This is a genomic window from Paenibacillus sp. Y660 (assembly GCF_057221575.1).
In genome coordinates this window covers 1-51,458 of the sequence record NZ_JBXBBJ010000030.1, presented here as the reverse complement: position 1 = coordinate 51,458, position 51,458 = coordinate 1, and the positions used below count along the sequence as shown (strand labels likewise).

55 protein-coding genes and 1 pseudogene are annotated in these 51,458 nt (G+C 47.5%); 39 read left to right on the top strand and 17 right to left on the bottom strand.

Annotated elements, in window-relative coordinates; all coding sequences use genetic code 11:
• Window positions 1-484 precede the first annotated feature (484 nt).
• The gene (locus AC2TDN_RS23130) at window positions 485-703 is read right to left on the bottom strand and encodes a hypothetical protein (RefSeq protein ID WP_482068909.1); all 219 of its coding nucleotides are present in this window, start codon (window positions 701-703) and stop codon (window positions 485-487) included.
• Between the two features lie 228 nt (window positions 704-931).
• Between AC2TDN_RS23130 and AC2TDN_RS23125 the strand changes: the two genes are divergently transcribed.
• The 4 genes and pseudogenes from AC2TDN_RS23125 (at window position 932) to AC2TDN_RS23110 (ending at window position 4,576) form a co-directional block, all read left to right on the top strand.
• On the top strand, window positions 932-1,384 hold the full coding sequence (locus AC2TDN_RS23125) for a hypothetical protein (protein ID WP_482068910.1): 453 nt from the start codon (window positions 932-934) through the stop codon (window positions 1,382-1,384).
• A 72-nt stretch (window positions 1,385-1,456) separates the two neighbouring features.
• Window positions 1,457-1,939: pseudogene (locus tag AC2TDN_RS23120) on the top strand (NUDIX hydrolase).
• A 514-nt stretch (window positions 1,940-2,453) separates the two neighbouring features.
• The gene (locus tag AC2TDN_RS23115) at window positions 2,454-3,812 is read left to right on the top strand and encodes a hypothetical protein (protein WP_484690317.1); all 1,359 of its coding nucleotides are present in this window, start codon (window positions 2,454-2,456) and stop codon (window positions 3,810-3,812) included.
• Between the two features lie 95 nt (window positions 3,813-3,907).
• Window positions 3,908-4,576: a DNA alkylation repair protein gene (locus AC2TDN_RS23110; protein ID WP_484690316.1), complete on the top strand. Its 669-nt coding sequence runs from the start codon at window positions 3,908-3,910 to the stop codon at window positions 4,574-4,576.
• Window position 4,577: 1 nt separating this feature from the next.
• On the opposite strand, the gene AC2TDN_RS23105 is transcribed toward AC2TDN_RS23110, so the two are convergent.
• A complete protein-coding gene (locus tag AC2TDN_RS23105; RefSeq protein WP_484690315.1) occupies window positions 4,578-5,969 on the bottom strand; it encodes an MFS transporter in 1,392 nt (463 codons plus the stop codon).
• A gap of 128 nt (window positions 5,970-6,097) precedes the next feature.
• Here AC2TDN_RS23105 and AC2TDN_RS23100 point away from each other — a divergent pair, with 128 nt between their 5' ends.
• The 3 genes from AC2TDN_RS23100 (at window position 6,098) to AC2TDN_RS23090 (ending at window position 8,833) form a co-directional block, all read left to right on the top strand.
• The gene (locus AC2TDN_RS23100; RefSeq protein WP_482068916.1) at window positions 6,098-6,403 is read left to right on the top strand and encodes an ArsR/SmtB family transcription factor; all 306 of its coding nucleotides are present in this window, start codon (window positions 6,098-6,100) and stop codon (window positions 6,401-6,403) included.
• 80 nt (window positions 6,404-6,483) lie between these two features.
• A complete protein-coding gene (locus AC2TDN_RS23095) occupies window positions 6,484-8,040 on the top strand; it encodes a sensor domain-containing diguanylate cyclase (protein ID WP_484690314.1) in 1,557 nt (518 codons plus the stop codon).
• Between the two features lie 217 nt (window positions 8,041-8,257).
• Window positions 8,258-8,833 carry a GNAT family N-acetyltransferase gene (locus AC2TDN_RS23090; protein ID WP_484690313.1) on the top strand — a complete coding sequence of 192 codons (576 nt, stop codon included), beginning with the start codon at window positions 8,258-8,260 and terminating at the stop codon, window positions 8,831-8,833.
• 437 nt (window positions 8,834-9,270) lie between these two features.
• Here the strand turns inward: AC2TDN_RS23090 and AC2TDN_RS23085 are convergent, their stop codons facing one another.
• The 5 genes from AC2TDN_RS23085 to AC2TDN_RS23065 all read right to left on the bottom strand — a co-directional run bounded on the left by AC2TDN_RS23085 (window position 9,271) and on the right by AC2TDN_RS23065 (window position 12,908).
• Window positions 9,271-9,675: a DUF350 domain-containing protein gene (locus AC2TDN_RS23085; protein ID WP_484690312.1), complete on the bottom strand. Its 405-nt coding sequence runs from the start codon at window positions 9,673-9,675 to the stop codon at window positions 9,271-9,273.
• 74 nt (window positions 9,676-9,749) lie between these two features.
• A complete protein-coding gene (locus AC2TDN_RS23080; RefSeq protein ID WP_484690311.1) occupies window positions 9,750-11,087 on the bottom strand; it encodes a glutathionylspermidine synthase family protein in 1,338 nt (445 codons plus the stop codon).
• The gene (locus AC2TDN_RS23075) at window positions 11,068-11,364 is read right to left on the bottom strand and encodes a hypothetical protein (RefSeq protein ID WP_482068921.1); all 297 of its coding nucleotides are present in this window, start codon (window positions 11,362-11,364) and stop codon (window positions 11,068-11,070) included. The genes AC2TDN_RS23080 and AC2TDN_RS23075 overlap by 20 nt, the downstream gene beginning before the upstream one ends.
• Window positions 11,365-11,847 (bottom strand): hypothetical protein, encoded by a 483-nt coding sequence (locus tag AC2TDN_RS23070; RefSeq protein WP_482068922.1) that lies wholly within the window; start codon window positions 11,845-11,847, stop codon window positions 11,365-11,367. It lies immediately after the preceding gene.
• 5 nt (window positions 11,848-11,852) lie between these two features.
• Window positions 11,853-12,908, bottom strand: a complete 1,056-nt coding sequence (locus tag AC2TDN_RS23065; protein WP_484690310.1) for a potassium channel family protein — start codon at window positions 12,906-12,908, stop codon at window positions 11,853-11,855.
• 148 nt (window positions 12,909-13,056) lie between these two features.
• Between AC2TDN_RS23065 and AC2TDN_RS23060 the strand changes: the two genes are divergently transcribed.
• The 3 genes from AC2TDN_RS23060 (at window position 13,057) to AC2TDN_RS23050 (ending at window position 14,461) form a co-directional block, all read left to right on the top strand.
• On the top strand, window positions 13,057-13,449 hold the full coding sequence (locus tag AC2TDN_RS23060) for a phage holin family protein (RefSeq protein ID WP_484690309.1): 393 nt from the start codon (window positions 13,057-13,059) through the stop codon (window positions 13,447-13,449).
• Between the two features lie 85 nt (window positions 13,450-13,534).
• Window positions 13,535-13,936, top strand: coding sequence for a YhjD family protein (locus tag AC2TDN_RS23055; RefSeq protein ID WP_482068925.1), 402 nt, complete (start codon window positions 13,535-13,537; stop codon window positions 13,934-13,936).
• 135 nt (window positions 13,937-14,071) lie between these two features.
• Window positions 14,072-14,461, top strand: a complete 390-nt coding sequence (locus AC2TDN_RS23050; RefSeq protein WP_482068926.1) for a cupredoxin domain-containing protein — start codon at window positions 14,072-14,074, stop codon at window positions 14,459-14,461.
• Window positions 14,462-14,532: 71 nt separating this feature from the next.
• Here the strand turns inward: AC2TDN_RS23050 and AC2TDN_RS23045 are convergent, their stop codons facing one another.
• Window positions 14,533-14,799 (bottom strand): hypothetical protein, encoded by a 267-nt coding sequence (locus AC2TDN_RS23045; RefSeq protein WP_482068927.1) that lies wholly within the window; start codon window positions 14,797-14,799, stop codon window positions 14,533-14,535.
• Window positions 14,800-14,906: 107 nt separating this feature from the next.
• Between AC2TDN_RS23045 and AC2TDN_RS23040 the strand changes: the two genes are divergently transcribed.
• The 5 genes from AC2TDN_RS23040 to AC2TDN_RS23020 all read left to right on the top strand — a co-directional run bounded on the left by AC2TDN_RS23040 (window position 14,907) and on the right by AC2TDN_RS23020 (window position 17,674).
• Window positions 14,907-15,194 (top strand): Dabb family protein, encoded by a 288-nt coding sequence (locus tag AC2TDN_RS23040; protein WP_482068928.1) that lies wholly within the window; start codon window positions 14,907-14,909, stop codon window positions 15,192-15,194.
• Window positions 15,195-15,346: 152 nt separating this feature from the next.
• On the top strand, window positions 15,347-15,766 hold the full coding sequence (locus AC2TDN_RS23035; protein WP_484690308.1) for a DUF86 domain-containing protein: 420 nt from the start codon (window positions 15,347-15,349) through the stop codon (window positions 15,764-15,766).
• A gap of 109 nt (window positions 15,767-15,875) precedes the next feature.
• Complete coding sequence (locus AC2TDN_RS23030) at window positions 15,876-16,508, top strand: helix-turn-helix transcriptional regulator (protein WP_484690319.1); 633 nt, start codon at window positions 15,876-15,878, stop codon at window positions 16,506-16,508.
• A gap of 215 nt (window positions 16,509-16,723) precedes the next feature.
• Window positions 16,724-17,206, top strand: a complete 483-nt coding sequence (locus AC2TDN_RS23025) for a DUF948 domain-containing protein (RefSeq protein WP_484690307.1) — start codon at window positions 16,724-16,726, stop codon at window positions 17,204-17,206.
• 42 nt (window positions 17,207-17,248) lie between these two features.
• Window positions 17,249-17,674 (top strand): YtxH domain-containing protein, encoded by a 426-nt coding sequence (locus AC2TDN_RS23020; RefSeq protein ID WP_482068931.1) that lies wholly within the window; start codon window positions 17,249-17,251, stop codon window positions 17,672-17,674.
• Between the two features lie 108 nt (window positions 17,675-17,782).
• Here the strand turns inward: AC2TDN_RS23020 and AC2TDN_RS23015 are convergent, their stop codons facing one another.
• The 3 genes from AC2TDN_RS23015 to AC2TDN_RS23005 all read right to left on the bottom strand — a co-directional run bounded on the left by AC2TDN_RS23015 (window position 17,783) and on the right by AC2TDN_RS23005 (window position 21,705).
• On the bottom strand, window positions 17,783-19,003 hold the full coding sequence (locus AC2TDN_RS23015) for a sugar phosphate nucleotidyltransferase (protein WP_484690306.1): 1,221 nt from the start codon (window positions 19,001-19,003) through the stop codon (window positions 17,783-17,785).
• A gap of 102 nt (window positions 19,004-19,105) precedes the next feature.
• Window positions 19,106-20,851, bottom strand: coding sequence for an alpha-glycosidase (locus tag AC2TDN_RS23010; protein ID WP_484690305.1), 1,746 nt, complete (start codon window positions 20,849-20,851; stop codon window positions 19,106-19,108).
• Window positions 20,852-20,898: 47 nt separating this feature from the next.
• Window positions 20,899-21,705, bottom strand: a complete 807-nt coding sequence (locus tag AC2TDN_RS23005) for an SDR family oxidoreductase (RefSeq protein ID WP_484690304.1) — start codon at window positions 21,703-21,705, stop codon at window positions 20,899-20,901.
• A gap of 561 nt (window positions 21,706-22,266) precedes the next feature.
• On the opposite strand from AC2TDN_RS23005, the gene racE reads away from it, so the two are divergent.
• The 8 genes from racE to AC2TDN_RS22965 all read left to right on the top strand — a co-directional run bounded on the left by racE (window position 22,267) and on the right by AC2TDN_RS22965 (window position 27,541).
• Window positions 22,267-23,076, top strand: a complete 810-nt coding sequence (racE, locus tag AC2TDN_RS23000) for a glutamate racemase (RefSeq protein WP_482068935.1) — start codon at window positions 22,267-22,269, stop codon at window positions 23,074-23,076.
• A 135-nt stretch (window positions 23,077-23,211) separates the two neighbouring features.
• On the top strand, window positions 23,212-24,099 hold the full coding sequence (locus AC2TDN_RS22995) for a M14 family metallopeptidase (protein WP_484690303.1): 888 nt from the start codon (window positions 23,212-23,214) through the stop codon (window positions 24,097-24,099).
• Between the two features lie 89 nt (window positions 24,100-24,188).
• A complete protein-coding gene (locus AC2TDN_RS22990; RefSeq protein WP_169082095.1) occupies window positions 24,189-24,431 on the top strand; it encodes a hypothetical protein in 243 nt (80 codons plus the stop codon).
• 42 nt (window positions 24,432-24,473) lie between these two features.
• Window positions 24,474-24,776 carry an iron-sulfur cluster assembly accessory protein gene (locus AC2TDN_RS22985; RefSeq protein ID WP_484690302.1) on the top strand — a complete coding sequence of 101 codons (303 nt, stop codon included), beginning with the start codon at window positions 24,474-24,476 and terminating at the stop codon, window positions 24,774-24,776.
• A 37-nt stretch (window positions 24,777-24,813) separates the two neighbouring features.
• The gene (locus AC2TDN_RS22980) at window positions 24,814-25,038 is read left to right on the top strand and encodes a YuzB family protein (protein WP_482068939.1); all 225 of its coding nucleotides are present in this window, start codon (window positions 24,814-24,816) and stop codon (window positions 25,036-25,038) included.
• Between the two features lie 101 nt (window positions 25,039-25,139).
• Window positions 25,140-25,754, top strand: coding sequence for a DUF3990 domain-containing protein (locus AC2TDN_RS22975; RefSeq protein ID WP_482068940.1), 615 nt, complete (start codon window positions 25,140-25,142; stop codon window positions 25,752-25,754).
• The gene (locus AC2TDN_RS22970) at window positions 25,717-26,016 is read left to right on the top strand and encodes a hypothetical protein (RefSeq protein ID WP_484690301.1); all 300 of its coding nucleotides are present in this window, start codon (window positions 25,717-25,719) and stop codon (window positions 26,014-26,016) included. Before AC2TDN_RS22975 ends, AC2TDN_RS22970 begins: the two co-directional genes overlap by 38 nt.
• Before the next feature lie 85 nt (window positions 26,017-26,101).
• Window positions 26,102-27,541 (top strand): PDZ domain-containing protein, encoded by a 1,440-nt coding sequence (locus AC2TDN_RS22965; protein WP_484690300.1) that lies wholly within the window; start codon window positions 26,102-26,104, stop codon window positions 27,539-27,541.
• Between the two features lie 239 nt (window positions 27,542-27,780).
• Here the strand turns inward: AC2TDN_RS22965 and AC2TDN_RS22960 are convergent, their stop codons facing one another.
• Together AC2TDN_RS22960 and AC2TDN_RS22955 are read right to left on the bottom strand one after the other, a co-directional pair.
• Window positions 27,781-29,814: an LTA synthase family protein gene (locus tag AC2TDN_RS22960; RefSeq protein WP_484690299.1), complete on the bottom strand. Its 2,034-nt coding sequence runs from the start codon at window positions 29,812-29,814 to the stop codon at window positions 27,781-27,783.
• Window positions 29,815-29,838: 24 nt separating this feature from the next.
• Window positions 29,839-30,984: a THUMP domain-containing class I SAM-dependent RNA methyltransferase gene (locus AC2TDN_RS22955; RefSeq protein WP_484690298.1), complete on the bottom strand. Its 1,146-nt coding sequence runs from the start codon at window positions 30,982-30,984 to the stop codon at window positions 29,839-29,841.
• A 146-nt stretch (window positions 30,985-31,130) separates the two neighbouring features.
• On the opposite strand from AC2TDN_RS22955, the gene AC2TDN_RS22950 reads away from it, so the two are divergent.
• Window positions 31,131-31,760: an O-methyltransferase gene (locus AC2TDN_RS22950; protein ID WP_484690297.1), complete on the top strand. Its 630-nt coding sequence runs from the start codon at window positions 31,131-31,133 to the stop codon at window positions 31,758-31,760.
• 324 nt (window positions 31,761-32,084) lie between these two features.
• On the opposite strand, the gene AC2TDN_RS22945 is transcribed toward AC2TDN_RS22950, so the two are convergent.
• Window positions 32,085-33,305, bottom strand: coding sequence for an MFS transporter (locus AC2TDN_RS22945; RefSeq protein WP_484690296.1), 1,221 nt, complete (start codon window positions 33,303-33,305; stop codon window positions 32,085-32,087).
• A gap of 399 nt (window positions 33,306-33,704) precedes the next feature.
• Between AC2TDN_RS22945 and AC2TDN_RS22940 the strand changes: the two genes are divergently transcribed.
• From AC2TDN_RS22940 to AC2TDN_RS22920, 5 genes are all read left to right on the top strand, one after another.
• Window positions 33,705-35,372, top strand: coding sequence for a GspE/PulE family protein (locus AC2TDN_RS22940; RefSeq protein ID WP_484690295.1), 1,668 nt, complete (start codon window positions 33,705-33,707; stop codon window positions 35,370-35,372).
• A gap of 32 nt (window positions 35,373-35,404) precedes the next feature.
• Window positions 35,405-36,442, top strand: a complete 1,038-nt coding sequence (locus AC2TDN_RS22935; RefSeq protein WP_482068948.1) for a type IV pilus twitching motility protein PilT — start codon at window positions 35,405-35,407, stop codon at window positions 36,440-36,442.
• A gap of 33 nt (window positions 36,443-36,475) precedes the next feature.
• The gene (locus tag AC2TDN_RS22930) at window positions 36,476-37,687 is read left to right on the top strand and encodes a type II secretion system F family protein (RefSeq protein WP_482068949.1); all 1,212 of its coding nucleotides are present in this window, start codon (window positions 36,476-36,478) and stop codon (window positions 37,685-37,687) included.
• 168 nt (window positions 37,688-37,855) lie between these two features.
• Window positions 37,856-38,215, top strand: coding sequence for a prepilin-type N-terminal cleavage/methylation domain-containing protein (locus tag AC2TDN_RS22925; protein WP_482068950.1), 360 nt, complete (start codon window positions 37,856-37,858; stop codon window positions 38,213-38,215).
• Between the two features lie 77 nt (window positions 38,216-38,292).
• Window positions 38,293-39,096 carry a prepilin peptidase gene (locus tag AC2TDN_RS22920; protein ID WP_482068951.1) on the top strand — a complete coding sequence of 268 codons (804 nt, stop codon included), beginning with the start codon at window positions 38,293-38,295 and terminating at the stop codon, window positions 39,094-39,096.
• On the opposite strand, the gene AC2TDN_RS22915 is transcribed toward AC2TDN_RS22920, so the two are convergent.
• Together AC2TDN_RS22915 and AC2TDN_RS22910 are read right to left on the bottom strand one after the other, a co-directional pair.
• On the bottom strand, window positions 39,061-39,573 hold the full coding sequence (locus tag AC2TDN_RS22915; protein WP_484690294.1) for a hypothetical protein: 513 nt from the start codon (window positions 39,571-39,573) through the stop codon (window positions 39,061-39,063). The genes AC2TDN_RS22920 and AC2TDN_RS22915 overlap by 36 nt on opposite strands.
• Window positions 39,574-39,584: 11 nt before the next feature.
• Window positions 39,585-40,040 carry a type IV pilus modification PilV family protein gene (locus AC2TDN_RS22910; RefSeq protein ID WP_484690293.1) on the bottom strand — a complete coding sequence of 152 codons (456 nt, stop codon included), beginning with the start codon at window positions 40,038-40,040 and terminating at the stop codon, window positions 39,585-39,587.
• A gap of 72 nt (window positions 40,041-40,112) precedes the next feature.
• On the opposite strand from AC2TDN_RS22910, the gene AC2TDN_RS22905 reads away from it, so the two are divergent.
• The 10 genes from AC2TDN_RS22905 (at window position 40,113) to AC2TDN_RS22860 (ending at window position 51,212) form a co-directional block, all read left to right on the top strand.
• Window positions 40,113-42,062, top strand: coding sequence for a bactofilin family protein (locus AC2TDN_RS22905; protein ID WP_484690292.1), 1,950 nt, complete (start codon window positions 40,113-40,115; stop codon window positions 42,060-42,062).
• A gap of 36 nt (window positions 42,063-42,098) precedes the next feature.
• A complete protein-coding gene (gene pilM / locus AC2TDN_RS22900) occupies window positions 42,099-43,151 on the top strand; it encodes a type IV pilus biogenesis protein PilM (protein WP_484690291.1) in 1,053 nt (350 codons plus the stop codon).
• A complete protein-coding gene (locus tag AC2TDN_RS22895; protein WP_484690290.1) occupies window positions 43,148-43,750 on the top strand; it encodes a hypothetical protein in 603 nt (200 codons plus the stop codon). Before pilM ends, AC2TDN_RS22895 begins: the two co-directional genes overlap by 4 nt.
• 137 nt (window positions 43,751-43,887) lie before the next feature.
• The gene (locus AC2TDN_RS22890) at window positions 43,888-44,442 is read left to right on the top strand and encodes a hypothetical protein (RefSeq protein ID WP_484690289.1); all 555 of its coding nucleotides are present in this window, start codon (window positions 43,888-43,890) and stop codon (window positions 44,440-44,442) included.
• 112 nt (window positions 44,443-44,554) lie between these two features.
• Window positions 44,555-45,625 carry a uroporphyrinogen decarboxylase gene (hemE, locus tag AC2TDN_RS22885; RefSeq protein WP_484690288.1) on the top strand — a complete coding sequence of 357 codons (1,071 nt, stop codon included), beginning with the start codon at window positions 44,555-44,557 and terminating at the stop codon, window positions 45,623-45,625.
• Window positions 45,618-46,571, top strand: a complete 954-nt coding sequence (hemH, locus tag AC2TDN_RS22880) for a ferrochelatase (RefSeq protein ID WP_484690287.1) — start codon at window positions 45,618-45,620, stop codon at window positions 46,569-46,571. Before hemE ends, hemH begins: the two co-directional genes overlap by 8 nt.
• Window positions 46,572-46,576: 5 nt before the next feature.
• A complete protein-coding gene (gene hemG / locus AC2TDN_RS22875; RefSeq protein WP_484690286.1) occupies window positions 46,577-48,025 on the top strand; it encodes a protoporphyrinogen oxidase in 1,449 nt (482 codons plus the stop codon).
• Window positions 48,026-48,126: 101 nt separating this feature from the next.
• Window positions 48,127-49,533 (top strand): CapA family protein, encoded by a 1,407-nt coding sequence (locus tag AC2TDN_RS22870; protein WP_484690285.1) that lies wholly within the window; start codon window positions 48,127-48,129, stop codon window positions 49,531-49,533.
• A 29-nt stretch (window positions 49,534-49,562) separates the two neighbouring features.
• A complete protein-coding gene (locus AC2TDN_RS22865) occupies window positions 49,563-50,303 on the top strand; it encodes a glycerophosphodiester phosphodiesterase (RefSeq protein ID WP_482068962.1) in 741 nt (246 codons plus the stop codon).
• A 42-nt stretch (window positions 50,304-50,345) separates the two neighbouring features.
• Window positions 50,346-51,212 (top strand): DUF92 domain-containing protein, encoded by an 867-nt coding sequence (locus AC2TDN_RS22860; RefSeq protein WP_484690284.1) that lies wholly within the window; start codon window positions 50,346-50,348, stop codon window positions 51,210-51,212.
• Window positions 51,213-51,348: 136 nt separating this feature from the next.
• Here the strand turns inward: AC2TDN_RS22860 and AC2TDN_RS22855 are convergent.
• Window positions 51,349-51,458 (bottom strand): IS3 family transposase (locus AC2TDN_RS22855; RefSeq protein ID WP_484690318.1); only part of this gene is annotated, 110 nt, incomplete at its 5' end.

Genomic DNA, 51,458 nt, shown 5'->3' with positions numbered 1-51,458 from the left:
CGCCGTTTTGCAAGCCTTATTTCAGCATATTGGCCTAAGAATCTCTCCATGACCATGTGGCCGGTTTATTCAAACATAGATTCTCACAATTACCGGTTAATCTCATGAACTGCATAAGTCATGTAGTGTGTGATTAACGGGAAAAGCTCCTGTTATTTCAAAATATTTCAAGCGAAAATGGTGTTTAGATGGATTTTCTCCTGTTAATTTTCAATTTTTTACCTAGTTCGGGTGAATTTGATCCTTTTAACGGGAGGTTTTCCATCTAAATGATCAATCGCTGCCTCAAAAGAAATTTTAGATGGACTTTTTCCTGTTATTTCTTTTCAGACGCAATGGTTTGAGGGAAAGGCGAGATCAGGGCATTCGAATACAACGCCTAATACGCAAAACGAGCCTTAGAAGCGATTCTAAGTGCTCGTTTTTTTGTATATTTTTCAGCTCAGAAAAATTTGCGCTTCTTGGTGGCAATGGGAAATCCGCTTCAATCAAACTTATTTGCGCTGGATGACTTGTGCTTAGTCTCTTCCTTGTGCTTCTCATCCTGCACTTGAAGCTTCAAGTCTTCCACGGGGATAGGATCAACCGTCTGCTCGCTCTTAAACTTATCGAACAAGCTCTCCTTCTCCGTCGGGTATTGCTCGGGATGATCGCGATTGCCCTTCTTCACTGCACCGTCTGCATCCTTCTCGAATTCATTCATGCTTGTCCACCTCTTTTCATTGTTTCAATGTATGTACCCAAAAGATAAGGGGATCAAACGATGTGCTTGTAACTTTTTGCCAATATTGACGTCTAATATTTATCTAGTAAGCGGAAGTATGATTGTGCCGCTGCGTCTCGTTGCTCAACCGATGAGCGCAAAATGCCTTGAAGTGCTGCTGACATTACAGAAAAACGCTGGAGTTCGTAATTAGGAGGGGGGCATCATATGAGAAAAGGTTTGTTATTGATGGTTATGCTGTTGTTGGCAGGCACTTTTATGGCTGTTAATCCGGTTCAGGCAAGCTGGGCCTACTCTTTTGTCGTAAATGACGGGAAGATCTACGTTCTCTCGGAAGTCCAGGTTGAACCGGAACAAATTGGTGACAAGGTCGGCAAGGTTACTTCCTATTCGGATGAGGAGGGGACATACTCTGGCAATTTCTCCAACTCTTATCCGAAGGGCACGGAATACTACGCAGTCAAAGGCGTTGACATCAATGAGGCCATTGCGATAAAGGTAAGCGACGAAATATTTATAAAAGCAAATTATGAGGCTGAATATGAAGGAAAGCATTTTAGCTGGAAAAAAATATTGTTTTATTTAGCTGGGCTATTTGTGCTCGTCATGGTCATTCTCTTCGTGAAAAATAATTGGAAGCCAATTGATCGCGATCATTAACAAGCAGCTTATTTTGAGGTGGATTTATTTGCGAAATAAGGTTCGATCATATCTGTGCAGGAGGTAATGACTATGGCAATGCCGACACATATAGTGGCAGTAGGCGGTATCGTAGAGGATGAGCAAGGGTATATTCTTTTAGTGAAAACTCAGCATGGCGGTTAGGTATTTCCAGGCGGGCAAGTGGAGGCGGGTGAAAATCTAATAGATGCATTAAGCAGAGAAATAAAAGAGGAGAGCGGGATAGACACCGTTGTCTCTCACTTGATTGGCGTATATTCCAACACTGCGATATATAAATGGCATGACGGTATAACAGACGTGCCTACCAAAGTTATGCTCGACTATGTATGCAAGCCGGTAGGCGGACAATTGTGCACATCGGAGGAGACATCAGAAAGCTGCTGGATCGCTAAGGATCAAGTACTTGATCGAATTGCTGCTCCCGCCATCCGCACCCGCTATCAGGCTTATTTGGACTTTTGTGGAAAAATAGCTTATATGGAATATGTAACGAAACCTCAGTTTGAGCTGAAGCTGAACAGAAATATTTAATAAGAAATCAAACGGATTCGTCAACGTCAGCACAGGTAAAAGAGGCATTCAACAAGCATGGCGTTTTGCTCGTAGAGCAAACGGAAGCAAATCCAAAAGCTGTCTTCTCACGAGCGTATAATGGTGTTCTGCCAGAGCAATTTGTTATTCATGATAATCAGTCAATCAGCCTGTATGTTTATCGCTCCAGCAGAGAAGCCAAAAAAGGATTAAAGGATTTTGAGAAAAAACAGCAACAGCGGATGTTGAAGAGCACAATAGGTATCACATAGCGAATGTTGTTATATATCATGTTATCGATGTAGAATATCCAGATAAGCGAGTGGATATGGCGATTAGGGAATTAAAATCTCTACGCTCATAAAGAAATCAAAGTAAGCCGAAAAACGACAGCGCATCGTTTTTCGGCTTTAAATAATTGTATTGACACTACTGTTTTTCAATTGGTATACTATGGAACATTACATATTCCCGATTAAATCTATCGGAATTTAATTAAATGGAGGTTTTGTTCATGAGAAAAACGCAGTTATCTTACGCCAAATGGCTAATAGCACTTCTCTTGTCCTTCTCTATCATTTTCACTCAATCAGCAGCTTTTGCCGCATCGCCTGCTGTATCAGCCACTCTGCAGGAGGATGGCGCAGCACAGTATAAGCAGTTTTTGAAGGGAAAATTTGATGTCAGTCTCTCGGGAAAAGTAACCAAAGGCGACTACATTGAGGCGGTAGCAGATATCCTCGGCTACAAGCCGTCTGGCAAAGAAGTAACCTTCTCCGATCTAAAGTCAGGCAGCGATTTGTATACAGCAGCTGCGGCTTTGTATGAGAAAGGGATTTTGTCAGGACCTGCCATTCAGGGCGAACAGGTGCTAACGATTTCCGTAGCGGTATCGATTGCGGTTAGAGCAGCAGATCTGAAGGAGCTTGCTTATACATACCCGGCAGCTAAAGTTGAAAAAGCTTTGACTAAGCTGAACGTAAAAAGCAGTGTGCTTGGCACTAAATTGGCTCAAGAGGTAGCTGTTGCCGTTGACAATGGCTTGCTGACAGCTGACTTGTATTCCAGCTTTAAGCCAAAAAATGCAGCCGGCGAGCATTTGATCAACACGCTGCTTGGCAAAGTATTGATTACAAAAGGGCTTTACAAAAAGTATATCGGATATGTTAACGATGGCGATATTTACGCGAAGCTAAACAATGCATACCACACATCGGACATTATTGATGCTCCTAAGCTGCAGACGCTTGTAAATACGGCGCTGAAGCAGGATTTGATTACTGGCTACAACCTCAAGGATTCCCGTTTCAACGCAAACTTTGTGGATTCCTTGTCCCTCATTTACGGTCATTCCGATTTCAAACATGCGATTCAGCTCATTGGCCTGCTTCGCAGTGAAGGTCTGAATGCAAAGGTGCAGTTTGAGCCAAAAACATCAGCCTTTATCTTTTTAGCAGAGTGGGGCACTCCTGGACCTAATGTGGTTCAAATTGAAAATGGCAACTATATTTCCTACGCCAAAGAATATGATCTTGCCTTCGAATTCGCGAATGCGGCAGATAAAGCAGCTTTCCAGGACGTTATTTTAAAATATGCGAAAAAAGACAAGGCTGATCAAACGGGGCTGATCATTGAATCATGGTTCCAGCCGCTGTACTATTCGCAAACGGAACTGAAGGACTATGAAATTATTACGAACAACTTTATTACGGACAAGGATAGCCCGTATACGGTAAATCCGTTCTCGCTTAATGAGGATTCCGCGAAGGTAATTGCAGGCTTGAAAGCGATCGATCCGAATGTTAATGTTACGCCAATTCAATTTTGGGTAGATAAACCGTTCTATAGATATTTGCATGGTGAGGCGGTTTAACAAAAATTAATCAAAAACAACTTGGCAGCTCTGACCATCATTGATGGTTGGGGCTGCTTTATGTTATCGTTCAAGGAAAAGGAGCTGCTTATCCTATGACTGCGATTGCAAAGGCGCTTGAAGCACAATTTAGGGAACAGGCTAACCCAGAGAATGCTGAGCCTATGGAGGCATATATGCGCGGCCAATTCGTATTTCTGGGTATTAAAACACCGGAGCGAATGCAGCTGCTGCGAGAGTTCTGGAAGCATAAAGAAAAGCCGAAGGGCGAAGAGCTTTTGCAAACTGCAGAGCAGCTGTGGCTGCTGAATGAGCGTGAATTCCATTATGTCGCGATGGGGCTGCTTGAGAAATACTGCAAAGAGGCGGCGCCAGCGCATATCGATAGGCTGGAGCGGTGGGTGACGACCCACTCATGGTGGGACACGGTTGATTTCATAGCGTCGCATCTTGTTGGCTATCATCTGTCGAAGTATCCGGAACTAATAGCGGATTATACGGAGCGCTGGATTATGTCGGACAACCTGTGGCTGCGCCGAACGGCGATTTTGTTTCAGCTGAGATATAAGCATCATACCGACACGGATCGTTTGTTTGACTACATATGTCGAACAAAGGATGAGAGCGACTTTTTTATTCGCAAGGCAATTGGCTGGGCGCTGCGGGAATATGCAAAAACCGATGCACCAAGCGTGCATCGGTTCGTGAGCAATACGGCGCTTTCCCCGCTAAGCAGGAAGGAAGCGCTGAAGCATATGCGGTAGACTATTGAGACTTGTGTTCTTTGAGCGTCTGCCTTGATGATGAATAGTAGAGCCAAGAGGCAGCTATGGCAAATACGGCAATGACGGCCATGCCCCAAAAGATATTCGAGAAAGCGCGGCTAAGCGGGAGCTCGCTTTGCGAGGCCAGTACGATGCCGCTAATCGCAACACTGAAGGCGCCGCTAATAAATTGCGATAACTGGAATAAGCCCATCCCAGCGCCAACATGCTCGCCTGGCAGTATTCGCGACAGCTCGTTGGAAACGCTCGAGTTTAAAGCAGAGAATCCAACGCTCATCACCATATAAATAACCATAATGACATAGATGGAAAGATCCGCAAACAAAGCGAAGGAAACGGCTGCGACCAGCAAAAGCAAAGGAGTGAGACGAAGCAGCAGGCTGTTGCCGGAGCGATCGATGATTTTGCCTACTCGGTTCGAGGACAGCATAGCGACGAGCGCACCTGGGAAAATGATTAGGCCGGCTTGACCGGGCGTAAGCTTGAACAAATGAATGAGCACCTGCGGCAGCAAGAACAACGTTGCGAAATTATTAATATACGAGACGACGCCAAGCGAGATAAGACGGATATATCTTTTATTGCGGAACAAAGCTGGCTGTACAAACGGATTTGCCGCGCGATTAATGCGAATCCAAAATAAAACGAGCGCTGTAATCCCGCCAATTAGCGCAATCCAAAAATGATTAGTCAAATACAATAGCACGCCGGTTGATCCGATTCCGACAAGCGAAGCGCCCAAGATGTCGAAGGAGCCTTTGCTTACCGCTTCATCTGGAAGCAGTCGGTAGAAGAGCGGAATTAAGAGCAGCGAGATGCCGGTTACGATGAACAGATCGTTCCAGCCCCAATACTGCGTGATCACGCCCCCGACTACAGGCCCAAGCCCAAGACCAAGCGATGCGGCGGATGTAATGAGCGCCATCGATTTGCCGCGTCTGGCAAGTGGAATGAATCTCGTAATAAGGACGATCGTCAAGCTGAACACGGAGCCCGCACCGGATGCTTGAATGAGCCGTGCGACAAGCAGCAATAGATAATGATGACTAAAAAAACCTAGCACAGACGCGCCGCCCATGGCTATTAATCCAATTGTGAGCAGTAAGCGAATGGGCACAAAATCGGACAACCTGCTGTAGGTTATGGATGCAATGGCAAAGACGATGGAATAGCCGGTTATAATCCAAGAAGCGGCCGAGGTTGAAAGCATAAATTCCGTCGTTACTTGTGGAAGTGCCAAATTGAACATCATCGTATTCATGATGACTATAATGACGGTTAAGCCAAGCAGAGGGATAACAAGGCCGTCTCGAAAGGCGGGCTGTGCCTCGGTGGATAGTGGTGGGGCGGTAATCGTTGCAGCGTTTCTCATGGAACCTCCAATGGAAATAATAGTCTTTTTTTTCTTGTTTTCATTGTACGATTATTATCGTACTATGAGAATATAGCATGATCTGTAATATCAGGCAATAATGCTTGATAAGAAAGGAGCGAATGTGCGTGAAAATATTGTTTCATCCCAATCGCGATGATATTGAGCTTACTTCCGTGCTCTATGCATTAAGCGATCCAATCCGGCTCAGCATTGTCATCGATATCATGAAGAGCGGCGAGCAGCCCTGCGGTCACTTTGATTCTCCTGTCGCGAAGTCTACAATAACGCATCATGTTCGTACTTTGCGCGAGGCGGGTGTGCTCAACGTTCGCAAGCAAGGCACCCAGCATTTTTTGACGCTGCGGTTAGAGGATTTGAATTTGCGCTTCCCCGGGCTTCTGGAGGCTGTTATTCAGGCTGCCTCTATATAAAAGAATGGAAAAGTTATTTATTTTCTCGTCCAGTTACGCTAAAATAAAGCTGTACTTTGGCAACGAGAGAAGGAATATCTGTGAGAAAACACAAGGGCTTTAGGCTTCGATTTGTACTAGGGCTATTAGTAATAAGCTCCGTTCTCATTACCGCCGTTATCGGCGGTTATTTTGCATGGAAAGCAAATAAGGACTCATTGTCTTCCGGTTATTTGGACAGCAATTATTACTACGCCAAGAAGCTGTCCTCCAATACGAGTGAATTATTGCAAATTATGCGCAGCAATATCGGTGAGATCGCCGCAAGGGCAGGCAAGAAAAACTTATCGCAAAAGGAATTGAATATTTGGTATCAGTCGAACAAGCATTATTTCAATTCGATACTGATTGCAGATCAAGATCGAAAAGTAACAGCTACAAGCATCATGGACAGCGGGGTCACGGAAGGGTTAGTATTGACCTCTGCAGCATCATTTCAAGCTATAGAACAGAAGCGTTCACTCATTTCCGAACCATACGTAGCGCCAATTTCGAATCGTCTGCTTGTTCTGATCTCGTCTCCCATCTTCGATGACCGCGGCGAGTACGCCGGATTTGCTGCTGGCACGATTTACTTGGATGAGAGCAATGCGATACACAAATTGCTAAGTGAACATTTTTACGGCAACGGCTCGTATGTCTATGTCGCAGATAAGCATGGCCATCTTATTTACCATCCGGATAAAAAACGTCTAAATGAAACCATTACAAACAACAAGGTCATTAATCAAGCGATAAAAGGTCTTAGCGGATCTCAGAAAATCGTTAATTCAAAAGGCAAATCATACTTTGCAGGCTACGCTTTCGAGCCTATATCCGGCTGGGCGATTGTAGCGCAAACGCCTACTTCTATAGTAGATAAGCCTTTAAAAGAGTTAGTATGGAGCATATTGCTGCAATCGCTCCCGCTCTTTCTTGTGATATTGCTTGCGGCATGGTATGTTTCCTATGTCATATCCAAACCTCTTTTTCAACTAGCTGCTTATTCGGAGGATGCCATTTTGTCCACGAAGGCGGTACGCACCAAAATGCCAAAAGCAAAGTCGTATATTTATGAAGTGCGACAGCTTAATCAGAGTATAATTAACCATATTAATTTGTTGAATAAGGAAATACGATTAGATGGATTAACAGGTCTTGCGAACAGGAAGACATTTGATTTGACTCTCCAGGAGTGGCTGGAGGAGGATATTCCGTTCGCGCTTATTCTGCTGGATATCGACTATTTCAAAAAAATTAATGATGAGCAAGGGCATCTCATTGGAGACGAAGTATTGATCCATTTGGCTTCTCAAATAGTTGCCTATTCCAGAAGCGATGATCTGTGCTTCCGCTACGGCGGCGAGGAATTTGGCATTTTGGTCAATCATGGAAATGTTCAAATCGCAGAGCAAATGGCTGAGCGTCTCAGAAAAGCAATCTCGGTTACTGTAAGTCCGGCTGGCAGACCGATCTTCGTGTCCATAGGCATTTCATTGTCGACTCCAGGTACTGCGGATGCTAAGGATATCATCGAGATGGCGGACAAAGCGCTGTATCAATCCAAAGCGAGGGGTCGAAACCGAACGACGGTATATGAAAAAGAACTGGATGGCTAGCATACTAGCTTACCTGTTCTTTTTTTTATATGTAAGGGCATCTTGATCAACATCCCTCGCGATTTCTTGTTTAATCGTTATGTATGACACTTACATGCAATGCATTCACTTTCAAAGGAGATTGTGGTATGTTATCTGATCATGAAGAGGAAAAGCGGCAGTCAGTTGAATAGCGGCATGCCGATTATGTGCTTTTATGAATAAAGGGGCTGGGTGGATGGCATTATCATACTCATTTCAAGTGTTTCCGCAGATGGAGACGGAACGGTTTATTTTGCGCAAGACGGAGGACCGGGATAAGAAGGATTTGTTTGAGCTTTATTCGGATGAGGACGTCGTAAAATATACTCCGCTAATGCCTTTCACTGAGGAGGCAGAAGCGTGGCAGGAAATGAACTGGCATATGGAGATTTTCGCTCAGCAAATCGGAATTAGATGGCTGATCGAGGAGAAAAGCACAGGAAAAGTGATTGGAACATGCGGTTTTTTGCATTATTTGAAGGAATTTGCCCGTACCGAAATCGGTTATGATCTGGCTCCAAGCCATTGGCGCAAAGGCATTATGAGTGAGGTGGCCGCGCCGATAATCGCTTTTGGCTTCAACACCATGAAATTATACTGCATCGAAGCGAAGGTGGATTCGGGAAACGATGCCTCGATTGGTCTGCTGTCCAAGCTTGGATTCAAGCAGGCTGTCGATTTAAAGGAATTTGAGATCGAGAAAGGTACTATCGTTGAGCTGCTTGTTTTCACGCTGCTGCGGAAGGAATTTTCTATGTTGGAAAAGCGTTAAGCGGCTTTCATAACGGAGGCGAAGTGCGTATAATAGTGGGAGTGAGCTAACGCTTGCGGAGTAACGTTTTTCTTCACAAAACGAAGCGAATGCTTACTAAAACTTTTTAGGAGGGCAAAATCATGTCCATCAGCAAGGCGAAAAAAACAAGACAAAAGCTGGCGCAGCAGGGGCGCATAACGCCGGATGTACTGCGAGGCAGCTGGCAGGGCGTCGTTCCAACGATTAAACGCACACCAACGCTGCACGAAAAGCAAGCAAAACTTAATAAGAAACACCGAAGGAATCACGCAAATTACAGCGATGGTTCCTTTTGCATTTTTAGAGGCCAGATGGCGCAATGTGCGGCGGATGTTAAATCTCGAACTGAAAAAGAGGAACCACAAAGCAGCGATCGCAGCTTTGTGGTTCCTCTTTTTTCATTTCGTAAGCGGCAGCTAGATGAGAAATGTGCCGATTACGATGGATACGCCGATGATCACGGAGCGGAGAAGCTGCGCAACAGCCATATTGCCTTTTTCGATTTCCTCGCAAACTTTAAAGCGCGGCGTAAGAAAATCGAATACGAGATAGACGATGCATAGAATGGCTATGCCGATGGCGGACCAGATCAGCATCGAGACCCATGAATGCGAGCTGTATGAAACCATTGCGACGATGATACATAGCCCCAGCAGCTTGCTGCCCATATACATGCCTGCCGCTTGATTGCCTTTGCTTATTTGCTCGGAATCGTTGTAACGAGTTAATTTACTGAAAATGAATGCGCCCGCGCCTAAAATGATGAGCAGGAGAACAAGACCGATTCCAACATTAGCGGAATTTTGAAAAAATTCATTCATATTGACCCTCCTCAAAGTTTTGTAAACAAAAACTAGCAACGAAAGCTCAATGTCCGGATTTTCCCACCAATCCGTTACTCGACAATAGCAGCAGGGCAGTAATAAGCCATGTCGCCGGTTATTTTGGCACCAACTCGAGGGAGCAGGCCGGCAAAGCTTCCGCCGACTACATAAGCGCCGGTTAACAAGCAGCCATTAAACTGGCCTTCTTCTGTATGTACTGCGACTTCTTCCATCGTGAAGCGCTGCTGATAAATTTTTGGCTGCTCGTTGTAATGCAGCTTGGTTTCCACGGCTTCCTCTTCACTATCTTGAATGCCCCATTCTACACTCTCGATGGTGCCGTCTCCTGCGAAGAGAGCGGTGCCCTTGCCTTCGCGTCCCCAGTAGCTTTTGGCGACATAAGGGGTTTTCCGCTGAATGAATAAGGTATTCTCAAAATAAGTAGGAAGCAGATATTTACGAATCGCTTCGAGCTCCACTTCGTCAAAAAGTGGATGTCCCAGCATGTCCACCGATTGATCATTTCGTTCATGTAATGCCCAAATGAGCGCCATGAAGCCTTTGCTTTGTGTAATAATGCTTTGCGGCGGGTTAATGAGCGCAAGCTGCCCTAGTTCAACGAGCTCTATAAGCGCCTCGCCGATCGGCGAGCCGGTGTCAGCATCGGTATCATGAATTAAATACTCTAAAGGATAAAGGCGGTACAGTATATCAATGCGCTTGCCATCGTTGTACAAGCCGTCACCCTCTATAATAACGAGCTGATCAAGTGGCACGAAAATAACGGGATAACCAAGCTCATGAATGACATCCATTACATATTCGGTATTGCACTTGTCCTCGACATGCCAGTCGTAGCAGGTGCAGGTGATCATACTGGTTAATCCTTCGCTGCGATAGTGGGCAATGAGCTTCTCAAGCGATGCCTTCAGCGCTTTGCGTATACCTTCGGAGGCGGAGCGATAGGCGGTATAACGGCTAACGATTGCATTTCCTAGAAAAGCCGTCTCCGGAATGCCAGTGGGCGTGTCGGTGTTATTTTCGATACATTTCAAGCCATGTGCGGTTACGATCCAGTCCTGACGGGAAATTCCGTGTGAAGGAGTTTCCATACGCGCTGCTCGGATAAGAGAGGGATGAATGCCTAATTGTTTATTTAGAAAATCATCCGGCAAATGCTGCTGCGCAAATCGCAGCGATTTCCAATAGATCTGGTCCACCTGCTCAGATGCGGCTTGGAGCTCCTCATATTCTGCACGTGTGTACAGCGTTACGGATGGCAGGCAATATTGCTTGCCATGCATGCGATGGTACGGAATTCGCTGCTCAAGCTCTCCTTGAAACAGCTCGTCGTGGGTCAATGGAAGCGAAATGACGCGCTGCAAATGTCTACCCTCCGCTGCTGCCAATGCCGGAGCTTCCGAAGCCTTTTGATGAGCTGGAGCCGGATTTGTAGCTTGATGATTTTTTGTGCGTTTTGCCGTTTGATATATAAGTGCCGCGGCTGCTGCCGTTATCGTCGCAGTAACCATCCTTGTCGTAGTCGACGCAATCTTTAGCGCTCGTCGTATTGCAGCCGCTTAAAGCGACGGGTACAGTCAGCATCAAGGCGAAGGCGAGCGCCTTTTGGCCATTTGCTTTGAATTTGCCGCTGGCTGTCAGCTGCTGTGCTTTCACATCCGACATCTATATACTCACTCCTTTCAAAAAAACGACAATTTTGCTCCGATCCATATCATAAATCGTATAGATCGTCTCAAAGGTGCTCAGTTCGTTCACAATATAATGATCGAGCAGGAGCTGAGCAAATTCGAGCGGGCTTGCCGGGGATGGCTGTGCCAACTTATAAGGATTAAAACGATAGCCGTTCCATAGCAAATACTCGACTTCCATATAAGGGGAGACAGTAACGAATTCGTGAAGTGCGGTGCGGATGGCTTGCCCATATAAGGTATCATCGTATTCATTGTACGGCTTCGCGTAAATAAGATGGCGTATGCCGTTCTCGCATTCGTTAGCCGTATGCTCAAACAGGCTGTTGCGGAAATAGGTTGCATTTACGAGCTTGCGTACAAAAATATCGTCACGCGTTACTACAGCATCCGTAATGGTTCGTACTACACGCTGATCCAGTTCGGACCATTCCATGTAGGATAGCGAGTAATTCACTTGGACTACCGCCCCTCTGATCTAATCTTCGCGATGGTTTCGTCATTTGAAATAACAAATAAACGGGCATCTGCCGGAATTGGCGTATCCAGCTTGCGGTTAATGCTCATGTCGGCGCGGTCGGCAATAAGGGTCGCCCCTTTGCGCAGCAGCGCTTGGAAGGCGTCGTCGTATGTGGACCAACTCGGGTCAACGGCGATTTCGAATACGTCCTCACCATATTTTCTGCTGAGCAGCTGCATGAAGATATCGACGTTTCCTTCTAAAGCGGATCGCACAGCAAGCCTGGATACGGCATCATGCGATAAAATAAAATCATTTACTTGTACGTGACGAAAATTAACAATATGCTTCTCCAGCACGATTTCTACCGTCGTATGGACAGCGGGGGCAGCCTGTTCAATGCTGGATGCGATGAGCAGCGACTTGCCATCGATTAGCGAGGTGTCGTCGATGCGCGGATCGGCAAAAATGATCGCCGAGCGTGCTTTTTGAAGATTAGCCTGCTCCAGCACGTCAACCGATGTCGGATCGCCGCTCACAAAGTGTACTCTCGGAACATCGAACGGATGCTTGTCGCTGTTATCAATAATAATAATGGCTGCCTTAGAATCCGAGTCGAGCAAATCCTCTACCGCCAGCTGCGCTTTTTTACTCCAATTGATGACGATAATATGGCCTTGACCTTGAAATTTCAATTTTCCACCTTCTCTTCTTCGCTGAAGTTCAGCTATCGAATCGATAATTTTGCCGATCAATAAGCTGAGCAGACCAATTCCAAACACATAGAGCAGCATAGCAAGCACCTTGCCAGGCACCGTCTTCGGGAAAAAATCGCCATAACCAACCGTAGCAACCGTGGTCATTACCCACCAGAGAGCATTGAACCAATGGCCGAAGGTGCCGGGCTCAAGCAGGAATGCAATCGTGGAGCTAACAAGTACGAGCAATAGCGTTGCAAAAACGACAAAGTAATGGTTCAATCGTAGAAGCTTAACCGTAAGTTTCAAAAACAGCTGCATGCCAGTCACCCTCGCTTCAAATATTGCTTTATCCACCATACTATCTTTCCTAGCATTTTCCAATACGAAATTGTTTAAAGCAAAGAGCTTTTTTCGCAGCATCGGCTTGGCGAACAGAGTGAAGACGGACAACCTTTGTCATTCATGCATATCATATGGTACGTAGAATGAAGGAGAGGTGGGGATTATGTCCCAATTATGGATTTGTTCGATTAGCGGTCTGGCAGGCGCGGTTATCACGTTTGCTTTCGGAGGCTGGGTGGAGTCGCTTACCTTATTAGTCGTTGCGATGGGCATTGATTATATTTCTGGAATGGCGGCATCCATCAAAGAGGGGAAAGGCTTGAACAGCGTTTTTGGATCATGGGGATTGACGCGAAAAGGATTAATGCTGCTCGTGATTTTATTAACGCATCGAATCGATGTATTGCTTGAGCTGAACAATGCGACGATGGGTGCCGCCATCTATTTTTATGTCGCCAACGAGCTGATTTCCATTACGGAAAATTATGGGCGGATGGGGCTTCCTCTCCCCGAGCAGCTTCGCAAAATAATCGAAGTGCTTAAGGATAAGAAGTAAATATTGGATGGATTTAAATGGACTTGCATGAAATCGCAGTCCTTGGCTATAATAAGAACAGATGTTCTTATTTGGAGGGGTGGCAATGGCCGCTAATGAGAAAGAGGCCCGCGGCAGAGTCAGAACGGCATCGCATCCGCCGATACAGACCGAGGAAGAGCTCGAGCTGGTGAAGCGCTACGTACTGCTTGGAATCGTTATGCGTATTTTGGATCATGATATACGAGTGATCGGCACTTCTGCTATTAAGCTCCCGCGGTTTTATGATTCTATGCTGCGCGGCATGCAGGATCGGGTGCTGCTTGAGCTCGCTGCGATCCGCAGGCAGTTTCGAGAGATGGGCATTAAAGTGTATGAGGAGAAGCGGGAAACGGATGGCTTGCATGCCGAATATGTTTGCAGGGGCTACCATCACAAGTTTTTTATGCTGTGGGGCTTTGTGAAGGCGGAATCCGAGCGAGTCTTAAAACAGTATTTGTCCAGCTAAATTTGGATTTGTTCATGGTTTTGTCAAAATAACGAAAAAACTTTTCCTCTTTCTGTAGTTTAAGGTTGAGAACATCGGACGATCTTATGTAATATAAGAGGTAGACATTATGAATGCAAAGGGGAGCACATAGCAATGCATAAGTGGATTATGTTTACTTTATTTGCAGCGGCGTCGTTGCTGGGCTTATATTTGCTCACATTCGCCTTGCCCGCTAAGCCTGTTGACGAGTCAGCCTCGCTGCCAGAAGGAATGAGTTTGTTGAAAGTAGTAGCATCCAATGATTTCGTATTTGACCAACCGGAGTACAAAGTTAAAGTTGGAGACAAAGTTAGACTTAAGCTATCCAATAAAAGCGGCATTCACGGGATAAATATTGACGAGCTTAAAGTATCTCTTGATAATGACCACCCGGAAACGGACTTGGAATTTACGGAACCAGGCACTTACAAGATCTACTGCTCCATTCCGTGCGGCCAAGGACATACAACGATGCATTCTACATTAGTTGTTGAAGCTGCTTAAAGCCAAAACCGATTGATGGATTGCAAACATGCGAAAGGAGCCGAAAGGCTCCTTTTTGTTGAAATCAATAGTTATCGTGCAGAACGGGAATGACGATCGCTTTCACGGCCGCGTGCAATGATCGCATCGGCGATAAAGCCAAGCAGTGCCCAAGTGAGGACGGTAAGGGTGTACATAAGCAGGACGCTTACCTCATGCACGTCGACAAATAAATCAACAACCCATGCAGGTATGCTAAACATGAAAAAAACCATGTTGTGCGGGTCGTAACCCGTGTAATTAAACAAACAAATAGCAAGCCCAATCAAGGTAGCAACAATTGTTACCGGATAGCGCATAACGTACCGATCTCCTTCGCGTTAAAGATTGCCGTAATGCGACTGCATAGGTTATTATGTGACAAAAGGACGAAAGTCATGCGACAAATTCAGAGGAGGAAAAACAAATGATTACTCACATCGTATTTTTTAAATTAAAGGATGGCAGCGAAGAGAGCGTGGCACGTACCGCACAGGTGCTTAGAGATATGGAAGGCAAGATTGAAGTGCTTAAGTACATTGAGGTAGGCATCGACGTTGTACACTCGGAACGCTCTTATGATATCGCGCTAGTTACCAAATTCGAATCGTTGGAAGCATTGGAGATTTACCAAGTGCACCCTGTACATAAAAAAGTAATCGAGCATATGATGCAAGTTCGCGAAGCTTCCGTCAGCGTTGATTTTGAGAGCTGAGAGGCAGGTTAAAGGCTTATGAGCGACATGAGAGACGTATATGAAATACTGACGTATTTGTTAGTCATTATCTTTAGCAGTATTATTATGGTGGCATGGCTTAAACGCAAGGCGAAAAAAAAGAAGTAAGGCTGAAAGCGGGCGACTGATTGATGTATTATGTGAATCGCGAACAAATTGCCGTACGGTTGAATTCGATAACAGAGGTAGCCTCAGCGCTGCAATCGCTAGCCGCTAATTGGCAGGGTACAGTGCTTGAAGGCTTGGCGCAGGAGAGAGCGCTGCATTTAGCCATTGAAACGGTGACGGATGTCGGCAGCTTCCTGATCGATGGGTTTATTTTAAGGGATGCAAGCAGCTATGAGGACATCATCGAAATTACAGGCGAAGCAGGCGCCTTTCCTGCGGATATGCAGGCGACGCTTACCGAGCTTGTGAAGCTGCGCAAGCCGCTTGTTCAGGATTATTACGTCTGGAAGCGTACGGAGCTTCATCCGCTTACCGAGCTGCTATCCACGCTGATGCCTGCCTTCAAGGAAGCGATAGAGGGCTACTTGGAACGCGAGCTGTAGGGAAAATATGCTTGATTTACGAAAAAGTCAAAATACGTTACAATGACGCTATCAAGCCTGCAAAGGTGGTGAAGGGTTGAAGCGGACAAGAGCAATAGGAACAGCTGACATGACGGTTGAAACGCGAAGAGACAGCTCGACGCGCGAGAGAATATTGATGCTGCTTAAGACTAACGGCAGATTGAATGCCGGCGACTTGTCGAGCGAGCTGGGTTTGACAGAAATGGCGATTCGGCGGCATATGTATGCGCTCGAGAGCGAAGGCAGCGTAAGCATCGTTGCTGTGCGCCAAGCGATGGGCAGACCGCTGCATGCTTACGAGCTGACGGCGGGAGCGGACGAGCTTTTTCCAAAAAATTATCATGTTCTCGCCTTGGATTTGCTTGACGAGCTGGCGGACGACCCGGATACTGCAGCGCTTATCGATCGGATGTTTGAAGGCAGGAAGAAGAAGCTGCTTGATCGCTACGAGCCGCGTATGGCGGGCAAAAGCTTGGAACAGAAGGTCAGCGAGCTTGCTGTCATCCAAAATGCCGGGGGCTACATGGCAGAAGTGGAGACGAAGAGCGACGGTAGCTATATGCTCTACGAGTATAACTGTCCAATCGCACAGGTTGCCGGGAAGTACCAGCAGGCATGCAGATGCGAGCTAGCTTTGTTTAAATCATTGCTTGATGTGCCCGTAGAACGAACGGAATGTTTGGCTAAGGGCGGCGGCAAGTGCAGCTATCGCATCGGTTAACGGAATAGATAGGGTAATTGAAGGTTGTCTTGGCAAATCGTAGAAGATTTGCTGAGGCGGCCTTTTTGATTAGGCAAAAAAGGATTTTTATGTCGGTTGTGTCATGACGAGCCCATGCTGCTTATACTGTCATTACGCAAGTGGGCGTTCGTCTAGAAGCACATAGAGGCACATACGTATGGCTCTGCGATTGATGAAGGAGGAGGGATACGGTCATGGTCATGACATGGAGTGCGGCCATTGCAGCTGGTGCATTTGTTGTTCTGGTAGCAGGCATACTATTGGTATTACGATCAGCGCTTAACAGGCTTGGGCAGATGCAGGCAGCGGCTGACAAGGTGCAGCAGGATTTGCATAAGCTTTCGCTCGAGCTTAGCGGGTTAGTAAAGCCGGCAGAGGAAACGATTAAAGCTGCTCATCGGCAACTGGAATCGGCGAGCATGCTGTTCGAAGCTGCTGGGCAGGTTGGTGGAGCGATCGCTCATACGACATCGGCTGTTGAGCGCGTAACGTCCGTATTGTCGGAATCAGCTGAGCAGCATGCGAAGCGGTACGAGACGAAGCGGCAGGTCGGTGATGCGCTTGAATGGGCTGAGCTAGGAATGGCGGCTTGGCAGCTGTGGCAAACTAGCCGAAAGGCAGCGGCGCCTTCTGCAGATGACTTGAACCCGTACCAGAATCGGAACCCTGATCAATAGCTTAAGACGAATAGCACGCTAACAACGAAAGGAGCAACTATAATGTCAACACGAAAACAATCAAAAGGATTTTTGCTTGGCGCAATAGCTGGAGGTGTTGTAGGCTCTGTTACTGCTTTATTATTGGCGCCGAAACCTGGCAAAGAGCTGCGTCAGGATATTTCGGTTCAAGCGCAGAAGGTAAGCGATACGACAGTGAAGGTTGCTGGTCAAGTAAGCGATACGACTGGCCGCATTGCCAAGCAAATTGGGGATCAAGCGGTTCAAATCGCTGACAAAACGAAGCAAGCGGCCAGCAATGTCGTCAGCAGTGTAAAAGCACGCGCCAAAGGAACAGAAGAGACAGAAGCAATTGCTGACTCCGTAGTTATTGTTGACCTATCAGAAGCGGTGGAAAAGCAAGAAACGAGCGCGATCGAAGCGGTAGAAGCTGGAGGAACGGAAGCGGCGGCATCGAAGGAGCTTTAATCAAGCAAAGGTTGACGAGGCATGCGTGATAAGGTTGAAGAAAAAGGCAAACTGCTCTGAGCTGAGGCTCCGGCAGCTTGCCTTTTTGTTCGTTGGCATAGTCGCGAGTCAGCCAACAATATTGGTGTGATGATGTATGGGGTCTGCACGAAGAAGGGTTGAGAGCGGCTCCATATTGTAATCGTTTCTGGATGGAGACGCTGCGGTAATCGCTTCACCGGGTCCAACTACACATATTTCGTCATTCAATCGGCCGATGTAGGCTCCGTCGTGAATAACGGCTCCTTCACCGATAATTGCGCGATGAATGGTGACATTTCTACCGATTGTTGCGCCAGGCATAATGATGCTTTCGTAAATCTCGCTGTTTAGCCCAATCGACACGCCAGCGCATACGATGGAGCGGGTCACTTCCGCTTCCACGGTGGATGCCGGATGAAGAATGGAATCCGTAATCGTGGCAATGGGATTCAAATAGCTCTTATCGGCGGCTGAATGACTTTCGGACAGCACTTGATTGTCGTTAGCAGCCAGACGCAGCTCGCCATCCAAAAGGTCCATGTTTGCCTCCCATAGACTTTCGATTGTACCGACATCCCGCCAATAGCCGTCGTATGTGTATGCTGCCATGTGAGCTTTAGAAGAGAGAATGGACGGAATGACATCCTTCCCAAAATCGTGACTGGAACTTTGATTAGCGGCATCCTCCAGCAGGTACCTCTTTAAATCTGCCCATCGGAACAAATAAATGCCCATGGATGCTAAGTTGCTTTGCGGTTCTTCAGGCTTCTCTTGAAAGGAGCAAACGCGAGCTTGCTCATCGGTTGCAAGGATGCCGAAGCGGCTTGCTTCGCGCCAAGCCACTTGCTTGACGGCAATGGTAGCTGCTGCCCTTTGCTTCTTATGAAATTCCAGCATAGGCGTATAGTCCATTTCATAAATATGGTCACCAGAGAGAATAAGTACATGCTCAGGTGCTTGCTTGTCGATATAATCCATGTTTTGATAAATCGCGTCAGCAGTTCCTGCATAACCTGCCAAGCACTTGCGCGAGGAGGGAAGTAGAGTGACACCGCCGGAAGCGTTAATTTCGGAAAACTCATATTTAGCGTTTGCTATATATTGATGGACTGTATCCGCGCAGTATTGCGTAAGGACGCCAATTGTCGAGATATTGGAATTTGCACAGTTATTCAGCGGGAAATCGATCATGCGAAAGCGATCGCCAAAAGGAATGATAGGCTTGGCTGACTGACTCGTAAGCGGAGCTAAGCGACGTCCTTCTCCGCCAGCTAATAACATGGCAATGCAATCAGTATGTGTTTTCAAATAAATTTCCCCCAATCCATTATGAGTAATTGCTGCGAGCGTCCGTTAACGATTAGGATCCATTAACCTTATAGATGCAGCTTTGAAACCGAAGCGACAAAATTAAATGTCCCGGTATAAAATTCGAAAGTCGAGCGGCTTGAGCTCGAGTTGAAGCTGATTATCGATCGTCGCAACCTCATCATTTGTAAAGGCATCACGCCAATCGTCTGTTTCCATGACATGCGCAAGCGTTAGGGAGTCCTCCGTATTATTGATCCACAGCGTAAAATGCTGCTCATTATTCAAACGCTCAAAAATCAAAGCTCCCTTTTCATTATCTGCATGAAGGAAGCGAAACCGCCCGTCGCGGAGGGCAGCATGCTGCTTGCGCAGCGCAATCAATAGCTGATAAAAGTCAAACAGCTCGCGGTCCTGCTTGCCTTGGTCCCACTCCATGCATTTGCGGCAATCCGGATCGTCCCCTCCATCCAAACCGACTTCATCGCCATAATAAACGCAAGGAATACCCATAGAAGTGAACATAAATACGACGGCAAGCTTTAAACGCAGCTTGTTGCCGCCAAGCACAGTTGCCGAACGCGTGACATCATGGCTGGATAGAAGATTAAATAGAGCCTCATTGGTTTGCTGAGGATACCTCATGAGCAACCGATTAATTTGATCGGCGAAATCCGAGGCTTTTCGCTCAGACGAACTGAAAAAGTCCAAAACGCAATTCGTGAACGGATAATTCATCGCGGAATCAAATTCATCCCCACGCAGCCAATTGAGCGAATTGCCCCATACTTCTCCGATTATGAAGGCGTCGGCTTTCTCCTTTTTGACAGCAGTACGGAATTCCCGCCAAAAGGCGTGATCGACTTCATTGGCTACATCCAGCCTCCAGCCGTCGATATCCGCTTCCTTCATCCAGTAAACAGCGATATCAAGCAAATATTGCTTTACTTCGGGGTTTGCCGTATTCAGCTTGGGCATATTGCCATAAAAGCCGAAGGTTGCGTAATTGGCAGCGCCATCCTTGACCTCTACGGGGAAGCCGTTCAGATGGAACCAGTCCTTGTACTTGGAGCTTTCGCCGTGCTTCAGCACATCCTGGAAAGGAGGAAACTGCTCGCTGGTATGATTGAATACGGCATCAAGCACGACACGAATATCGAGGTCATGGCATGCTTTCACCAACTGCTTAACCAGCTCTGCATCCCCGAACTGCGGATCGATTTGCATATAATCGATCGTATCGTATTTGTGATTGGAGGGAGCATTGAAAATAGGCGTCAAATAAATCGCATTAACGCCTAAATTCGTTAGATGGCTAAGGTTATCGATGATACCTTGCAGATCGCCGCCAAAGTGAGATTCTTCGCTTGGCTGCTCGCCCCAAGGGCGCACGCCATCGGGATCATTGCTTGTATCGCCGTTAGCGAAGCGATCCGGCATGATCTGGTAAAATATCGCGTCCTTAGCCCATTCGGGCGCGTCAAACAGATCGATGGCATGTATGTATGGAACATCAAAATACCCGCCGGCTGGGGCAGGCTGCTCCTCAAAGATGCCTTTCTCGATAAGCCATAGCGTCTCTTCGCCGCTGCGAACGCGAAACCCGTAAGAAAAGCGCCGCTGCTCCGGTTTAACCACCGCCTCCCAATAGTCAAATAAAGGGTCCGCCGCAATTTTCTCCATCTGAACATCCAGACGATAGTTATCCCAGTCGTATTTGTCACCCGTTACCGCTACAGCTTCTTCGACATCGTTTCTTTTGGTGCGGAGCCTGAGATGATAGGTATCGCGGTCGTAAGCATAAGCCCATTTGAGATCGGGCGAATGGTGCAAGCATTCTTTGAACATTGGCTCCCACTCCTGTATATATGATTTTGGCTAGCAAAAAATAAGCATTATCCGCGAAGCAATGATTCTGCACCGTCAATGTAGACAGCTGTGCCTGAGATATGTCTGGATTCCTCTGAAGCGAGGAACAAAGCAAGCTTGGCTACTTGGTCTGCGCTTCCGGGTCCGTGCTCAAGCGGCTGGCTCCCTTGCGGATATTCAACGGGAATCGTTACGCGCGCAAGCTCGGGCATCCGCTCGGTGTTTTCTTCGATATTCGTCTCAATTGCGCCAGGGCATATCGCATTGACGCGAATTTTATACTTGGCAAGCTCCAGCGCTGCCATTTTGGCGAACGCGACCTGTCCCGCCTTGGTGCTGCTGTAAGCGCTGAAGCCAATATTGGAAAAAACGCGGTTGCCGTTTATGGAAGCCGTAATTAATATGCTGCCGCCTTTATCCTTCAATAAAGGGATAGCATGTTTAACGGTGAGGAAGGTACCGCTCAAATTAGTTTGCAGCGTCGTATTCCAGTCGTCGAAATCCATAAGCTCGATCGGGGTCAAAACGCCGTTAATGCCAGCATTGGCATAGACGATATCCAGCTTGTCATAATGTTCTTGTACTTGCCGATAGGCGTTCGCCATTTGAATTTCATCCGAGATGTCGGCTTCGATCGCTAGGCAATCTACGTTATACTTCCGGATGCTGAGGCAAACCTCTTCCATTGCGGCTTCCTTGACATCAAGGAGAGCTAAGCTCGCGCCTTCCTGTGCGAACTTCAAAGCGGTTGCTTTGCCAATTCCGGAGCCAGCCCCCGTAATGAGTGCTACTTTTCCTTGCAAGCGGCCAATCGATTGTTGATTTTTTGTCATCAAAATTTCCTCCTTGAATGTATAAGTGGGATTACGCTGCTTGAAATGGTTTTAATTGTATGTACCCGAAATCTAGCTATCGAAACAAGCTGCTAGAACAAAAAGAGACCCCGAAGCTACATTGCGTAGTCATTCGCGGTCCTTCTTAAAGCAGATATGGCGCTTTAGGCGATCCCGCAGGACGAGCGTGAGAAGCGGCATAACGAGACCGATTCCGATGCCTAAAATAACCATGAAGGGCCTTCTGCTTTCTTGCCGCTAAGTGAAATTGCAATTAATATCGTTGCAAGGATACGTACAGGCAAGTTGATGTGAAACACCCGGCGCCAGTTCCAAGCGTCGACGACATTTAAGCTGTCAACAAGAAAAAAGAGCTGGTGGACAGCCCATTTTTTACAGCCTTTTCGGCCATAGATGAGCAGCGGCTGCCGTGTTTTTCATCATGAATCTACGTTGAACCTTGTCCAATTTTAAGATAAGATGTAGGTACGTTTTTGTGCCTGTTTTCATATGCTATTCTGTCTCGATTCATTACACTTTGTTTAGGAAAGCGGTGTGTTTGTGCAGCAACCGATTGCGATACTAGATTCAGGCGTAGGCGGCCTAACCGTTGCCAAAGAAGTCATGCGCCAACTACCGCACGAAAAAATCCTTTACTTCGGAGACACGGCTCGGACGCCTTACGGTCCACGTTCTACTGAGGAGATCGTCCGCTTTACGAGAGAGATTGTTGATTATCTTATACAGTTTAATCCGAAAATGATTGTTATAGCATGTAATACAGCAACCGCAGCAGGACTTGACGATATCCGCTCTAGAGTGGCAATTCCCGTTGTAGGCGTTATTAATCCTGGCGCTAGGGCGGCAATTGGTCTGACGGTGACGGACTGCGTCGGCGTTATCGGCACGGAAGGCACGATCAAGAGCGGCGCATACGAACAGGCACTGCGCAAGCTGTCTCCCCATGTGCAGGTGGTCAGCTTGGCGTGTCCGAGCTTCGTGCCGCTGGTGGAAAAGGGGAAATTCCGTTCGCTTGAAACGTATGAGACGGTGCGCAGCTCCATTGGCCATTTGCGCGGATACCCGATGGATACGTTAATTCTCGGCTGCACGCATTATCCATTTCTGTCGGAGACGATATCCGAGGTAATGGGTGAGAGCGTTAAACTGATCAGCTCAGCAGACGAGACTGCACGCGAGATCAGTACGATTTTGCATAACCAAAGCAAGCTGTCTCGAGGCGGCATTGTGCCGATCCATCAGTTTTTTTGCAGCGGCGATACGAAAATGTTCCAGTCGATTACCCAGCAGTGGCTTGGCGAGCAAATTGAGCTAACGCCCGTCGTCTGGCAAATACCAAATATCGTCTAAGCATAATACGCGGTTAAATGGAAGAACGGAAGCCGGGCCTGCCAAAGGCACGGCTTCTTTTTTGCATTTGCTTCATAGGACATGTGCTTCGCCGCATAGCATGATAGGAACAAATTGATGCGTCAGGAGGCGATCATGATATATTCCTTACAAACTTATAGCTATCTCGATTTAACGGAGGGCGTAAGGCAACTGACGGGCAAATACCCTTTTTTGTCGGCGCATGTCATTGGACAAAGCGTGATGGGCAAGCCGATATTAGCGCTTCGCTGCGGAAACGGTCCGCGCCTTATTCATATGAATGGCTCCTTTCATGCGAACGAATGGATAACCTCTGCCCTGCTTATGCGATTTGTCGCGGATTTGTCCGCAGCCTATTGTACCGGCGACCCGATCGGCAATCAGCAAGTGGAGGATCTGTGCAGGAAAGTGACGCTATGGGCAGTCCCGATGGTAAATCCCGATGGCGTTGAGCTTGCGCAGTACGGCGCAATGCCGACGCATCCATTTTATAGACAGCTGATGGAATGGAACGGAGGCTCCGAGCAGTTTAACGGCTGGAAAGCGAATGTGAGGGGCGTTGATCTAAATGATCAATTTCCTGCGTTCTGGGAAGAGGAATGCAAGCGCAGAGGAATCGCAGGACCTGGTCCGCGAGACTACCCTGGGCCGTTTCCGCTAAGCGAGCCGGAGGCAATCGCGATGGCTCGTTTTGCGCAAACGATTGGATTTGATGCTGTTGTGGCGCTTCATACGCAGGGTCGGGAAATCTATTGGAACTATCGTGATTACGAGCCGGCAGAGGCGGAGGAGCTTGCACGAAGGCTAGGGCAGGTTAGCGGCTATGTGCCGGTCAAGCTGACGGGCAGCGATGCGGGCTATAAGGACTGGTTCATTCAACATTTTCGCAGGCCGGGATTTACGGTAGAAGCGGGCTATGGCGAAAATCCGCTGCCGATGAGCAATTTTGACAACATCTATGTTGAGCTGCAGCCGCTGCTGCTAGAGGCGCTTCGTCTTTAGCGGCTATCGGCCGCGTTGGTGCGGAGTAGGTATGGAAGACATGGTTATGCTATAATAATCGGAAAAGAACAGCGAAGGAGGGATTTCTGATGCGTAAAATGCTGTCGCTGCGCCATTGGCAGCGGACGTTTGCTCGAATATTCCAACTGCTTCGTTCTAAGAACGTTTCCTTGCTGGACAAGCTGATTTTTACCATACCTGTTTTCCTTTACTGGGTATTGCCTGATGTGCTGCCGCTGCCTTTTTTGCCAATAGATGATATTGCGGTGACGATGCTGCTGGCGGAATGGTTTGCCCGTAGAATGGAGACCAAGTATAATATGAAATTATGATCATTGCCTCAAGGCATAACGATAAGAGGAGCTGGATAAAAAATGAACTGCAAAATTTCCAAAAACGCTGCAAAAGTTATTCAAGAAGAGCTGGACAAGCCTGAGAATACAGGTAAAAAGCTGCGCGTGTACGTTACTCACTCGCACGGTGATCATGCGCATTACGGCATGGGCATCGACGAACCGACGGAGAAAGATATTGTCGTCACGACGGACAAAGGAATCGACGTTATTTTGGAGAAGGATAACGCTTTTCTAGACGGCGTACGCATCGATTATTTCTATGTGCCTGAAGAAGGCTTTGCCGTTACGAATCCAACTAAGGGCAACCACGGCGATCACTAAGCATCATCCGAATCTGGTTGAAATAGGAAGTTGAATAATGGCTAACGATATAATGGTTTGCGACAAATGCAAGCACATGAAGATGAAATCAATTGTTCCCAAGCTGCAAAAGCTGGTGCCTGACACGGAAGTGCGTGTCGGCTGCAAATCTTACTGCGGGCCCTGTGCCCGGTACGCATTCATATTTGTTAACGGCCGTTATATAAAGGCGGCATCCGAGGATGAAGCGATCCAGAAGATCCTTCCGTATATTAAAAAATAACATGATCTATATGGCTGAACACACAACGAGACTCTGCGATAGCTTTCATCGCAGGGTCTTTGCGCAAATATAGGCTATTGCCATTCGAAAGGAGTACAAGGGTGGACATAACGACGCCGCAGCTGTTATATCACGGCACGACAAGCGATACGGTGCAATCGTTTAGTCAAAAGCTGTTGAATTCGCCATATTGGCGGCCAGGCAAAGATTTTGGAGAGGGCTTCTATACGACGATATCGATAGCGCAGGCTCGCAAATGGTCGCATAAGGCGGCAAAGGAGTCATGGGATGGAGGTCGTCCATGCGTGCTGGTTGTTGAGCTGACGTCGGTGCCAGAGCGAGTAGAGCCGTTGTTGTTTTTGTCCGATTCGCCGGCATGGGCTTCCTTCATCTATGCTCACCGTAAGGCGGCGGTCAAAGGGAGCGACCCTTGCGAATCCCATCCGGACATTATAATAGGTCCGATGGCGGACAATGACACTGGAAAAATCGTACATAAAGCAGTACAATTAAATAAAGATGAGCATTGGTTTTATGAACAAATTACGATTTCTCGCAAAGGCACGAAGCTGGATTCGCTTCGGCTCGGCAATCAGGTCGTCTTTTGCTCCGAACGGTGGGAGGCTCATTTGAAGCTTGTCGGCTACCATATTTATACGGGAAGCAGGTGGATCTATCATGAAAGCGAAAACGCAGGTCAGGTTAAGCTTGTATGAGCGTGGAATTGTTGAGGCGTTGGCAGCCGAATATGGCTACACGCCTGCAGATGCAAGAGTGCTTGTCGTCGAATATATCGAGGTCGTGCGCAAGCTCGGAGGCTATGACAATTGCGGTCAATATGCGCAGCTGCTCGATCATGCGCGCCGTATGAACCATCCCCCTTCGCAGTGGCTTGAGCGTATTCAAGATATAGAGAAGGGCGAGCTGAGAGACAGGGGCATTGAATCGGAAGAGCGCCAATATTTGCAAACGAAGTAGGACCCGCGATTCGGATCGTCGGGTCTTTTGTTTGTTTTACGGCTGAGACATAGGCTAGTCAATGGAAGCTTAGGAGGAAGAACAGATGCTGAAGCCAGCATGCTATTATTTATTTGGACTCGCTCTTGCCCTAGCTTGCTTGGTTGGGGCAGAGCTTATTTGGCTGCCGGCGCCGCTTAGAACCGGAAGTGGGATGCAGTGGATCGAAATGATCGATCGGCTGTTCAACTTGCTTGCGCTCGTTCCGCTCAGCTGGGCGTTTGGCGCTTTGTTAGGCGCGTGGCAGCAGCGCAGGAAGCTGGGCTTTTTTGTTTTATTGCAGCTATTGCGGCTTTTTATAGCAGTATTAGGAATTATCGGGGCGAGCTTCGTACTGTTTGCGCCGGAGAAGCTGTTTCAGCTGCTCATTATTATAGGTGCTGCGGCACCTCTTGTTTTTGCGGATATGCTGCTCAGCGAGGGGCTGGAGCGCGCGCGTGCGGCAAAGCTGCTGCAATTGGAGGAGCGGACTTCAAGCGCAAGGAGAAGGCGCTTAACGGTTCTGTGGTTGCCAAAGAGAGGGGCAGCAGCTTTGCTCATTACGATTGTGCTGTTAGTGGTATTGCTCTGCCCTACAGGCTATCGCGTAACTTATCCTGGCATGACGCTGAATATGAATAGATACGCGCATGTAGAAGGCGGCAAGCAGGTTGGCACAATTAATGGCGTGCTCGTATTTGATAGGCCGGCCGTGCCGGCAGATTGGTTGTATGCGAAGCTTCTGCCGTTGTACAGCTTCGAGAAAATACCAGCTAATGAGCCTCCGCTGTCGGAATCCTATGCACAGGTCGTCCTTATGAAGACGGATGCTAATAGCGTGGCTGCCGCGGTTGCTATGCAGAAGGCAGGCGTGGGGAAGGGCATCTCGGCGGATGGTGTCAGAGTGATTGCCATCGTGAAAGACAGTCCAGCTGATCAACGGCTTCAGGCAGGCGATATTATTGATAGTCTGAACGGACAAGTCGTGCGTTCGATTGTTGACATGACGGCTTATATGTCAAATGCCGTTAAACCTGGCGAAACAGTTGCCGTTAAGCTGCGAAGAGACGGTAAATCCGTCGAAGTGGATGTTATCACTAGGGCATCGGATGATGATCCAATACGGCCCATATTCGGTATTTCAGTACAAACGGAGCTGCTTCTCGACATCCCACGCAGCATCGATTACAAACGGTTCATGGCGCATATCGGAGGGCCATCGCATGGCGCGATGCTGACGCTCGCGCTAATTGATCAGTTGACGCCCGGCGGCGTTACGCATGGCATTCAGGTAGCCGGTACAGGTACAATTGAAGCGGATGGCTCCATTGGACTTATCGGCGGTATTAGGCAAAAGGCGTACGCGATCAGCCGCACGGACGCCGACGTATTTTTTGTGCCGGCGGCGTTAGAAGAAGAGGCTCGCAGCAGCGCGCCTGATCTGAAAGTCGTGCCGGTGAAGACAATAGATGATGTGCTGGGCTGGCTGGCACAGCATGGGAAGTAGAAAAAAAGGCTTTCCCTTCGAGTCGATGACTTGGTGGGACAGCCTTTTTTTGTTGTATCGTTATTATGCTGGTCGCCCCTGCTATGGAGGAGGCAGCTTCATAAGCTAACTTAGCACACGGAGACGTTATGTTGTAGTTTGTGCAATAGAATGGTGTGACACAAATTACATCGTTTACTTAACGGAGTAACGGAGTGCTTCAAGGGTTCAGTCAGCCTTAACTGAGACATTGCCATTTATTAACGTCGAACGGTTTCCAAGTCGCTATTGCCACGCGCTTCCGAAGCCGTTTGTTCCTTGAAGTCATCGATTAAATCGTTCATGACGATTTGGTCGGACATGTTCAGCTCGGTGCGCGCGCTCTCGTACTCGATTAAGCATGCGTTCATTTCGCCGGGTGCGCTGTTTTGAATGTTCCAGCAGGTTCCGTTCCTCGCGACACCATCGGTAGAGGGCTTGAAGTAGAAGGCACCATCGGTGAATGCACCGTTTCTTAACACGACTTTTTTGCCAGTAAGCGGTTTGTCGGTCAAAAGCGGCGTTCCAATCAAGTATTGATCAGCGGTCGAAATGCCAAGCAGGTGCATAATCGTAGGCATTACATCAAGCTGTCCGCCAACCTGTGTATAGGTGCCAGCATGCTCATCCCCAGGCAAATGAACAAGAAAAGGAACCTGCTTCAAAATCATTTGGCGCTCAAGATCATTAAGCTCCTTGCCAAGGAAGGTCTCGAACAGCGACCAATCCTTAATGGAATTGTCGTGATCCCCGTACATCGCCAGAATAGTGTTGTTCCAGAGGCCTTCCTTCTTCATGCGATCGATAAGCTCGCCGAGCGCGGCATCCACATAATGAATCGCCTGCAAGTAATCGCCCATCATCGTGCCTTTTAGCTCACCTAGTTCAAGTTTTTTCTCCTCTGGAGGCATCGTGTAGGGGTGATGGCTGGAGAGGGTAATCAGGAACGAGTAGAAGGGCCGCTTCTGCTCGGATATGACATCCAGCGATTGCCTGAAGAAAGACTTGTCGCCAAGCGCCCAGCCGATCTTCTCATCCAGCGTAAAATGCTTTAAGCTGTAAAACTGATCGTATTGCATATTGTGATACATCGTATTCCGATTCCAGAAGCCGCCCTCATAGGAATGAAAAACGGATGTCCCATAATCGTTTTCCTTCAACGTTTTGGACATGCAATCGAACTCATTCGGCGCATATTGGATGAACACGGAGCCGTTCGCTACTGGCTGCATCGAGCAGTTTGCGGTAAAATCAGCGTCCGACGTTCTTCCTTGGGCCGTTTGATGGTAAAACTGGCTGAAATACGCGCTTTGCCGGGTAAGCTCATTCAAATTAGGCGTAATCTCTTGACCGCCAATCGATTTGTTGATCATAAAGTTTTGGAACGCTTCAAGCTGGATCATTAAGACGTTGCTGCCTTTATAGGCGCCGAATAGCGCGTCCTCCTCGAGCTTGCCGCGAAGATCGCCTCGCGCTTCGATCCATTTTTGAGCTTCGGAGGATTGCTCGGCCGTAACGGTCTCAGCGTCGAGCCAGTGCTGCTTCACGTACCGATATACGTCATAGCCGTGAAAGCCAAGCGCCCCGGTAACATTATAGATGGACAGGTTCCACCAGTTGCCGACAAATACGCCTTGCGCCCACGTACGCTTGGCTTCATTCACATTGGTGAATACAAGCGATGTGCCGATTACAAAAATGACTGCGCTCAGCACGACGCGGACGATCGCTTTTTGCCAAATGGCAGTCTTCTGACGATGCTCATTTGCCCGGCGAAGATCACCGCGGCCTCTCCATATCGCGTAGAACGCAAACGGTACAATTACTATCCAGTCAAGGAAAAGCAAAAAATCTTTAGCGCGCAGCAGCGTTCCGATGCTATCGCCGAGAGAATCGACTTGGCTGAATTGAAGCAGTACAGGGACTGATATTAAATCTTGAAAGTATCGATAATAAATGAGATCGGCATATAAAACAAAGGATGCGATCACATTTAGTGCGATAAGAGAAATAATCCGCCCGCGTGCGGGCAGCCATATCGTCCAAAAGCTGAAAAGCAGCACGGCACCGAGCTCAATCAGAGCGTCTTTGTCGGTCATTTTCATATTAGCGACATGAAGAATTTCCGAATACAAATACAGCTTGGCAAGCATTACGCCAGCAAACAGCAGCAGGTCGGCAGCTTTAAGACGCTCAAGCCAAATAAGAACTGTGCTCATGCCATGGCGTAATGGCGTTTGCCTACTAGATAACATAAGTGAAATATCCTTTCTATTCCTTTACTGCCGATTTCCGCGAGGGGGAAGCGGGCCGAAAAATTGCAGGTAGTTGCATTCAATGCGGCCGTTGAAAAGCTTGCGCTTCTTGTCCGCCGGACGGTTGAAATAATTCTCAAGCGTCGTTGACGGGCTGATCGAGAAATACGACCATGTCGGATAGTGCAGAGCCGTTAAACCGAATTGGCGAAGCGCTGCCTCCGCTTGCACATCATCGCCGAGCCGTTCGCCATATGGCGGATTCGTAATGATCACGCCGTAATCGCCTTGCAGCTTCACCTTGGCGACGGGTTGTACGGAGAGCTTGATCTCTTTGCCAAATCCAGCTTTCTTAATGTTAGCCTCCGCAATCTCAATGGCGCCGGGGTCAATATCAGAACCGGCAATTTGAAGCGGGATGTCATCCTTCACTAAATCAAAGGCTTCATCGCGGGCTTCTTCCCATAGCTCATTTGGAATAAGCGGCCAGCCCTCACTATTAAAGCTTCGCCGAAGTCCTGGTGCAATATTCCATCCAATCATTGCAGCCTCTATTAAAATTGTGCCGGACCCGCAAAACGGGTCATAAAGCGGCCGTTCAGGACGCCAGCGGCTAAGCGAAACGAGCGCTGCGGCAAGCGTCTCCCGAATCGGAGCTTCGGTAGCTATTTTACGGTAGCCCCGTTTATGCAAGCCGTCGCCTGTCGTATCGAGGGTAAGCATCGCCCGATCATTCATCAGCGTAACTTCAATAACATAACGTCCGCCGTCCTCGGGGAACCATTCGGTACCGTAACGATCGCTCATTTTATCGACTACCGCTTTTTTAACGATGCTTTGGCAGGCTGGAACGCTTGTAAGCTGTGACTTTTGCGAACGGCCGTTAACGGGAAATTCACCGTCATTCGGAATCCACGTCGGCCAATCGAGCGCTTTTGTGCCTTCGAACAGCTCGTCGAATGTGGTTGCAGGGAAATCTCCCATTTTAATAAGAATTCTGCCTGCTGTACGCAGCCACAGGTTGGTGCGGCAAATATCGATCGGACCGCCTGTGAAATTCACGCGTCCGTTTTCTACTTGAAGATCGGTATAGCCCAAATCCTTCAGCTCGCGTGCGACAACCGCCTCAAGCCCCATCGGTGCGGTTGCGATTAGCTGTAACTTTTCCATTTTACACTCTCTTTTCATCAATTCTTGGCGACAGAAGCTGTCGCATTAAAGGCGAAAGCTTGTAACCCCGTGAACAAAAACTTACAATCAAGTATAGGACAAACTAGGTTGTTATTACAAATTGTAAAATTGGAGAGAGAAGAACAATGTTGCAGAACGAACATTATGTGGATTCGCTTTATGGAGCAGATGCCGATCTTGAGCGCGCAAAAGCAGGAATAGCAGCGAACGGAATGCCCGATATATCGGTTGCTAACGGCTATGGCAGGCTGCTTACAATGCTAGTATCGTTATCGAAGGCTGAAAATATCGTTGAAATAGGGGCGCTTGGCGGATATAGCGGCATTTGCTTGGCACGCGGGCTGCGAGAGGGCGGCAAGCTGGTATCGCTTGAGCTGCTGCAAAACTATGCGGATCTAGCCAAGATTCATATGGAAGCGGCGGGGTTGGGGGATAAGGTAGACTACATGGTAGGCGACGCGAAGCAAAGCTTGGAGGAGCTGAAGTCATCTGGCCGAAAATTCGAATTCTTCTTTATTGATGCGGATAAAGAAGGCTACCCGGTTTATCTGGATTATGCGATTGCTTTAGCAAATCCTGGCGCTATCATTGTAGGCGATAATATTTTGCTGCGAGGCAGAACGATCGATCCAGCCAAAGAGGGGCCATCGGTTCGCGCTGTACGTTCCTTTAATGAGATGATCGCGTCGGATGAACGGCTGCAGAGCACAGTGCTGCCCGGATATGACGGTCTTGCGATTGCAATCGTCAAATGAATTTAATAAGAAAGCACTGAGCCACTTCGTATTTTATTGAAGGGGGACAGTGCTTTTTTTTGTTGCTGTAGGGTGGTTGTGATGCCCATTCAACAATTCTGTGTGTTCTGAAAGACAGGAGCACGTATGTGCGCTTGCAGCGTGAGTTCGGCGTGTGCGGCTGGTCGAAAGCTGGCTGTAAGCAACTATGAACGTACCGAGAAAGATGGTGCTGAAAGGTGACGATGTACATGCTGACGAGCTGCCGCACAAAAAGAAAAGTGACATGAGAGATTGGTTATACTCCAACATCTCACGTCACGTCGTCATTGCTATTGAACGGCGTCAGCCGTCCTTGCCTTGTTGTTTCTGTGGCCGCTTGCGCAGCAGCGACTGCCATACCCACCCTGCGTTAATCATTAGCATGACCGCGGAGAGGACGAATAAGCCTTGAATACCGATCCAGCCGGAGAGGGCGCCGCCAGTAATCGGACCGATCATGTTGCCGAGGCTCATTGTGCTGGTGTTAAAACTGTAGGAACGGCTCTCCATGCCGTCCGGTGTGTATTTGCGAATAAGGGAGTTTACCGCTGGAATAAGCCCCCCAAGAAAAATGCCAAGCACAAAGCGCGCAAGCAGCAATTGCCAGACCGTTCCAGCCAAAGCTTGCGGGATAAAAGCAAGCGAGGCTCCAACAAGCGCGACCCCAAGCACACGCTCAGCGCCAATTCGGTCGCTAAGCTTCCCAAGCAGCGGCGAGGCTACCAAATTGGAGAGACCTGTTACTGAGCCAACAAAGCCGGCAAAGAAAGCAAGGTTAGCGGTTGTGCCGTGAAGCTCCTGCACGTAGAGCGGAATAAGCGTCATCGGACTCATCATCGCAAATTGGATGAGGAAGGTGACCGCGAACAATGCCGTTAGCTGCGGAATTACGCTCAGCTTCCGAAATCCTTCAATAACGGAAGCCTGCTCGCGAGCAGCTGCCTTCATCCGGTCAAAGGGCTCTTTTACGACGAACAAAGCAAGCAGCGAAGCCGCAAAAAGCAAAGCCCCCGTCAAATAGAAAATGGAGCGGAAACCGATAGTGTCCGCCATTAAACCGCCGATGAATGGTCCAAGAATCGTACCCGCAATACCCCCGGATTGAATCGTACCCATCGCGAAGCCCATCCGATTTTTTGGTGTCGTTGCCGAGATCAAAGCAATTGAAGCAGGATTAAAGCCAGAAATCGTACCATTTACCATTCGAAGCAGCAGCAGATGCCACGGATTGGTGGCAAAGCCCATCAATACCATAACGATCGACATGCCGAAGCCTGAGCGAAGCAGCATCATTTTACGACCGTATCGGTCGGCCATTTTGCCCCATATCGGTTGGAAAATAAATGACGTTACAAAGTTTCCGGCAAAAATAAATCCAGCCCAAACGCCGATCTCATGCTTATCCGATAAGCCTAAATCGAATTGCAAATAAAGAGACAAGAACGGAATGATCATCGTCATCCCAGCCATAACGAGAAACTGTCCGAACCACAACACGACCAGATTTTTTTTCCATTGTTCCATAAGCAAAGTATAACATAATCCGAATGTCCAATTCCTCAAGGGAGCTTACTCATAATGAAAGCGATATCGCTAGCGGCTATGATTTTGTTATTCAATTATTTATATCGATGAAGTTTATTTTTTGAAATGAAAAAAAGTAGCACAATTTAAGTCAAAATGTAGTAAAATAAAAGTAACATTCGACACATACCGCCAATATTCTTCCCACTAGTACAATGTTATTGGTTCTTAAGGACTATATACGAAAAACAACAAACTATTTATTGGTAAAATACTCCTACACTTACGATAACAATAGGTCTTAAGTATCATTTTTGTTTTGGAATTTGTTTTATATAAGGCAAATTGAACGCAATTAATTCTACAATCTTGAAATCTATTTGATAGTAGGTGAAAATTATGTCAGTTACCCGTAAGCGAATAGGAGATTTGCTAGTCGAGTCTGGCGTAATTACCGAAGAGCAGCTGCAGCAGGCATTAGTTCAGCAGCGGGAATTAAAAATAAGGCTCGGCGATGTATTAATTTCCAAAGGGTACATTACGCAGCAGCAATTTATTGAGGTGTTGGAATTCCAGCTCGGTATTCCTCATGTGCAAATCTATCGTCAAAAGATTGATCCTAAAATTATACAGCTTATTTCTCAAAAGCTAGCAAGCCAGCATTGTGTCATGCCGATTCGGATGGATGGCAATAAGCTGGTTCTAGCCATGGCTGATCCGCTGGACTACTTTGCAATTGATGAAATTCGGATTGCCACCGGGCTTAGAGTTGAACCAGTCATTGCATCTAAAGATGAGCTTATGCGCGCCATTAATCGCTATTATGGTCTGCAGGATACGATCGAGCAGATCACTCAAAATTTGCAGCTAAGAGATCTAGATGAGGATCATGCTATACAGGATGAGGATTCTCCAGTCGTCAAAACCGTCAACCAAGTTATTTTGCAAGCCGTTCAATTGGGAGCGAGCGATATTCACTTGGATCCGCAAAATGGCAGCTTTCGCATTCGTTACCGAGTGGACGGCGTGATGAGGACAGAGCGAACGCTTCCGCCTAACATGCACAGCATAATTGTCGCACGTATTAAAATTATGGCCAATTTGAATGTTGCCGAGCGTCGCCTTCCGCAAGATGGACGAGTTGAGCTTGATGTGGATTATCGGAAGGTTGATGTCCGCGTTTCGACTCTGCCGACGATTCATGGCGAGAAGATCGTTATTCGGGTGTTGGATCTGGGCAACTCGCTTGCCGACATTTCGAAATTAGCATTATCGGAGCGCAATGAGAAGGTTTTTCGCAAAAACATTGAAATGGCCCATGGGGTTGTGCTCATAACCGGACCTACCGGAAGCGGGAAATCGACAACGTTATACTCCGCGCTTGCCCATCTCAATAAAGATGATGTGAATATCATTACTGTCGAGGATCCGGTTGAATATCAGCTTGAGGGCGTCAACCAGGTACAGGTAAATCCTTTAACCGGCCTTACGTTCGCCAAGGGGCTGAGGGCTATTTTGCGGCAGGACCCTAATATCGTAATGCTTGGAGAAATTCGCGACGCCGAGACGGCGGAAATATCGGTAAGGGCTGCGATGACCGGACATCTCGTACTCAGCACATTACATACGAACAACGCAGTCAATTCGATTACGCGATTAATCGATATGGGCGTAGAACCCTTTCTTATTTCGTCTACCGTGAATTGCATCGTCGCGCAGCGGCTTGCTAGACGGATTTGCCCGCTCTGCAAGCAGCGATATACGCCGATGAACGAGGAATTAGAGCTTCTTGCTGGTCATGGCATCCATGCTAATCATTTATACAAAGGCGCGGGCTGCGGAGAATGCGGACAAACCGGTTATAAGGGAAGGCTGGCCATCCATGAAGTGCTGCAAATCGATAATCAGCTTCGATCTCTTATTATTTCCAAGCGATCCGACAACGAATATTACGAGCATGCGATAAAGCAAGGAATGATACCGATCTTAGAGGATGGCTTGAGGAAAGCGGTTGAAGGTCTTACGACTGTTGCCGAGATATTTCGTGTGCTTGGACAAAGTGAATAGTAGGTTAACATCCAGCAGGAAGGGTGCAATTCATGCAAGCAGAGGAACTGCTTTATCTAGCTCATTCAAAACAAGCATCCGATATCCATATTACAGTCAGCTCGCCTATTATTTTTCGTATCCACGGTGAATTAAGGCCGGTTAATGATACCGTGTTAATGCCTAACGATACGTTAGCGCTTGCCAAGCAGTTGATGACAGACGAGAGCTATGAAACGCTGCAGCAAAATGGCGAAGTCGACTTCTCATACGGTGTTGCTGGACTAGCAAGATTCAGAATAAATGCCTATAAGCAGCGGGGAAGCATTGGTCTTGCGATTCGAATTGTGCCAAGCCGAATACCTTCCATGGAGGAGCTGCTGCTGCCCCGAATGGCAGCTGAATTCGCCAGAAAGCCGCAGGGGCTGCTGCTAGTAACAGGACCTACGGGAAGCGGCAAGTCAACAACTTTAGCTTCCATTATCGAGCACTTGAATCAGACGGAAAATGCGCATATCATCACGCTGGAGGATCCGATCGAGTTTATTTACGATCATAAGAAATCTATCGTGAATCAGAGGGAGGTTGGCCTTGACACGACAACCTTCTCGAATGGCTTGCGCGCAGCGCTGCGGCAGGACCCTGATATTGTGCTTGTCGGCGAGATGCGGGATTTAGAGACGATCAGTACGGCAATTAGCGCGGCCGAGACGGGACATCTCGTATTTGGGACGCTGCATACTGCGGACGCACCGCAAACCATTGATCGCATTATAGATGTATTTCCACCTGCGATGCAGGCTCAAATACGGGTACAGCTAGCGGCTGTTCTAGTGGGTGTCATATCGCAGCGGCTATTGCCTAAAATAGGGGGCAAAGGAAGAACGGCTGCCTTCGAGGTGCTGGTCAATACGCCTGCGGTTGCGAATCTGATCCGGTCTGAGAAGATTTACCAAATTCGCTCGGTTATGCAAACGGGCAAGTCGCAAGGGATGCAGACGATGGAATACGCTTTGCGTGAGCTCGTGCAGCAAGGTCTCGTTAAGCTAGAGGATGCGCGGGATGCGATGTTCGGCCACGGAGAGCTTTAGCATTAATAAATGAGTTTCAATGGGGTTGGTAATATGCCGAAATATCGGTACAAAGCGGTCACTTCAAGCGGCAAGAAATCTACCGGAATGCTTGAGGCCAACACGATGCAACGTGCACGCGAGACGCTAAGCGAGAAGGGCTTGTGGGTTACCGATATTTTCGATACAAGCAAATCTCTACTATACAAAGATATATCGTTTGGCGGTCCGCGTGTAAAGGTAAATCAGTTTACGGTATTTTGCAGGCAACTCGCTACAATGTATCGGGCAGGTGTCAGCTTAGTAGAGTCCATACAGATATTGAGTGAACAGACGGATAGCAAGACCTTCTCCAAGCTTTTGACAGTCATTGCAGAAGAAATGCGAGGCGGAAAGCAGTTTTCTGATTCGGTCTCTGTATACCCGACTGTGTTCACTCCGATATTCGTCAGTATGGTTCATGCTGGCGAAATAGCAGGAAACTTGGATACTATGCTTGATCGGCTAGCTGTCTTCTACGAGAAGGAACGCAACACGCGGGAAAAAGTGAAGTCGGCTATGATCTATCCAGCATTTATGCTCGTTGTAATGTTTTTCGTCGTAATATTCATGATGATATTTGTAATTCCTCAATATGTGAAGAGCTTTGCAGGCATGGGGATCGAGCTTCCCTTGCCGACACGCATTGTCATGGGAGCTAGTGAATTCATACAGAGCTACTGGTATATCGTGATCGCCGCGATGTTCGTGCCAATCTTGGTGTGGAAGCTTATTCGGCGAACGGCTGCCAGCAGGCAGAGGGTGGATTACTGGCTTCTCAAATTACCGGTGTTTGGAACGTTATGGCATAAGCAAGCGATTGCCCGTTTCTCGCGAACATTCAGCTCGCTTGTAGCGGCCGCTATTCCGCTCATACAAGGGTTGACTATCGTCTCAAATGTTGTTGGCAACGAGGCAATCGGAAAGGTGCTCACAGATATCAGGGAGAGAGTGATCGTCGGAGAAGCGATGTCGGGACCGCTAAAGCAATCCAAGCTGTTTCCGCCGATGGTTGTGCAAATGATTGCGATCGGCGAGCGCTCTGGAGCGATGGAGGACATGCTTGACAAGGTAGCCGATTTCTACGAAACCGATGTAGATCAAATGGCTGACCGTCTGAAGGCGCTTCTTGAACCTTTAATGATTTTATTGTTGACAGGTGTTGTAGGTGCTATCGTTTCGGCTGTTATGATGCCGACGTTTAAAATGATGCAAAGCTACTTGTAAATGATATATAGATTGATTATTTCTGAGCATAGATGTATCCCTTGCTCAGAGCAGCTTTAAAATGGCAGCCAAGAGGGACATCTCCTAATATTGTACCTGCTTGACTGTGCATTACATTTGGTTTTACTTGTTTTATCATATATTTTCAAAATTGAGAGGAGAATGTTTATGTTAATGGCATTGAAAAGGAATCAAAAGGGCCTTACACTTATCGAGTTGCTGGCGGTGTTAGTTATCGTAGGGATTATTGCTGCGATTGCTATTCCAGCTGTTGGTGGGACAATCTCACAGTCAGAAGCAAGAGCTGATGCATCTAGTGAAGCAATGATTGAAGAAGCAGCTTTGCGTTATTTGGTTGATCGCCAAGGAACTGATGAAGAGGTTGAAGAAGTTGATGTTGCAACTTTGGTGGCTGAGGGCTATTTGAATGAAACACCAACCTTTAATGATGAAGACGATACTGTTGATATTGCAGTTACACAAGATACAACAAGTGGTAATTGGACAATTGTAATAACAAGGTCGTGATTTTGATTAATTAAGCATAGAAAGGCAACCTCCCAAGGTTGCCTTTCTATAAATTTTTCAAGCAAGGATGTGGTTGAATGACCGCAACAGCTTTAACTGCTTTTGCACTTCTTGGGCTGCTTATTAGCGGCATGCTTAACGCCATCGCGATCCGCTGGGATCGGCGATTTTTGCAGTTCTTTCCGCCAACTTACGACTTAAATAAACAAGTAAAACCTAAACGGTATGCCGTAGTGCCTCTGTTTTCCATTCTATACTCGAAGCTCAACCATTCGACTAGCAAAGCTGCTATTGTCTGGCGCTATGCCATTGGCGATCTCGCTGCATCTGTTCTGTTTGCTCATGCCGCGTATGTGATAGGCTGGCAGCCAGAACTTTTAGCTGCACTATTCTTCATCAGCATCCTCGTTATCATCGTACAGACGGATCTTACCGATATGATTATTCCAAATAAAGTGGTGGCGGTCGGTGTAATCGGTGCCATAGGCATTCGATTATTCGTGCATCCCCTACCGTTATTGAATTATGGCATCGCTGCGCTTGCTGGCAGCGGCGCTTTGCTGCTTATTGGCATCATTGGCAGTTGGGTGTTGAAGAAGGAGACCATGGGTGGAGGCGATGTTAAGCTATACGTGTTCATTGGCTTAATTTTAGGTGTTAAGCTTACCTTGCTCAGTCTGTTTCTCGCCAGTTTATTTGGATTAATTGGAGGGATTGCCTTAATCGCGACGGGGGCTCATTCAAAGGGCAAAACAATACCGTTCGGGCCCTATATTGCGGCAGGCGCGTTAGCTGCCTATTACTGGGGGAACGGTTTGATCGAGTGGTATTTTATCATTGTATTACTAATTGATTCTCTGAGTGGTATAGACTACGGTTGACGTCTTTTTAATCGTATTATTAGGCAGCTGCATCTCAAGCGTAACTTCGATTCGACCATCCTTGGCATCAAATAGTATGCTTTCAACCTGGTCAGAAAACGTATAGCGTGAGGATGGAGTGGCTGATACATTTCCGTTTCCATCAATTGCTGAATAAGTGACTGTGAGAGTATGGGCAGAGCTGTCATAAGTATAATCTACGGCTTCAGTGGTACTAATTAATCGCAGATTGCTTGATTTGCTTTCCAAAGGAGACGGGGCATAGCCTTTACGGACGGTTTTGACAACTTGGCTCATAATATCACGTGATTGCTGAAGTGTTTTTTCTCTTTCAGATACTTGATTCAGGCTCATATTGGTATAGTTGAGCAGGTAGATTAATGAGCCGATGATCATGATCGAGAGGACAAGTGCACCGGTAACTTCGATGAGAGTGAGTCCTTTTTCATTTTTGATAAACTTGTGCATTTCGATCATCTCACCCGCCTTTAATTGTATTCGACTATAGCTTCTAATTCGAATTTCTTTGATGTGGTCAGCTCAGTAGAAGTAACGGTAATTCGGCGAAAAATGGCGTCTAAGTCTTTCGAATGGCCAGCCGTAAGCGATACGGTGCCAAGTGAGGTCGCATAAGAATGAATCTGCACCTCATATTGGCGATTGCTGTTATCCGGATAATAAATCGTTGCAGACGAAAGATTCCGAAGATTATAAAGCGATATCGCTTGTCCATATAAAGATATTTGCGCAGTGCTCGATCTTAGATTGTTTTTGATTTCCTCCATGACGTTTCTAGCAGCAACGACGGCCTCATCTGATTTTTCATTAGATTTTGTATGGAGTGTGGATTGCTGGAGAATGAATGTGATTGCTAGAACAGCGATGCCTAATATGGTGATCGAGCCCATGATTTCAATCAAGGTTAATCCTTTTTGATTCCGCATCTGGCGCTCCCTCATAGTAAAGTAGTCGGATTGATTTACTCATAGAATAATATGCTGAGGGAGGAAAAGGCAATGATTAAATCTAAACAGTCCGAAAATGGCGGAACGTTGATGCTTGTTTTTGGCTTTATCGTGATGATTGCCATTGTTATTGCTCCGCTTGCTATGAGTACGAGTATCGGCCTGCTACAAGCCAAAACCAACGCGAACTCAGAGATAGCATTTACTGAGGCTCATTCAGGCATGACCGTTTTTGCAAGAATGTATGAGGAAATGAAATTGGCTGATTTAACGAGCAATACGAGTCCAAACATCGAAAGATTAGTCCAACTCGTCAACGATATGAGCCAGTTGCAGGTTGAAGCTGAACTAGTCAGGGACAATCAAAATAAACCAATCGCTGTCATTTTTGAATCGGATGCCGGAGTTGGCAATCAGGTTCGTGCCAGCAAGGTGAAATTTGAGTTAGAGCCGCTCTATGTTCCTACGCCGACACCAATCGTTACACCTATTCCAACTCCAACTCCGAGCGCAGGTCCAACGCTGCCGCCAACGCCGTTGCCGCTCAGTCAAAATATGATTTTGTTCAAAAACAATACCACAACACAAAATCAAAAATTATTTGCAGCATGCTATATATCGCCAGCAACAGGGCAGCCGTTGCCGGTATCGCATAGCATGACTAGCTTTACGGATCAGCAGTTTAAAGGGTGGTTTGACGATACGGCAGATTATTATTTGAAAAAATCTTCAGATGCCGTTGTGGGAGCATTTCAGAATGTATTTACGGATAATCGGTTTGCTCAGCCTGCTGCGCTTAACAGCACAGTGACCTCCGCTGACCTGTTGAAATACCAATCTGGTCCAGCGATTATACATGCTGGCAATGTCTTAATAAGCGGCGGAAATGCAACTAATGGGACAATCACGCAAGATATGGTTGTCAGTGCCGATAGTAACGGAAATGCAGTAGTTGCTAACGGGGATTTGTTTTTTAAGGATATCATCAAAGCAAATTTGCTGTTTGACGGAGATGTGCGAGTTGGAGGGAACTTGAGATTCAAGCAACTCGATATCGCCAAAACGATTACGTTCAAAAAAAATGTCATTGTCAAAGGCAATGTCATTATCGGAGAGAATGGCACGAATGAAACGATCGTGATCGAAGGCGATCTGATTGTTGGCGGAAATTTAACGGTCGGCAATACTTTAAATACGTTAATTGTAAAAGGCGATGTGATCGTTAATGGCGACATCAACTACACAAACATGATTTCGAAATGGCATGTCAATGGCAGCATGGTTGTAAAGGGAAATGTAAAAGCATCGAATGGCATTACTAGCTTTGACATCAAAAAGGATGTCACCGTTCAAGGCAGCATGCAGTTTATGAATCCTGTTGCAGAGTCGATCAATGGCGTGCAGGGCGTATTTTCGATTGGCGGGTCCTTGGAAGTGAACGGTCCGCTTGAATTCAAGAACGTAGTTAACGCCTTTGTAATCGGGAGAGACGTAGTCGTTAATAACGATCTGATCTTTTACGATGTAATCCAAAGCAACTTTCATGTTGGGGGATCTATTCATATTAAGAAGAATCTTCTTTTTAAAAATACGATTCATGGTTTTAATGTGATAGGCGACGTCATTATCGAAGGGAATTTTACAGCTGAGAGTACGTTGGAACAGACCTTCAACATCGGCGGCTCTTTAGTGACTAAAGGGAACATAGGCTTTCAAAATACAATACAATCTGCTGCTACGATAAAAATCGGCGGAAATTTGATTTCCAAATCGAATTTAAAGTTTAATGATTGGACCCTTGAAGGAAGCCTGGATATTGGAGGCATGCTCTTGGTCTTTAAGGATGCAACCTTCCACAATTTAGGTAAAGACTGGAAAAAAAATCAAGTTAAAGGCTTTTTCGTAGGGGGCGAAACGCATTTTAATCCCCAGTATGCGGCTAGCTGGTATGTAAACGGTCTTGACAGCGGTCAAACACAAGAAAGCATTTGCATTAAGTAAGGTGAACAAGGTTCATTGCAGTGAGGGGGATCATAAATGAAGCAATCCATAATTAGAAAACTAACGAATGAGCATCAAACCCTGGGAATTGAAATTACAGACTCTCATGTGAAGATTTGCGAGATAAAGCAGAAGGGTAAAAAGTCGGTTCAATTGCTTAATTTCTCAACAATAGAATTGCCTCCTGGCGCAGTAGACGACGGAAAGGTGATCGATAAGGATAAGCTATATGCTGCATTAAAAAAAATATTGGAGACCAAACGCTTTGGTACGCGATATGCGCATTTTGCGGTCCCTAGCCAAATGGTGATGGTAAGAAGCTTGAAGCTGCCGGATATCGTGCATAAGGGGCTCAAAAAGCTGGTGCAGTTTGAGATGAAAAACAACCTAAGCATGGCTTTCGACGATCCTTTTTACGATTTCATTAAACTGCCCAAAGCAGCTGCTAATGATCATGTACAAGTTCCACCGGAAGAGGCGAGTTTATGCGAGGTATTGGTCGTTGCTGCACCGACAAGCATTTTGCAGGACTATGTAGAAGTATTTGAAAAAATAAAATTAATCCCATGCAGCATCGAGATTAAGTCTTTCTCTTTATTGCGACTAGTTGAATGGGGAAGCATCAACTCCGAAGGCATTAATATAATCGTAAATGTGAATGAATTAAATTGTGAAATTACGATTATTGATGAGGGCATATTTAAAATAACGCGCAATGTTGAGGTTTCATTCAAGTCCTTGATCACGGAATCGGAATTTGACTCTGAGCAAAATTCTTGGCTGAACAACTTTTCTAGCCCGGAACAAACCTTCTTGAATGCGGCTCAAGATTTAATAGCAGAGCTGGAGCGTTTAATGAATTTTTTCTTTTACAATATGAATAAGGGAGAAAAGTCATTCAATAGAATTATGCTCTCCGGGGATATACCTGAATTGGTTAAGCTTGCTGCATTAATGGATGACAGCCTTAATCCTCCGGTAACGATACTGGATTGGTCTATGCTATCGGTAGCAGAAAACAATTCTAACTGGAGTGTTCCTGCTTATGCCGTACCGCTTGGCCTAGCATTGAGGGGTCAGGAAGTATGAAATCCATTAACTTATTGCCTGCCAAGTCAAAGTTCAGCCCCCGCAAGCTAATGCTTATGCTTCTGCTTTTGTTATTGGTGATTATTTTGCCTGCCGTTCAGTTTTACTTAGTAACAACCTGGCATAAAGAGGCGGGCAGAGTAGATCAGGAAAGCTCGCGACTGGATCTGGAAATGAGCCAAATTCGCGAGAACGGAGATTTGAAGGCCAAGGTAGAGGGTTATAAGCAAGCAATGCAAATTATTGAAAAGCTTGAGGAAGCGCGCATTGATTGGAAACCTTATTTGAAAGCTATTATCGGGAATTTACCTTCGTCATCTAAAATCGTAGAAATAACCTACGGAGAAAAACAAATTATAAATATGGAGATTGATTTCAATAACGATTTAGATGTAATTACGTATATGCAGAATCTGGAGGATGAAGCTAGCCTAAAGGAGGTTGTGTTAACCTCATACTACAAAAAAAGAGACGAGCAAACGACATTGGAAGCCGTACCTACTAATAAGGAGGGCGGGACTGCGATCAAGACGAAAAAAATAGAAGTGTACAAATTAATGCTGGAAATAGCGCCTGCCTCTGCCAAAGGAGCTCAGTAACGATGGAGTCAAATAAGCTGAAGGCCTCCAAGCAACCGCTTACTAGAGGTCAAATCATATTTATAGTTGTGATCGCGGTATGTATTAGCTTGAACGCTGCAGCGCTTTACTTTTATCTATTGCCAGAGCTAGAGAGCTTGAAGCTGGCAAGACAAGGCGTTGATCAGAAAAATGTGACGCTGGAAAAGATGAAAACCGAGTATACGAATGAAAAAGTATCAGATAATCAGCTACAACAGTTGACCGATCGTGTGCCTGTAGAAAGATCAGATTCAGATACGCTTATTTTACTTTATTATCTTGCTGGAACTTCGGAAGCTCCATTAGGTTTGATTACTCAACCGAGTGGCAATGAAGAGGATTCAGCAGTAAAGAAAAATGTGTCGGAAGACGGCACGGTTACAACTACTTTTAAAGTAAATGTTTATGGACATTTGCCTAACCTCCTTCTTTTCATCGATAATATGCAAAAGGAAGAGCGGTTGTTCGCTTTGAAAGAGTGGAGCTTTATAGGTTTGACCAAGGAAGATATCAATAAGGACCATTCGGACATATACACCTTTCCTTTCATCAAGAAGGACAAACCATTGCTTCAACTTCGATTGAGTATCGAAGCCTATATCCTGCCGCAATTTGCGGATGCTTTCCGTAAAGCCAGCGAAACGGAAGCAGCAGAGCATAAATCAGCTTAAGAAGCCGATTGTCATACTATTGTCATAGGAAGTGGATTAGCGGCGGTTGTTAGGTTTGATGAAAAAGGGCATAATGGAAGCATAGGAAAATACATAGAAATGGGGAACGGGAATGTCTTATAACGACCGTTTCATACGGGCTTGCCGGAAGGAACACGTAGATCAAATACCTGTATGGTACATGCGGCAGGCAGGAAGATACGATCCTGATTATCGCAAAATAAAAGAAAAATACTCGTTGCTTGAAATATGCAAGCAGCCGGAATTGGCGGCGGAAGTAACGATGATGCCGATTCGCAAGCTGGGCGTTGATGCCGCTATTTTATATTCGGATATTATGAACCCCGTCGCTTCGATCGGCATTGACTTTGATATCGTTGCGAATATCGGGCCGGTTATCGCGAATCCGATCCGCTCTGCTGCTGACGTTGAGCGTTTGAAGCCAATCGATGTGGAAGGCGATCTTAGCCATGTCATTGAAACGATTCGTATACTAGACCGTGAGCTTGAGGTGCCGCTAATAACGTTTGCGGGAGCGCCATTTACGATTGCAAGCTATTTAATTGAAGGAAGACCGTCAAAAAACTATTTGCGCACGAAAGAAATGATGTACAGCGAGCCTGCGCTCTGGCATGAGCTGATGCGCAAGCTTGGCGACATGGTCATTACTTATTTGCGCGCCCATATGGCAGCCGGCGGCAAAGCGTTCCAATTGTTTGACAGCTGGGTAGGCGCGTTGGCACCTGCTGATTTCCGCAAGTTTGTTCTGCCTACGATCGAGCGAATTTTTGCGGAGCTTTCGGATTTGCAGCAGCCGAAGATTTATTTTCCAGGGGTTAGCTCGGGAGAGCTGCTGCCTGAACTGCATCAAGTGAAAGCGAAAGTAATCGGTCTGGATTGGCGCGTATCGATAGCGGAAGGCCGCCGGAGACTGGATAACGGATTTGCCGTTCAGGGCAATCTGGATCCTACGGTTCTAACTGCGCCTATTAGCGTTATTGAAGAGTATGCGAAGGAAATTATCGATAGCGGCATTGAAGAGCCAGGCTTTATTTTCAACCTTGGGCACGGCCTATTCCCTGAAGCATCGATTGACAAGCTTGCTGAGCTGACTGCATTCGTCCAATCTTATTCCAAGAAAGCAATCGCTGCACGCAGCCAAAGGGAGGCAAGTCATGTCTGAGCATAAAGAGAAACCAATCGGCGTACTCGTTATGTCCTATGGAACGCCGGAGTCCATGGATGATGTAGAGACGTATTACACGCATATCAGACGCGGAAACGCGCCTACGCCTGAGCTGCTTGCTGAGCTGAAAGGCCGTTATGAAGCGATCGTAGGAGGGGTTTTCCCGCTGCGGGAAAATACGAACGGACAAGTAGCTGGGCTTCAGGACAAGCTGGAGCAGCTGGCGCCTGGCGAATTCGTCTGCTATCAGGGCTTGAAGCATGCAAAGCCTTATATTGAAGACGGTGTGGAGCAAATGGCTAATGACGGCATTACGCAGGCGGTAGGCATCGTGCTCGCGCCGCATTTCTCGACAATGAGTGTAGGAAGCTACATTAAGCGCGCGGATGAGAAGGCGAAGGAGCAAGGTATTGCGATGACCTTCGTCAAGCAGTACCATATGCATCCGAAGCTGCTTCAAGCACTAACGGACCGAGTTGTTGATGGATTAGGCAGACTTGCTGCCGCTACGGATGGCGAAGAAAAGGTGAAGGTGCTGTTCAGCGCTCACAGCTTGCCTGAGAAAATTCGTGAGCTTGGCGATCCTTATGAACAGCAATTGCTTGAAACGTCCGCGGCGGTTGCGAAAGCGGCAAATGTGAAGGATTGGCAGTTTACTTGGCAGAGCGCGGGACGGACGAGGGACCCTTGGCTCGGACCGGATATTTTGGAAACATTGCCTGTTCTTGCAGAGGAAGGCGTCAAAGCGGTACTCGTTGCTCCTGTAGGCTTCGTGTCCGATCACTTGGAAGTATTGTATGACCTTGATATTGAAGCGCAGGCTTCAGCAAAACAGCTGGATATGACATTAGACAGAATTGCGATGCTGAATCGCGATCCATTATATATGGAAACATTGGCGGAATCGGTCATTGAAGCTTTGGCCAGCCAAGGGAAGGAATGAATGAGATGCGGAGAATCGGAAACCCTGATCGAATTGTCATTATTGGCGGAGGGATCAGCGGACTGAGCTCCGCTTTTTATTTGCAGCGGGAAGCGGAGCGGCAAGGCAAGGAGATTGAAATAACCATCGTAGACGGTGCTCCTGCCCTTGGAGGAAAAATTAATACGCTGCAGCGTGACGGCTTCGTCATCGAGAAGGGACCGGATTCTTTTTTGGCGCGCAAGCTGGCCATCATTGATCTGGCGACAGAGCTTGGTCTTGAGGACGAGCTGACCACTACAAATCCGGGAGCAAAAAAAACGTATATTTTGCATGAGCGAAAGCTGTTCCCCATGCCGCAAGGTCTCGTGCTTGGCATTCCGACAGAGATTGGCCCGTTCGTCAAGACGGGGTTATTGTCTTGGGGCGGCAAGCTGCGCGCATTGCAGGATTTGGTGCTGCCGGTTCGAAAGGAACAGAGCGATGAGTCGCTTGGCGGCTTCTTGGAGAGACGGGTGGGCAATCAAGTGATGCGCCGCATCGCTGAGCCGCTGTTAGCTGGCATATATGCGGGTGATTTGAAGAAGCTGAGCTTGCAGGCAACCTTTCCGCAGTTTGCGGCAGCAGAGCGCAAGCACGGCAGCCTTATTCGCGGCATGATGTTTAACCGTAAGGCGAGTGCTGCTGCCGGCGCACTGCCAGCCGCTGCAAAGGGAGGCACGTTCCTGACGTTCAAGGGCGGTTTGTCTACTCTTGTTAAGGCTCTTGATCAAGCGCTTAGTCGTGCAGATAGACGACTTGGCACGAAGGTGACGGAAATTCGCCGCAATGAAGCCTATAGCTCGTCGGAGCTTAGTGAAGAAGGGCGCTATGAGGTTGTGTTGAGCAGCGGAGAGAGGCTTCAGGCTGATCGAATCGTGATGACGGCACCCGCTTACGATGCGGCGGAGCTGCTTGAGCCGTTGACGGATTGCAGCGAGCTTCGGGCGATTAATTATGTATCGGTAGCCAATGTGGTGCTCGCGTTCAATAAGTCGACGTTTGGGCTTGATTTTGACGGATCAGGATTTGTGGTGCCTCGCTCGGAGGGGCTGCATATTACGGCATGTACATGGACATCGAACAAATGGCTGCATACGAGTCCAAGCGATAAGGTGCTGCTGCGCTGCTATGTCGGCAGGTCTGGCCATGAGGAAAGCGTTAAATTGCCAGATGCTGAGCTGATAAAAGCAGTGCGGTGTGATATTGAAGAAACGATGGGTATTACAGCAGAGCCGGAGTTTGTAGAAATTACGAGACTTCCGCGCTCAATGCCGCAATATCCGGTGGGACATCTATCGAATATGAAGCAGCTTCGGGAGCGTTTTGAACAGGAATTGCCCGGCGTTTGGATGACAGGAGCGGCGTTCGATGGCGTTGGTCTTCCGGATTGCATCAGACAGGGCAAGAAAGCTGCGCAGGCAATAATAAAATAAATTAAGCGATTTAGTTTCCCCGTGGAAGGTGGAACCTTGCTATAATGGAAGAGTCTGACGATTAACGGACTACTAACTTTATCGTAGAGGAGCCATCTTCCATGCACGTATCACGGTCCGAAATGCATCAGCAGGACAAGCTTAAACGTAAAAAAAAGCTTAGAAAGCTATTAATCGTAAATTTCACGCTTGTTGGTGCCATCATAGTTATTCTAGGAGCATGGCTTATCACAGTGAATTCAGATAAGCTGGCACAATTATTTAGCAAGGACAAGAAGGAGCAGACAGAGGCAGTACAGCCTGATTCGGCAGGCTCAGAAAATGCAGCAGAGCCAGTAGATGAGGCTGATTCTGCTGAAGATGATGCCGCTGTTGTCGGCAATGAAGGCGGAAGCAATGCTAGTAGTAATGCTAGTAGTAATGATAGCAGCAATGCTAGTAGTAATGCTAGTAATAATGCTAGTAGTAATGCTAGTAGAAATGATAGCAGCAATGACAGCAATACGAATGTATCGCCTGAGAAAGACGATGCTGCTGTAGCAACTGAGCCCACAGGCAGTGAAGAAGAGAAGGTCAGTCTTTCCTTCGTCGGAGACTTGCTGGTCGCTGATTATGTGAAAGCCATTACGGACCGCGAAGGCTATGATTATCTATATAAACCGTCTTTATTGTATTTAAGCGAGCCCGATCTTACGGCAGGGAATTTGGAGTTTCCTGTGACGACAAGAGGCACACCGGTTAAAGGAACCCCTTATGTGTTCAAAGGCGCGCCGGATGTGCTGCCTTCGATGCGCGATGCAGGCTTCGATGTGATGAGCCTAGCCAATAATCATGCGCTTGACCAAGGCGTTGAGGGCATGCTGGATACGATGAAGCATTTGGATAAAGCGGGAATTGCGCATATGGGCGCAGGCAAGAACGCTGCAGAGGCTTATGCTCCCCTCATTAAAGAGGTGCGAGGCATTAAGGTTGCTTATGTCGGCATTAGCAGAGTGGTGCCGTTCGGTTCATGGAAAGCGGAGAAAAATAGACCCGGCGTGGCAGAAAGCTATGACGTCAAACGCGCAACAGCCGCTATTGCAGAAGCAAAGGAGCAGGCGGATATCGTTGTCGTGATGGTGCATTGGGGCAAAGAGCGCGTGGATCAGCCAAAGCCTTACCAGAAGGATTTTGGTCGGCAATATATTGATGCGGGCGCGGACCTCGTCATTGGCAGTCATCCGCATGTGCTGCAAGGCTTTGAAATGTATAAAGGGAAATGGATTGCATACAGTTTAGGAAACTTTATATTTACCTCGTATCCAAAGGAGACGGCGGGTGAGACTGGTGTACTCGATGCGCTTTGCACAAAAAACGGCAATTGCGAGATGACCTTCCATCCGATGTTTACGGTGAATGCGCAGCCGACTCCGCTAGAAGCGGGTGCCGGGAAGGCGCTGCTTGATCGATTGTCTGCGATTTCTTTTGGCGTGAAGCTTAAAGAGGATGGCATGATTGTCCCTAAGTAATGGATATGCAATGAAAGGATGATCGCATAATGAGAAATCCGTGCGTAGCTCACCGAGGCTGGTCTAGCCGCGCGCCGGAAAATACGATGGCTGCCATTCGTCTTGCGATCGCTGATCCCGATGTGGAATGGATTGAGATTGACGTTCATCTGTCTAAGGACCATATTCCTGTTGTCATTCATGATTATACACTTCGCAGAACGACGAACGGCAAAGGCGATGTGAAAAGCAAAACGGCTGCAGAGCTGATGTCGCTTGACGCAGGCAATTGGTTTTCGCAAAAGTATCAGGGGGAGCCTATCCCAACGCTTGAGCAGGTGCTTAAGGAAGCGGTCGGGTATTGCAAGCTTAATATTGAGCTGAAGACGGACGGCATCCGTTATCCGATGATTGAGGAAAAGGTGCTGGCATGCATTCAAGCCTATCATGCGGAGAAGGAAGTCGTCATAACCTCCTTTCATGAAGGGGCATTATATCGCATGCGCAAGCTCTCTAGTCAAATTCGTACCGGCCTTATTATTGATGGCTGGCGCAATACGCTGCCGAAGGAGCTTAAGGAGCTTGGCTCTGACTTTCTATCCATCGCTTACTCTCGCCTGAACAAAGAACGAGTTGCGATGCTGAGGAGTGCAGGCATGGGGGTGATGGCTTGGACGATCAACGAAAAACGCGCCATTCGGAAGGTTGCCGAATTAGATCCTGATATTATGATTTGCACCAACTATCCGGAGCGCTGGCATGAGGCACGCTTGAAGAGTGTGAATAGATAGGAATTACTTCGATTGATGCAAAAGCAGGAGGTTGCTCGTTACATGGTTGGATGGATAGATGAATGGTGGTTAAGATTGCTTGCTGGTTTAATCGGAAGCGGTCTTATTGCTGCAGCAGCATACCTTGTTCGCTCATTGTCCGCTTCAGGCGCGTGGTCGGCGATTATTATGGGAACCGGTTTCGTGACGCTTGGTGAGCCGGTTTGGTTCGGGTTATTGATCGGTTTTTTTGTTTCTTCGACGCTCTGGTCGAAGTGGAAAAGGAAGCATCGTGCCAAAGCTTCGGCAGAAGCCAAATATGAGAAGACCGGTCGCCGCGATGCCGGTCAGGTATGGGCTAACGGCGGCGTGGGCTTGCTCTTATGCGCCGCCCATGCGCTGTGGCCGGATCAAGGCTGGCTATTCGCGTACATCGGCGTGATGGCTGCCGTGAACGCGGATACTTGGGCCACCGAGATCGGGGCCCTCAGCAAGAGGGCGCCGCGATCGGTGACGAGCGGCAAGCCGGTTGTTGCGGGAACGAGCGGCGGAGTCACGCCGCTCGGCAGCGCAGCAGCGCTCGCAGGCGCCGTGTTCATCGGCGCCGTTGCCGCGCTGCTGCTGGCGGCCCCGCAGCCTGCAGAGGCTGCTGCGGGTACGCCTGGCGGCGGGCTTGCGGCGGCGGCATACATCGCCGCCGCGGCCGCCGCCGGCCTGGCCGGGGCCTTCGCCGACTCCTTGCTCGGCGCAACCGGCCAGGCCATGTACCGCTGCCGGGTATGCGGCAGCGAAACCGAGCGCGCCGCGCATTGCGGCAGCGCGGCGGAGAAAGTGCGCGGCTTCGCCTGGCTGAACAACGACAGGGTGAACCTGCTGTCGTCGCTGTTTGCAGGCGCGCTAGCATGGCTCATCGGTCAGCTTCTTCTATGACCGAGTTACGGGGCTGTCCGTAGTATGCTCGCTGGGAAGATAGCTCGCTTTGAATGGACTGTTGGAAGTGAAAAAAATAGCGGTACAGGGGGCTATAATCTGGACCCCTTGTCAAGGACACTTTAAAAAGAGAAGGTTAGGCAGCTGACATTAGATGATTCCTGTACTGTACAGGGGTCATCTTTTTTAATCCCCATTTATATCTGTGATTATTGTAATAATGAATATAACGATCTATTTTACCTT

What these genes read in the sequence shown, in the direction of transcription:
- AC2TDN_RS23020 (WP_482068931.1), top strand. Translation starts at nt 17,249, where the DNA reads ATGTCAACACGAAAACAATCAAAAGGATTTTTGCTTGGCGCAATAGCT.
- AC2TDN_RS22950 (WP_484690297.1), top strand. Translation starts at nt 31,131, where the DNA reads ATGTTGCAGAACGAACATTATGTGGATTCGCTTTATGGAGCAGATGCC.
- AC2TDN_RS23010 (WP_484690305.1), bottom strand. Translation starts at nt 20,851, where the DNA reads ATGTTCAAAGAATGCTTGCACCATTCGCCCGATCTCAAATGGGCTTAT.
- AC2TDN_RS22865 (WP_482068962.1), top strand. Translation starts at nt 49,563, where the DNA reads ATGAGAAATCCGTGCGTAGCTCACCGAGGCTGGTCTAGCCGCGCGCCG.
- AC2TDN_RS23025 (WP_484690307.1), top strand. Translation starts at nt 16,724, where the DNA reads ATGGTCATGACATGGAGTGCGGCCATTGCAGCTGGTGCATTTGTTGTT.
- pilM (WP_484690291.1), top strand. Translation starts at nt 42,099, where the DNA reads ATGAAGCAATCCATAATTAGAAAACTAACGAATGAGCATCAAACCCTG.
- AC2TDN_RS22870 (WP_484690285.1), top strand. Translation starts at nt 48,127, where the DNA reads ATGCACGTATCACGGTCCGAAATGCATCAGCAGGACAAGCTTAAACGT.
- AC2TDN_RS23065 (WP_484690310.1), bottom strand. Translation starts at nt 12,908, where the DNA reads ATGGTGGATAAAGCAATATTTGAAGCGAGGGTGACTGGCATGCAGCTG.
- AC2TDN_RS22985 (WP_484690302.1), top strand. Translation starts at nt 24,474, where the DNA reads ATGAACTGCAAAATTTCCAAAAACGCTGCAAAAGTTATTCAAGAAGAG.
- AC2TDN_RS22915 (WP_484690294.1), bottom strand. Translation starts at nt 39,573, where the DNA reads ATGATCGAAATGCACAAGTTTATCAAAAATGAAAAAGGACTCACTCTC.
- AC2TDN_RS23115 (WP_484690317.1), top strand. Translation starts at nt 2,454, where the DNA reads ATGAGAAAAACGCAGTTATCTTACGCCAAATGGCTAATAGCACTTCTC.
- AC2TDN_RS22940 (WP_484690295.1), top strand. Translation starts at nt 33,705, where the DNA reads ATGTCAGTTACCCGTAAGCGAATAGGAGATTTGCTAGTCGAGTCTGGC.
- hemG (WP_484690286.1), top strand. Translation starts at nt 46,577, where the DNA reads ATGCGGAGAATCGGAAACCCTGATCGAATTGTCATTATTGGCGGAGGG.
- AC2TDN_RS23060 (WP_484690309.1), top strand. Translation starts at nt 13,057, where the DNA reads ATGTCCCAATTATGGATTTGTTCGATTAGCGGTCTGGCAGGCGCGGTT.
- AC2TDN_RS23105 (WP_484690315.1), bottom strand. Translation starts at nt 5,969, where the DNA reads ATGAGAAACGCTGCAACGATTACCGCCCCACCACTATCCACCGAGGCA.
- AC2TDN_RS23085 (WP_484690312.1), bottom strand. Translation starts at nt 9,675, where the DNA reads ATGAATGAATTTTTTCAAAATTCCGCTAATGTTGGAATCGGTCTTGTT.
- hemE (WP_484690288.1), top strand. Translation starts at nt 44,555, where the DNA reads ATGTCTTATAACGACCGTTTCATACGGGCTTGCCGGAAGGAACACGTA.
- AC2TDN_RS22970 (WP_484690301.1), top strand. Translation starts at nt 25,717, where the DNA reads ATGAAAGCGAAAACGCAGGTCAGGTTAAGCTTGTATGAGCGTGGAATT.
- AC2TDN_RS23040 (WP_482068928.1), top strand. Translation starts at nt 14,907, where the DNA reads ATGATTACTCACATCGTATTTTTTAAATTAAAGGATGGCAGCGAAGAG.
- AC2TDN_RS22935 (WP_482068948.1), top strand. Translation starts at nt 35,405, where the DNA reads ATGCAAGCAGAGGAACTGCTTTATCTAGCTCATTCAAAACAAGCATCC.
- AC2TDN_RS23110 (WP_484690316.1), top strand. Translation starts at nt 3,908, where the DNA reads ATGACTGCGATTGCAAAGGCGCTTGAAGCACAATTTAGGGAACAGGCT.
- AC2TDN_RS22955 (WP_484690298.1), bottom strand. Translation starts at nt 30,984, where the DNA reads ATGGAAAAGTTACAGCTAATCGCAACCGCACCGATGGGGCTTGAGGCG.
- hemH (WP_484690287.1), top strand. Translation starts at nt 45,618, where the DNA reads ATGTCTGAGCATAAAGAGAAACCAATCGGCGTACTCGTTATGTCCTAT.
- AC2TDN_RS22995 (WP_484690303.1), top strand. Translation starts at nt 23,212, where the DNA reads ATGATATATTCCTTACAAACTTATAGCTATCTCGATTTAACGGAGGGC.
- AC2TDN_RS23075 (WP_482068921.1), bottom strand. Translation starts at nt 11,364, where the DNA reads ATGTCGGATGTGAAAGCACAGCAGCTGACAGCCAGCGGCAAATTCAAA.
- AC2TDN_RS23030 (WP_484690319.1), top strand. Translation starts at nt 15,876, where the DNA reads ATGACGGTTGAAACGCGAAGAGACAGCTCGACGCGCGAGAGAATATTG.
- AC2TDN_RS22925 (WP_482068950.1), top strand. Translation starts at nt 37,856, where the DNA reads ATGTTAATGGCATTGAAAAGGAATCAAAAGGGCCTTACACTTATCGAG.
- AC2TDN_RS23090 (WP_484690313.1), top strand. Translation starts at nt 8,258, where the DNA reads ATGGCATTATCATACTCATTTCAAGTGTTTCCGCAGATGGAGACGGAA.
- AC2TDN_RS23125 (WP_482068910.1), top strand. Translation starts at nt 932, where the DNA reads ATGAGAAAAGGTTTGTTATTGATGGTTATGCTGTTGTTGGCAGGCACT.
- AC2TDN_RS22895 (WP_484690290.1), top strand. Translation starts at nt 43,148, where the DNA reads ATGAAATCCATTAACTTATTGCCTGCCAAGTCAAAGTTCAGCCCCCGC.
- AC2TDN_RS22980 (WP_482068939.1), top strand. Translation starts at nt 24,814, where the DNA reads ATGGCTAACGATATAATGGTTTGCGACAAATGCAAGCACATGAAGATG.
- AC2TDN_RS22920 (WP_482068951.1), top strand. Translation starts at nt 38,293, where the DNA reads ATGACCGCAACAGCTTTAACTGCTTTTGCACTTCTTGGGCTGCTTATT.
- AC2TDN_RS22990 (WP_169082095.1), top strand. Translation starts at nt 24,189, where the DNA reads ATGCGTAAAATGCTGTCGCTGCGCCATTGGCAGCGGACGTTTGCTCGA.
- AC2TDN_RS22965 (WP_484690300.1), top strand. Translation starts at nt 26,102, where the DNA reads ATGCTGAAGCCAGCATGCTATTATTTATTTGGACTCGCTCTTGCCCTA.
- AC2TDN_RS23035 (WP_484690308.1), top strand. Translation starts at nt 15,347, where the DNA reads ATGTATTATGTGAATCGCGAACAAATTGCCGTACGGTTGAATTCGATA.
- AC2TDN_RS22910 (WP_484690293.1), bottom strand. Translation starts at nt 40,040, where the DNA reads ATGCGGAATCAAAAAGGATTAACCTTGATTGAAATCATGGGCTCGATC.
- AC2TDN_RS22945 (WP_484690296.1), bottom strand. Translation starts at nt 33,305, where the DNA reads ATGGAACAATGGAAAAAAAATCTGGTCGTGTTGTGGTTCGGACAGTTT.
- AC2TDN_RS23055 (WP_482068925.1), top strand. Translation starts at nt 13,535, where the DNA reads ATGGCCGCTAATGAGAAAGAGGCCCGCGGCAGAGTCAGAACGGCATCG.
- AC2TDN_RS22930 (WP_482068949.1), top strand. Translation starts at nt 36,476, where the DNA reads ATGCCGAAATATCGGTACAAAGCGGTCACTTCAAGCGGCAAGAAATCT.
- AC2TDN_RS23130 (WP_482068909.1), bottom strand. Translation starts at nt 703, where the DNA reads ATGAATGAATTCGAGAAGGATGCAGACGGTGCAGTGAAGAAGGGCAAT.
- AC2TDN_RS23005 (WP_484690304.1), bottom strand. Translation starts at nt 21,705, where the DNA reads ATGACAAAAAATCAACAATCGATTGGCCGCTTGCAAGGAAAAGTAGCA.
- AC2TDN_RS23045 (WP_482068927.1), bottom strand. Translation starts at nt 14,799, where the DNA reads ATGCGCTATCCGGTAACAATTGTTGCTACCTTGATTGGGCTTGCTATT.
- AC2TDN_RS22905 (WP_484690292.1), top strand. Translation starts at nt 40,113, where the DNA reads ATGATTAAATCTAAACAGTCCGAAAATGGCGGAACGTTGATGCTTGTT.
- AC2TDN_RS23050 (WP_482068926.1), top strand. Translation starts at nt 14,072, where the DNA reads ATGCATAAGTGGATTATGTTTACTTTATTTGCAGCGGCGTCGTTGCTG.
- AC2TDN_RS22860 (WP_484690284.1), top strand. Translation starts at nt 50,346, where the DNA reads ATGGTTGGATGGATAGATGAATGGTGGTTAAGATTGCTTGCTGGTTTA.
- AC2TDN_RS22960 (WP_484690299.1), bottom strand. Translation starts at nt 29,814, where the DNA reads ATGTTATCTAGTAGGCAAACGCCATTACGCCATGGCATGAGCACAGTT.